This is a genomic window from Streptomyces sp. NPDC058525 (assembly GCF_042719495.1).
Taxonomy (GTDB): domain Bacteria; phylum Actinomycetota; class Actinomycetes; order Streptomycetales; family Streptomycetaceae; genus Streptomyces.
In genome coordinates this window covers 1-43,636 of the sequence record NZ_JBHXNP010000081.1, presented here as the reverse complement: position 1 = coordinate 43,636, position 43,636 = coordinate 1, and the positions used below count along the sequence as shown (strand labels likewise).

The window sequence follows — 43,636 nt, the reverse complement described above, 5'->3', positions numbered from 1 at the left end:
TTTCGTTCTGTTCTTGCGTTTCCGACTCTATCAGACTCTTTCGGGCCCGACTTCCTCGGTGCTTTCCAGGTCCTGCGCTTTCGCGCTTTCCCTTTTCAGCGATTCCGACCCTAGCAGCGTTTTCCCGTCTCTCTGACCACTCGCCGTTTTGCCATAAGGGCATGCGGGAAGTAATCGAGTTCAAGATCGACGCTGGAAGTGGAGGAGTCCCGTCCATCCAACGTTCGCGAGAAGTTCACACGAAGCGCCGTGGCGGGAGTCACGACAGTACAGGCCCTGTGGTGCCCAAGCAAATCGATTCAGGCGTATGGTCTAGTCCACCGGTCTAGTCCACTAGTCTCCGTGCCGAAGGGCCAGTCCGGACAGGACCAACATCGGGCGAACCCGAACATCTCGTGACTTATCCTTCTGAAGAGTACGCCGTTCGCGACAGGTAGTGACGGCGACACTGAGAAGCTCCACCCCTGGGAGGCCCCCATGACCAGCGTGACGTCCCCACTTGCCGGGCGCGCCATCGGACTCGCGGCAGTGCCCGATCCGGTGTTCTCCGGCGCCATGGTGGGACCGGGCACCGCTATTGATCCCGTGCGCGAGCCCTCGGAGGCGGTGTCCCCCGTAGATGGTGTGGTCGTCTCCCTGCACCCGCACGCGTACGTCGTAGTCGACGGCGAAGGCCACGGTGTGCTCACGCACCTGGGGATCGACACCGTTCAGCTCAACGGCGAGGGCTTCGAGCTCCTCGTCAACAAGGGCGACACCGTGAGCCGCGGCCAGGCCGTCATCCGCTGGAACCCGAAGGCCGTCGAGGAAGCCGGCAAGTCGCCGGTCTGCCCCATCGTGGCACTGGAGGCGTCCGCGGAGTCCCTCTCCGATGTCGTCGAGTCCGGGGACGTGAAGGCCGAAGAGGTCCTCTTCAGCTGGAAGTGACCTTGTCCGCCTTCACAGGCGAGTCGGACATCCACCGCGGCGGCAGGGCCCGCCGCTCAATCGGAGACGGGTGAAATGGAGACAACGCTGCGAGGCGTCGGCGTGAGCCACGGTGTGGCGATCGGCGAGGTCCGGCACATGGGTACGGCGGTCCTCGAGCCGCCGGCCAAGCAGATCACCGCGGCTGAGGCGGAGCGCGAACAGGGGCGCGCCCGCAAGGCCGTGGAAGCCGTGTCGGCCGACCTGATCGCGCGCGGCCAGCTGGCCGGTGGCGAGGCTCAGCACGTGCTCGAGGCCCAGGCGATGATCGCCACGGACCCCGAGCTGATGGCGGACGTCGACCGGCGGATCGCCGTCGGCAGCACCGCCGAGCGCGGTATCTACGACGCGTTCGCCGCCTACCGCGACCTGCTCGCGGGGGCCGGCGAGTACATGGCCGGCCGGGTGGCCGACCTGGACGACGTGCGCAACCGCATCGTGGCGCGCCTGCTCGGCGTGCCGATGCCGGGTGTGCCCGACAGTGACGAGCCGTACGTGCTGATCGCTCGGGACCTCGCTCCCGCCGACACCGCTCTCCTCGACCCGGCGCTCGTCCTCGGCTTCGTCACCGAGGAAGGCGGCCCGACCAGCCACAGCGCGATCCTCGCGCGGGCCCTGGGCGTACCGGCGATCGTGGCGCTGCCCGGCGCCGGTGAGATCGCCGAGGGCACGGTCATCGCCGTCGACGGCAGCACCGGCGACCTGTTCGTCGAGCCGAGCGACGAGAAGCGGGCCGAGCTGGAGGCCGCGGCCGCCGAGCGGAAGGCGGCGCTGGCCGCTTCCTCCGGTCCGGGTGCGACCTCCGACGGTCACAAGGTGCCGCTGCTGGCGAACGTCGGCGGGCCGGCGGACGTGCCGGCTGCCGTCGAGGCCGGGGCCGAGGGTGTGGGCCTGTTCCGCACCGAGTTCCTGTTCCTGGACGACAGCAAGCGGGCTCCGTCCGAGGAGAAGCAGATCGAGTCGTACCGCAAGGTGCTCGAGGCCTTCCCCGAGGGTCGTGTCGTCGTGCGCGTGCTCGACGCCGGCGCCGACAAGCCGCTGGACTTCCTGACCCCGGCCGACGAGCCGAACCCGGCCCTGGGTGTCCGCGGTCTGCGTTCGCTGCTGGACCACCCGGACGTACTGCGCACGCAGCTGACCGCGCTGGCCAAGGCCGCCGAGGGGCTGCCGGTCTACCTCGAGGTCATGGCCCCGATGGTGGCCGACCGCACCGACGCCAAGGCGTTCGCGGACGCCTGCCGCGAGGCGGGTCTCCAGGCGAAGTTCGGCGCGATGGTGGAGATCCCGTCCGCCGCGCTGCGGGCCCGCTCGATCCTCCAGGAGGTCGAGTTCCTGTCGCTGGGTACCAATGACCTGGCGCAGTACGCCTTCGCCGCCGACCGCCAGGTCGGTGCGGTGTCGCGGCTCCAGGACCCGTGGCAGCCGGCTCTGCTCGACCTGATCGCCATGTCGGCGGAGGCCGCGAAGGCCGAGGGCAAGAGCTGTGGCGTCTGTGGCGAGGCCGCCTCCGACCCGCTGCTCGCCTGTGTGCTCACGGGTCTGGGCGTCACCTCGCTGTCGATGGGTGCCGCGTCCATTCCCTACGTGCGGGCGACGCTCGCCAAGTACACCCTCGCCCAGTGCGAGCGGGCCGCTGCCGCGGCGCGCGCGTGCGACAGCGCCGAGGAGGCCCGGGTGGCCGCCCAGGCGGTGCTGTCCGGCGAGTAGCCGGTGTATGCGATCGGGAGATCGCGGGATCGAGGGGCCTTCGCCGGTGGCGAGGGCCCCTCGGCCGTTGGTCCGGTCCTCGTCCTCCCCTCTTGCGCGGCTTCGGTTCTCAGCGGTGCGGGCCCGGGCCGTCCACCTCGTAGCCGGGGCAGTACTCGACGCCCGGTTCGGGGGCTACGGGTTCTCCGGTGTCGGCGTCCGTGCAGTACGCGTTGAACACGGCCGCGGCCGAGAGCACGGTGAGGCGGCCGCGGTCGAGCCGCCAGCCGTGGACCCGGTCCCGGTGGTCCTCGGTGGTGGTCCGCAGGACCAGCCCGCCGGATCCGCCGAGGGCGAGTCCGGCGGCGAGGACGGTGACGAAGTCGAGGCCGTCGCGGCCCTCGATCCGGGGCGGCGCCTCGGGGTCGGTGCCGGTCTCGGCGTGGAGGACGGCGACGAGTTGTTCCGCCTCGGTCGGGACGCTGCACACGAGGTGGTGCCGGCCGGGGCCGGCTCCCGCCATCAGCCGTCGGAGCGCGGCGGCGGCGCGCTCGAAGGAGGCGTGGCCGATGTCCTCGCCGCAGTCGGCGCAGGTGCCGGCTTCGGCGAGGACGACGGTGGCGTACTCCCAGGTGGCCTGGCGGACGGCCTCGTCCACGAGCAGGGGGACGAGTTCCTCGATGGGCTGGCCCGCATAGGGCAGGCCGGCGCCGTTGCCCGCGAGGTCCGCGGTGAAGCGGGTGCGGGTCTCGGCGGTGTCGGGGTCGAGGCCGTTCTCCGCGCAGAACTCGGCGTACGCCTCGGGGTCGAAGAGGGCGACCGTGGTGTGGATGCCCTGGGCCGCGAGGGAGCGGAGCAGGGCGTCCACGTGGTGGAGGTAGTCGGGGTATTCGTCGTGGTGGTCGAAGACGAAGCTGCGGTAGTCGCGCATGGCCGCGAAGTCCCCGGCGTCGGTCAGGAGCCCGACGGTGCTGGGGACCTCGCGGCGCAGCCTGCGGCGCCGATCGGTGCCGGCGGTCCGCGTGGTCGCGGCGGCGTTCGGTCCGGCCTTCGTCCTGCCGGTACCGGTGGTGTTCCCGGTGGTGTTGGTGCTGTTCCTGGTGCTGTTCCTCGGTGGCATGGCTCCCCCTGCGTGGCGCGATCACTTGCTCACTCAGAGTAATCACGGCCACTGACAGCGGGCTCAGCCGCGGGTGCGGGCCAGCTCCTCGTAGAAGTGGAGGAGGTCGAGGTTGTCGACGGAGCCCGGGTTCACGGCCTTGGCCAGGGGCGCGCCCTGGAGGAGCCGCTTGACCGGGACCTCGATGCGCTTGCCGGTGAGGGTGTGCGGGATGCCCGGGACCTCGATGACCTCGTCGGGGACGTGGCGCGGGGAGAGTTCCTCGCGGATCGTCGCCTTGATGCGGGCGCGGAGGTCGTCGTCGAGGACGGCGCCGGGGACGAGGTGGACGAAGAGCGGCATCCAGTAGCCGCCGTTCGGCTCCTCCAGGCCGATGACCAGGGATTCCTTGATCTCGGGGAGGCGCTCGACGGCCTCGTAGATGTCCGCGGAGCCCATGCGGACGCCCTGGCGGTTGAGGGTGGAGTCGGAGCGGCCGTGGATGACCACCGAGCCGTGGTCGGTGATCGTGATCCAGTCCCCGTGGCGCCAGACGCCCGGGAACATCTCGAAGTAGCTCTCGCGGTAGCGGCTGCCGTCCGGGTCGTTCCAGAAGCGGACCGGCATGGACGGCATGGGGTTGGTGACGACGAGCTCGCCGACCTCGCCGATGACGGCCTTGCCGGACGGGTCCCATGCCTGGAGGTCCGTGCCGAGGCAGGCGGCCTGGAGCTCGCCGATGTGGACGGGGAGGGTGGGGACGGCGCCGGCGAAGCAGCTGCACACATCGGTGCCGCCGCTGACGGAGGCGATCCAGAGGTCCTCGGCCACCTCGTCGTGCAGCCAGCGGAAGCCGTCGGGCGGGAGCGGGGAGCCGGTGGTCGCCACGCACTTCACGGAGGACAGGTCGAAGTCGCGCGAGGGGTGGACCTCGGCCTTGCCGCAGGCCATCACGTACGCGGCGGACGTGCCGTACAGGGTGGCCTTCGTCCGCTCGGCGATCCGCCACTGGGCGCCCGTGTCGGGGTAGCCGGGGCTGCCGTCGTAGAGGACGACGGTGGTGCCGGTGAGCAGGCCGGAGACGAGGAAGTTCCACATCATCCAGCCGGTGGAGGTGTACCAGAAGAACCGGTCCTCGGGGCCGAGGTCGCAGTGCAGGCCGAGCTGCTTCAGGTGCTCGAGGAGGATGCCGCCCTGGGACTGGACGATGGCCTTGGGCAGGCCGGTCGTACCGGAGGAGTACAGGACCCACAGGGGGTGGTCGAAGGAGACGGCCTCGAAGACCGGCTCGGTGTCGGCGGAGGTCAGGTCCGACCAGGTGAGGGTGCCCTCGGGGGCCGGGGTGCCGAGGAGCGGGATGTGGACGACGGCGCGCAGGCAGGGCAGCTCGGCGCGGAGCTCGGCGACGGTGTCGCGGCGGTCGTGCTCCTTGCCGCCGTAGCGGTAGCCGTCGACGGTGAACAGGACGACCGGTTCGACCTGCTGGAAGCGGTCGAGGACGCTGCGGGCGCCGAAGTCGGGGGCGCAGGAGGTCCAGACGCCGCCGACGGCGGCGGTGGCGAGGAGGGCGGTGACGGCCTCGGGGATGTTGGGGAGGTAGCCGCTGACCCGGTCGCCGGGCCGTACGCCGAGGGCGCGCAGCTCTGCGGCGAGGGAGCCGACCTGGCGGCGGAGGGCCGCCCAGGTGACGGGGGTGGGCTCATGGGTCTCGTCGACGTACAGCAGGGCGGGGTCGTCGGCGCGGGCCGGGTCCTCCGCGGCGCGCAGGGCGTGCTCGGCGTAGTTGAGGGTGGCTCCGGCGAACCAGCTGGCGCCGGGCATGGAGCGGTCGGCGAGCACGGACGTGTAAGGGGTGGTGAAGCGGACGTCGAACCATTCGGCGACGGCCTGCCAGAAGGTGTCGAGCTCGTCGACGGACCAGCTGTGCAGGGCGGGGTAGCCGCCGTCGGCCGGGGCGCCGAAGCGCTCGGCCGCCCAGGCCTGGAAGGCGGTGATCCGGGCCGCGGCGATCCGGTCGGGGCCGGGGGCCCAGAGGGGTTCCGGCTGCGTGGCTGAGGTCATGGGTCGGCTCCCGGTCAAGTCTGCGGCTCGCGCTTCGTGTGCGTACGGTGCCATCGCGCGGGGGGTGGGTGCGCGGCGGCTCACAGGGACGATGCCATGTGATCGACATCCGCACCAGAGTCGTCATCACCGCTCACGGGGGCGGCGGCATGTGGGCGGCCGCCAGTCGGCCGCGGTCGCACGGGGCGGGGACCGGGGTGGGGCGTGGGCGGGGCCGGGGCGGGGCGGGGGCCGGGCGCTGGTGGTCACCCATGGGTGAACGGCAGTTGAACGCAACACCTTCGCTCGGGGGCCGGTGGCAAGGTGATCTCCATGAACGGTCGTGATCTGGTGCGTGCGGTCAAGGACATCGGTACGGAGCGCGGACGGCGGGCCTGGCTCTCGGCGTGGCGCCACCGGCGGGCGGACGCGGTGGGGCTGCCGCGGCGGGGCACGGAGCGGGCCCGGGTGCCGGGGCTGCTGACGGGTACGGAGCCGCGGCCGGGCGGTGGCGTGCTGCGGTTCGCCCGCTCGGAGCTGCTGGTGCGGGTCACCGTGGGCGGGGCGGTGTTCTGGGGATGGGACGGGGCCGGGCCCGGGCCCTCGTACGCGGTGGTGGGTACGGGGCCGGAGCCGGATCCGCGGGCCGTGCTGGAGCCGGACACCGGGGGCGGCTGGCGGGTGGTGTCGGAGCGGGTGACGGTGGCGGTGTCCCGGCACGGGGCGGTGGAGGTGCGCACGCCGGGCGGGACGGTGCTGCGGCGGGAGCTGCCGCCGCGCTGGTGGGAGCCGGTGTCCGCCGAAGAGCCGGACGGGGTCGGGGACGGGGACAGGGACGGGGCCGCGGGCGGGGATGTGCCGGGGGGCGGGGCCCGGTGGTTCCTGCGGAGCGAAGTGGCTGCGGACGCACGGTTCTTCGGGCTGGGCGGGCGGGCGGCGGGGCCGCGGCTGCGGGACGGGGTGTACCGGCTGTGGAACACCGATCCGAAGGGCGGGTTCGGGTCGGGTGACGATCCGCTGTACCTGACCATGCCGGTGCAGCTGGTGGTGGCGGACGCCGGGACGCACCTGGTGTTCCACGACAACTCGTGGGACGGCCGGGTGGTGTTGCGGGAGGGCGAGGAGGGCGCCGGATCGGGGGTGGACCGGCCGGGGGTCAGCGAACTGCGCATGGAGGGCGGGCCGCTGAGGTGCTGGGTGCTGGTGGGGACGCCGGCGCGGGTGCTCCAGGGCTGGTCGGGGCTGACGGGCGCGGCGGCGGTGCCGCCGGAGTGGGCGCTGGGGTACCAGCACGCGCGGTGGGGGTTCGGGAGCGCGGAGGAGGTGCGCCGGGTGGTCGGGGGCTATGCGGAGCGCGGGTTCGCGCTGTCGGCCGTGCACCTGGACATCGACCACTACGACGGGCACCGGGTGTTCACCGTGAACCGGGAGCGGTTCCCGGATCTGCCGGGGATGGCGCGGGAGTTGGGCGAGCAGGGGGTGCGGCTGGTCTCGATCGTCGATCCGGCGGTGAAGGCGGGCGACCCCGTGCACACGGCCGGGCTCGCGGTGGGGGCGCGGGGTGCGTTCGTACGGGACGCGGAGGGTGCGGAGGTGCGGGGCGAGGTGTGGCCGGGTGAGTGCGCGTACCCGGACTTCACGGATCCGGCGGTGCGGGAGTGGTGGGGCGGGCTGTACGAGGAGCGGCTCGCGCAGGGCTTCGCCGGTTTCTGGCACGACATGAACGAGCCGGTGGCCTTCGTCCCGTTCGGCGACATGACGCTGCCGCGCTCGGCACGGCACTGCATGGACGGCGCGGGCGGGGACCACCGGGCCGGGCACAACGTGTACGCGCTGGGGATGGCGCGGGCCGGCTGGGAGGGGCTGGTCCGGCTGCGGCCCGAGGAGCGGCCGTTCCTGTTCTCCCGGTCGGGGTGGGCGGGGATGCAGAGGTACGGGGGCACGTGGTCGGGGGACGTGGAGACCAGCTGGGAGGGGCTGCGGGCCTCGCTGGCGCTGGTGCTGGGGCTGGGGCTGTGCGGGGTGCCGTACTCGGGGCCGGACGTCGGGGGCTTCGGCGGGTCCCCGTCACCGGAGCTGTACCTGCGGTGGCTGCAACTGGGGGCCTATCTGCCGCTGTTCCGGACGCACTCGGCGATCTGGGCGGGGCGGCGGGAGCCGTGGGAGTTCGGGGCCGAGGTGGAGGCGCACGCGCGGGAGGTGATGGCGGAGCGGGAGCGGCTGCGGCCGTACTTCGTGACGCTGGCGCACCTGGCGCGGCGGACCGGGGCGCCGTACGTACGGCCGGTGTGGTGGGGGACGCCGGAGGAGCGGCGGCTGCGGGACTGCGAGGACGCGTTCCTGCTGGGCGACGCGCTGCTGGTCGCGCCGGTGCTGGAGTGCGGGGCGGACCGGCGGGCGGTGCGGCTGCCGCGGGGGCGGTGGTACGACACCGCCACGGGCGAGGCGTACGAGGGGCCGGGGCAGATCCTGCTGGACGCTCCGGCGGGGCGGATCCCGGTGCTGGCGCGGGCGGGGGCGGTGATTCCGGTGCGGGACGCCGGCTTCGCCTCCGGCTCGGGCTCTGGATTCGGCTCGGGCTCGGGCTCGGGCTCGGGCTCTGGCTCGGGCTCGGGCTCGGGCTCTGGCTCCGGTGGGGGTGTGCGGTTGGAGGTCTGGGCGCCGGCGCGGGGGCGTACGGGCGGCGGGGTGGTGATCCGGGACCCGGGGGCGGGGTTCGAGGCGGGGACGGTCGAGCGGTACACCTCGCGGTGGGCCGGGGATGAGGTTGTGGTGGCGGATGAGGCGGGGGATGTGGTGGGGGGTGTGGTGGTTCGGGGGGTTTAGGCGGGTGGGTGGGCGCGGCTACAAGATCGGGGCTCCGCCCCGGGCCCCGCGCCTCAAACGCCGGCGGGGCTGGAATGCCGGTCGGCGGCTGCAGAGGTGGCCCGGCTGAGTGGGCCCGTGCGGCTTCAGGAACGGGGCTCCGCCCCCGGCCCCGCGCCTCAAACTCCCCCAGCTACCGCTGGGAGGGGCCCCCAGGCGAGGCTGGAATGCCGGTCGGCGGCTGCGAGGGTGGCCCGGCCGGGTGGGCCCGTGCGGCTACAAGAACGGGGCTCCGCCCCGGGCCCCGCGCCTCAAACGCCGGCGGGGCTGGATTTGCCAGTCGGCGGCTGCGAGGGTGGCCCGGCCGGGTGAGCCCGTGCGGCTTCAAGAACGGGGCTCCGCGCCTCGAGCGCCGGCGGGGCTGGAAATTGCCGGTGCTGGAGTTCTGTGACTGAGGGCAGTGATTCTGGATCAGGTGTAGCGGCCCGTGAACCAGGTGTTGGCTGCCTGGGTGTGGAGGGGGAAGGCCAGGTCCGTGGGGGTGTGGAGGATGTGCCAGCCCGTGGTTTCGTTCGTCGGGGCCGAGGCGGGGAGGGTGGCGGCCTGGCGGGTGGGGAGGAGGCCGAAGAGGAGGAGGTGGCCGCCCGGGGAGCTCAGGGCGTCGGCCAGGGTGACCTCCGATGCGGGGGCGGTGATGCCGGTCTCCTCGCGGAGTTCGCGGACGACCGCCTCGCGCCAGTCCTCGCCGAAGTCGATGAAGCCGCCGGGCAGGGCGGTGCCGCCGAGCGCCGGTTCGATGGTGCGGGTGATGACCACGAGGCCGGTGCCGTCCACGTCCTCGACCGGGAGGAGGGCGACGGCCACCGGGAGCGGGTTGCGGTAGGCGATCGCCCCGCAGGCGGCGCAGGTGCGGGGCCAGGTGCGGGCGGAGTAGGGGGCTCCGCAGGTGGAGCAGTGCGAGTCCCTCAGCTGTGCCGACATGCCGCGATGGTATGGCAAGGAGTGGGCAAAGGCAGCTTGGGTAGGGGGTGTTGGGCGGTGGGGTGGGTGTCGGCTCCGGTTGGGCGTGGGTACCGTGCCGGCATGACTTTCCGTTCGTACGAGGAGTTCTGGCCGTACTACGTCGCCATGCACTCCCGCGCCGCCACCCGCTGGGTCCATCTCGCCGGGACGCTCACCGGTCTGGCCGTCACCGCCTACGGGGTGGCGCGCGGCCGGAAGCGGTACCTCGCCGCGCTGCCGCTGATCGGGTACGGGACCGCGTGGCCGGCGCACTTCCTCATCGAGGGGAACAACCCGGCCACCTTCGGCCATCCCGCCTGGTCCCTGCGCGGGGACGCGCAGATGATCCGGATGATGCTGGCCGGGCGGGACGCCGAGCTGGCCGAGATCGCCGGGAAGTGGCTCGCCGAGAACCGGTGACCCGGCCGCCCACCCGTGACACACTCCTGACGATGCGTCAGGTTTCTGCATGGGAGGGGTCTTGGCACTCACACGTACACCCGTCGTGAGCGGGTGGTTCACCGAATCCGCCGCGGACGGCGGCTTCCGGCTGCTCGGCACCCGGTGCTCGGCGTGCACCGCGGTGTTCTTCCCGCGCGAGGACGCGTACTGCCGCAATCCGCGGTGCCCGGGCGGCGGGGAGCTCGCCGAGGCGCCGCTGTCCCCGCGCGGGCGGGTCTGGTCCTACACCGACGGGCGCTACCGCCCGCCCGCGCCGTACGTGTCCGACCCGGCCGAGCCCTGGGAGCCGTACACCCTGGTCGCGGTGGAGCTGGAGGCCGAGGGGATGGTGGTGCTCGGGCAGGCGGTGCCGGGCGTGGGGGTGGGCGACCTCGCGGTCGGGATGGAGGTCGAGGTGGTGGGCGGCGTGCTGAACGAGGACGCGGACACCGAAACCGCCTGGACCACCTGGCAGTTCAAGCCGGTGGGAGGGAACGCGTGAGTGCCGACATCGCCGTCCTCGGGGCCGGGATGCACCCGTGGGGCAAGTGGGGCCGCAGCTTCGTCGAGTACGGGCGGGCCGCCGCCCGGGCCGCGCTGGCGGACGCCGGGCTGGACTGGACGGACGTGGGGTCGATCGTCGGCGCCGACACCGTGCGCTCCGGATACCCCGGCTACGTGGCCGGTGCCACCTTCGCCCGGGCCCTCGGCTGGCAGGGAGCGCGGGTGACCAGCGTGTACGCGGCCTGCGCGTCCGGCGCTCAGGCGATCGGCACGGCCCGGGCGCAGATCCTGGCCGGGCTGGCCGACGTGGTGCTCGTGGTGGGCGCGGACGCCGCGCCCAAGGGGTTCTTCGCCCCGGCGGGAGGGGACCGGCCCGACGATCCGGACTGGCTGCGCTTCCGCGTGCTGGGCGCCACGAACCCGGCGTACTTCGCCCTGTACGCGCGCCGCCGGATGGCCGTGTACGGGGACACCCCGGAGGACTTCGCCCAGGTCAAGGTGAAGAACGCGGCGGCCGGGACGCTCAACCCGAACGCCCGCTACCGCAAGGCCGTCTCCGCCGAGGAGGTGGCCGCCTCGGCGGTCGTCGCCGATCCGCTCCGGCTGCTCGACATCTGCGCCACCTCCGACGGGGGCGCGGCCCTGGTGCTCACCAGCATGGACTTCGCGCGCTCGCGCGGGATCACCGACCCGGTGCGGATCCGGGCGGTCTCGACGGTGACCCCCACCTATCCGCGGACGGTGCTGGACCTGCCGGACATCGCCACCGATTCGGCGGTGGCCGTGCGGCCCGCGGCCGGCTCCTTCCGCGCTTCGATCGCGCGGGCCGCGTACGAGGAGGCGGGGCTCGGTCCGGACGACCTCTCGCTCGCCGAGGTGTACGACCTGTCCACCGCCCTGGAGCTGGAGTGGTACGAGGACATCGGGCTCTGCGCGGAGGGCGAGGGCGCGAAGCTCGTGCGGGAGGGGGCGACGGCGCTCGGCGGGCGGATCCCCGTCAACGCGAGCGGCGGGCTGGCCTCGTTCGGGGAGGCGGTGCCGGCGCAGGCCATCGCCCAGGTGTGCGAGCTGACCTGGCAGCTGCGCGGTACGGCCGGGGAGCGGCAGGTGCCGGGGGCACGGGCCGGGATCACCGCGAACCAGGGGCTGTTCGGCCACGGATCGGCCGTGGCCGCGGTGCGCTGATCGGCCCGCGGAAGGCGGGTGTTGCCGGAACGCTTGACGGCCCCCGGTGGCGGGTTCACACTCGCTCCACAGTCCCGTGCGGCGCCCGGGTCTCCGGATCCCCCCATGAGAGCTGCGGCCCGTACCCCAGTCGGCGGGGGTACGGGCCGCCTCGCTGTCAGGACCCCGCTGTCAGGCTCCGGCGCCGTGCCCGGGCCAGGGACATCGCGTGCTCGACGACACCGACGAGTACGTCCTTCACGGACTCCCGGTCCCGCGCGTCGCACAGCAGCACCGGCACCCCGGGATCGAGGTCGAGTGCCTCCCGTACGGTCACCACGGGGTGCCGGTCCGCGCCGTCGAAGCAGTTGACCGCGACGACGAACGGGATCTCGCGGCGTTCGAAGTAGTCGACGGCCGCGAAGCAGTCGGCGAGGCGGCGGGTGTCCGCGAGGACCACCGCGCCGAGCGAGCCCTGGGCCAGCTCGTCCCACAGGAACCAGAACCGGTCCTGGCCGGGGGTGCCAAACAGGTACAGGACCAGGTCCTCGCGCAGCGTGATGCGCCCGAAGTCCATGGCCACGGTCGTGGTGCTCTTCCCCTCCACTCCCCCGGTGTCGTCGATGCCGACGCCGGGCTCCGAGAGCAGTTCCTCGGTCCGCAGGGGTTTGATCTCGCTTACCGCACTGACGAGGGTGGTCTTGCCCACCCCGAAGCCGCCCGCGACCAGGATCTTCAGGGTCAGCGGCTCGACCGGTGACACGGCATGCATGGCACCGGTGCGGCTAGAGCGCCCGAAGGCCATCGATCACCTCACGCAGAATGGATTCGTCGGGCAGTTCGGCCGGTGGTACCGGCCGGGTCACGTGGACCAGTTGGTCGTCGGCCAGGTCCCCGATCAGGACGCGCACGACGCCGACGGCGAGGTCCAGGTCCGCCGCGAGTTCGGCGACCGACTGCGGCCGGTCGCGGCACATGCCCAGGATGTGGGCGTGCTCGGGCGACAGGGTCATGTCCCAGACCGGGTCGTCGGCGGCCGGTTCGGCGACCACGAGCGCGATCAGGTCCAGCCGGTGCTGACCCGCGTGGCTGGTCCGGCCGCGGGTCATCGCGTACGGGCGCACGACCGGACCCGCGTCGTCGTCGAACCAGTGCGCGTGGTCGGTGGTCGGGTCGGGCTCCCCGGCCGGGTTGCGGGCGGGATGGTCCTGGCCTGGATCGCTCATGCCGTACGTCTCACCCTCCGGCTGGCAGCCCGGTGCGCGGGGCGGTGGCCAGGTGGTCGCCCACCCGCTTGACCATCAGGGTCATCTCGTACGCGACCTGGCCGACGTCGGATTCGGCGTCGGCGAGCACGGCCAGGCAGCTGCCGTCGCCGGCGGCCATCACGAACAGGAAGGCCTCGTCGAGCTCGACGACGGTCTGGCGGACCCGGCCGGAATCGAAGTGCCGGCCGACTCCCTTGGCGAGGCTGTGGAAGCCGGAGGCGACCGCCGCCAGGTGCTCGCTGTCCTCGCGGGTCAGGTCCTTGGAGCTGCCGGTGGGCAGGCCGTCGCCCGAGAGGACCACGGCCTTGCGGATGGAGCCGACCTTGTCGACGAGCTCGTCGAGGAGCCAGTTGAGCGGGCCGGAGCCGCGGCCCCTGGTGTCGTTGCCGGTCTGCGGTGCGGTCATCGACCGTCCCCTTCGTTCTCGTTCGCGGGACCGGTGGCGGCGGGGGTGCCTGCCCCGGTCTCGGACTGCTGCTGGGCGTGCTGGTTGCGGCCCGCCGTCCAGCCGCGCTGGAGTGCGGACATGCGCGCGCGGACGTCCTCCGCGTCGCGGTCCCGAAGGGGGGCGGTGGCGGCGTTGTCGGGGGCGGCGGCCGCGTTGTTCTTGAGCTGCGGTGCGAGGCTGGCCTGGCGGACCCGGCGGGGCAGCGCGGACCCGGCCGGCGCCTCTCCCGAGGCGGGCGCGGGCGCGGCGGCGGGCGAGGGTGCGCGGGCGGGGCCGGGCTGCGGCACGACGGACACCGGGCGGGGCTCGACGCGGCGGCCGTGCTCGGCGACCAGGGTCGGAGCGGGGCGGCGGCGCGGCAGCGGTACGGCTCCCGGCGAGCGGGGGCCGTCGGAACGGGGGGCCTCCACCCGCTGGGTGTCGAGCCGGACCGGGCCGGTGGGCCGGTCCCTGTCGCGGTGGCGCTCGGTGTGCGGCTTGTCCGCCGGGCGCAGGCCCAGCAGGGCGCTGCGCGGGGTGCCGTTGGGCGGGGTCTCGTCGTCGAGCGTGGCCATGACGGGCCGGGCGCCGACGCCGTCCAGGACGGCCGGGTCCTCGTCGAGGCCGTCCACCGCGTCCAGGCCGAGGACGTCGATCGGGGGCTCCAGCTCGACGGGGCCGCGCAGTTCGGCGACGGGCAGCGAGCGGCCGGAGCCGGCGGGGGCCGCCCGCTCGACGGCGGTCGCGGACCGGGCGGAGGGGATCGAGGCGGTCCGCCCGCCGGCCCTGGACGCCGGGCCGTCGTCCAGCCGGATGCCGGTGCCGCTGGTCTCGGGGGCCTCGGTCAGCAGGGCCACCGGGATGAAGACGACCGCGGTGGTGCCTCCGTACGGGCTGGGCTGGAGGACGACCTTGACGCTGTGGCGCTGCGCGAGGCGGCTGACGACGAACAGGCCGAGGCGGTCGGTGTCGGAGAGTTCGAACTCGGGGGTCTCGGCGAGGCGGAGGTTCGCGTCGAGGAGCGCCTCGGGGTTCATGCCGAGGCCGCGGTCGTGGATCTCCAGGGTGAAGCCGTTGGCGACGCGTTCGCCGTGCACCTGGACCGCGGTGTGCGGCGGCGAGAACACGGTGGCGTTCTCGAGGAGTTCGGCGACGAGGTGGGTGATGTCGGCGACGGCGGGGCCGGCGATGCCCAGGCGCGGCAGCCGGCGCACCTCGATGCGCTCGTAGTCCTCGACCTCGGCGACGGCGGCCCGTACGACGTCCATCAGCTGGACGGGCTTGCGCCACTGGCGGGAGGGGGCGGCGCCGGAGAGGATCACCAGGCCTTCGGCGTGGCGGCGCATGCGGGTGGTCATGTGGTCGAGGCGGAAGAGGTCGGCGAGCTCCTCGGTGTCCTCGGTGCGGCGCTCCATGGTGTCGAGGAGGGTCAACTGGCGGTGCAGGAGCACCTGGTTGCGGCGGGCCAGGTTGACGAAGACCTCGGAGACGCCGCGGCGGAGTTCGGCCTGCTTCACGGCGGCTTCGACGGCGGCGCGCTGGAGGGTGTTGAGGGCCAGGCCGACCTGGCCGACCTCGTCCTTCTCGTACTCCAGGCGGGGCGCCTCGGTCTCCACGTCCACGTGCTCGCCCGCGGCGAGGCGGCGCATCACGCTCGGGAGGCGGACGCCGGAGACCTCGTGGGCCTCCTTGCGGAGCCGGGAGAGGTCGCGGATCAGGTCGCGGCCGATGCGCACGGAGAGGATCAGGGAGACGACGAGGGCGATGAAGCCGAGGACGCCGGCGACGGCGGCCTGGACCAGCACCTCCATGGCGACGGGCTCGACGCGCTTCTGGTAGCGGTCGCCGGCGTCGGTGCCCATGACGGCGAGCTCGTCGAGGACCTTGCCCGCGGCCTCGTCCCACTGGGCGGCGGTGACGCGGGGGTTCTTGCCCGGGCCGCCTCCGAGGAACCGTTCCTCCGCGTCGCGCAGCACCTTGCTGTCGGGGCCGCCCCAGTACTGCTCGAAGCGCTGGCGGTCGGCGTCCGGGAGGATCGCCAGGTTGAACTCGTACAGCAGTCCGCGGTTGGCCACGAAGTCGGAGACGTGCCGGATGTCGGCGGCGCTGACGTTGCGGGCGGCGAGGGCGGAGGCGACGACGGCGTCCTCGCGGGAGAGGGTCTCCCGGGCGCGGGTGATGCCGACGAGGGCGCGGCCCTGCTTGTCCATCTCGACGTTCTCCAGCGCGTGGAGGTTCATGAGGAACTCGTAGCAGGGGTCGATCAGCCGGCTGTACAGGTCCAGTGCCTGGCTGGGGTCGAGGGTGTTCTGGTCGACCGAGCGGCGCAGGGCGCTGATGCCGTGGAACGCGCCGAGGATGGAGCGCAGGCGCTGGGCGTTCTCGGGGCTCAGCTGCTCGACGACCTCGGGGTCGCGGGCGTTCGCGCTGATCTGCTCGACGGCTTCGTCGGTGGCGGCGCGGCGCTTGGCGAGTTCGGCGGTGGCCGCGGAGGCGCGGGGGTCGCCGACGACGACGAGGGTCTGGCGGCGTTCCTTCTGGATGACGCGGACGACGTCCTCGATCGGGTAGCCGACCTTGTCGATGACGTAGGCGACGTCGAGGAGTTGGACCGCCTCCCGCCCCGTGATGACCGTCGCGAAGGACCACAGCGCGGTCAGGGATACGAGCGGCACAAGGAGCAACGCGACGATCTTCCGGCGGATGGACTTTCCGCGAAAGCGCATGGCCTCCCCAGCCTCCCCCAGCTCATCCCCGATGTCGGGGGGTCGGTGTTCCGTCGGTCTTCCGTCGTTTAAACCGGCGTGAGCCTACTACTGCCGCGCAGCGGGTTCGAAGGCGTGTCCGGACGTTTTCGGCCGGGCCTCTGGACGAAGATCACGAGTTGTCCGATAATTCCGGTCAGGAGCAGCCCGATATGTGGCACATGACACTTGGTGGGGCGTCAGTTCCCGTACTGGGATGGATGGCTGGAAGTATTCGTTCCGCGATCACGGGGGCGGGTGGACCGTTCCGCGATGCGGGAATCTCCGGACGGCGCCGTACGTCTTCTCTTCAGGGGGACGCGTCGGGGTAGACGTGTGGAGTAGGCGTTGCGGACCGCGCGGTGGGGAGTGAGCGGACCATGAGCAGGTACGAGGACGGCGGGGACGGCGCGGGCGGGCGCGGCGCGTCCGGGAGCCGGCGCGGGCTGTGGGTGGAGGAGCCGGCCCGGCGGCGCCGGATGCCCGATCCGGTGCGGGCGTCCGCGGTGCGGGCGGTGCTGATCGTGTCCGTGACCCTCATACAGGCGACCATCGGCTTCTTCCTCACGATCACCGGGTCCTGGCTGGCCTTCCCGATGGCGCTGGGCGCGATCGCGGCGACGGTCGTGGCCACGTGGGGCGTGCTGGACGTGTGGATCACCCGGCAGATGTGGAACCAGCGGTACGGGGTGGTGTCGGAGCCGAGCAGCACGGCGCGCGACCGCCGCCGCGAGGAGCGCCAGGCCGCCAAGGCCGCCCGTGCGGAGCGGAAGGCGGCCCCGGCCCGAATATCCCGCGAGGACGGCCCCCTCGCGGCCTTCGGCCGCCGCTGAGGGGCTTACCGCGCCGGGGCGGGAGCCGCCGGCTCCCGCCGGGGTACGGGCCGCCGGCTCAGCTGCGGCGGAACATCCGGGTCGCCGTGATCTCGCCGTGGATGGTCTCCTGCTCCGGGGACTGCTGCGGCAGGCCCGGGCGCAGGTGCTCCTCGACGCTGATGTACTTCAGGCCCGCGCGCAGGTCCGCGTCGTTGCGCAGCCGGATGACCAGCGGGAACTCGGCGAGGGCCGTGGTGTCGAACAGGCCCGTCGTGTAGAGCAGCTGGACGCCGAGCGCGTCGGACACGGCCCGCTGGAGCTCCAGCAGGTACGTGGCGTTCGCGCGGCCGATCGGGTTGTCGAGGAACAGCGTGCCCGCGTGGCGGTGCTTGTCGCGGCCGCGGTCGTTGCTGCGCAGCGCCGCCATCGTGCAGTACAGGGCGATCGCGGCGGTCAGCAGCTGCCCGCCGGAGAACACGTCGCCCATCTGCCCGACCGGCACCCGCTCGGCGCGCAGCACCGCGTCCGGCTTCAGGATCTCCACGGAGATGCCCTTGGGTTCCAGCGCCGCCTGGACGCCCCGCAGCAGCAGGGACATGCCGTCGCGGCGTCCCTCGCCGAAGGAGGCGGTGCTGTTCTTCTTCACCGCCGCCCGCGTGGCCTCGTCGATGACCTCGCCGAGCCGCTCGGTCAGCGTGGCCTGGTCCGGCTCCTCGAAGCGGATCCGCAGGAACTCCTGGCCCGACCACTCCCCCAGGCCCTCCGGCAGCTGGGAGAGGCGCTGGGCCGAGCGGAGCGTGGCCAGCGCCGACTCCACGAGGCCGCGCAGCCGGTCGACGATGCTGTCGCGGTTGCGCTCCAGCTGCGCCAGCTCGTCGGTCAGGACCCGCAGGCGCGGCGCGAAGGCAGCGGCCCAGGCCGCCGCGTGCTCGGGCAGGGCGGAGGCGGGCAGTTCCCGGATCTGCTGGCGCGCGGGGGTGCGTACCTGCTCGTAGCGGGTGGCGTTGGCGTGCCGCACCAGGACGTCGCTCGCCTCGCGCACCGCGGCCTCGGCGGCCGACAGGTCGGCCGCGCAGCCGCGCAGCGCGCGACGGGCCTCGGTGGCCGACTGGCGGGCCTCCTCCAGGGTGCCGGCGTGGGGCGCGGGCTCCTGCTCGTCCTCGGCGTGGGTGTGGTCGCGCAGGAGGTCGCGCAGCAGGGCGGCGGTCTCGTCGAAGCCGCCGGCGCCGTCCTCGGCGGTCCGGTGGGCGCGCAGCAGGTCCGCGTGGGCGGCGCGGGCGCTCTCGACCGCGGCGCTGTGGGCGGCGAGCTGGGCGGTGGCCGTGCGCAGCAGGGCCTGTGCGTGCTCCACGTCCCCGGGGACCAGTTCCTCGGGGAGTTCGGTGTGCGCGCCGCCCTCGGCGGGGGCGTGCCGTTCGGCCTCGCCGCGCAGCCGGCCGAGCTGCTCGCTGGCGGTCGAGGCGCGCGTCTCCAGCATCTGGACGAGGGACTCGGCGCGGGCCGCGGCCGCCTGCCGCGAGGGGCCGTCGGCGCCGTCGGGGCTCTCCAGGAGCTGGGCGGCGCGGGTGCGGACTTTGTTGGTGAGCCGGTCCAGCTCGGCGAGGGCGGCGCTCTCGTCGCTCTCGGCGCGGGCCTGTTCGGCGCGCAGGTCGGCGCCGACGCCGACCTTCTCGTACAGCTGGGAGGCGGCGCGGTAGGCCTCGCGCAGGTCCGGAAGCGGGGCCTTGGAGGCGCCGTCGTCCTCGGGGAGCGGCTCGGGGGCACCCGCGATGTCGGCGCGCTCGGCGCGCAGGGCGCGGGCGGTGCGGCGGGCGTCGTCGGCGGCGCGCTGGGCGGCGCGCCGGTCCTCGTCGGCCGCGCGGGCCCGGTCCAGGCAGGCCTCGGCGCGGGCCTCGGACTCGGCGGCGTCGTCGGCGAGTTCGCGGAGCCTGGCCTGCCAGCCGGCGCGTTCGCGCAGCCGGAAGGCGAGGCCGGCCAGGGCGTCCGCGACGCGGCGGGCCCGCTGGGCGGTGTCCTGGCGCTCGTCGCGCACCCGGGCCGCGTCGGCGGCGGCCTCGTCGGCCTCGGCGCGTACGGTACGGGCCTCCGCGAGCTCGGCGTCGGCCTCCTCGGCGAAGGTACGGGCGGCTTCGGCCTGCTGCGCGAGCTCGGCGAGCCGGCCGGGCGGGCAGCCGGTGCGCCAGGAGGCGAGGCGGGCGGCGAGTTCGCGGTCCCCGGCGAGGCGGGCGGCCAGGTCGCGGATCTCGGTGTCGCGGGCGGTGGTGCGGGTGCGCAGCGCCTGGCGCTCCTCGTCGGCGGCGAGCTCGTCGTGCATGGCCGGGTTCGGCGAGACGATGAAGATGCCGGCCGCCGCCGAGCCGGCGTCCACGGGGGCCACCGGGGCCAGCAGGGCGGCGGCGGTACCGACGGCGACGGTGGAGCGGGGCAGCAGGGCCGCGCCGGAGAGGACCTCGCGGGCCCGGCTGTGGGTGTCGGGGTCGGTGATGACGACGCCGTCGACGAGTTCGGGGCGGGCCGCGAGGACGGCGGCGTGGTCGGCGGGATCCACGGACTGGGCGAGGTAGCGCCAGCCGGGGAGGGCCGGGATGCCGTGTTCGCCGAGGTACTCGACGGTGGCGAGGACGTCGGGGCCGGGCGGCAGCAGTCCGCCGTCGCCGAGGGCGCCGAGGATGCGGGCGTCGTCGGCGGCGGCGGTGCGCAGCTCGAACAACTGCCGTTCGGCTGCGGCGACTCCGTCGGTGAGCAGCTGGTGGAGGTCCTCCGCGTTCCGGTCGAGGTCCTCGGCGGTGAGCCGTCCGGCGGTGCCGGTGTCGCCCTGGGCCGCCGCGGCGGAGCCGGGCCCCCGGTCGTCCGTACCGCCCCTGGGGTGCGGAAGGGTGACGGAGCCGGTCCCGGGGAGGCCCAGGAGGGCGGCCAGGCGCGGGGATCCGGCGAGGGAGCCGGCGGCGCGGTGTTCGGCCTCGTAGGCGGCCTCGGCGCCGTCGGCGGCGTCCGCGGCGCGGGCGGCGGTGAGTTCGGCGCGGGATTCCGCGGCGGCGCCCTCGCGGGCGGCTCCGGCGGCGGTGCGCGCGGCCTCGCGGGACTCGTCCCAGGCGGCGACAGCGGTCTTCTCCGCGTCGGTGGCGGCCAGGGCGGCCCGGGCCGGGTCGGCGTCGGGCGCGGAGTCGTCGAGCCAGCCGGCGCGGACGGCCTCCGCGGTCTCCTGCTGGACCTCGCCGAGGCGCGAGCGGAGGTGTTCGGCCTCGCTGCGGGCCCGCTGGGCGGCCGTCGCGGCGGCGGTGGCGTCGCGGTGCGCGGATTCGCCGGTGTCCTGGAGGACCGCGGAGCGCTCCTCCTCCTCGTTGGCGACCCGTTCGCCGTGCTCGGCGGCGGTGTGCAGGGCCCGTACGAGATCGGCGGCGGCGGTGGCGCGGGCGGCGAGCGCCGGGGCGGCGTCGCGCTCGGCCTCCAGGATCGCGGCGGCGACCCGGGCGGAGCGGTCGGCGGCGGCGCGGTGGCGCAGGACGGTCTCGGCGGCCTGCCACGCGGAGTGCAGGGTGCGCGCTTCGAGGAGTTCGCGGCGCTGGGCGGTGGCGGCCTTGTCGGCGACGGTCAGGGCCAGCGAGGCGTGCCGGTAGGCGAGTTCGGCGGAGACGGCCGCGCTGCGGGAGCGGGCGGATTCGGAGGCGGTGACCTCGTGGGCGGCGCCGGTAACGCGCTGGGCGAGGTCGGCGGCGCGGCCGCGTTCCTCGGTGGCGCGGGCGGACAGCCGGCGGGCGAGGGTGCGGGTGCGGCGTTCGGCGCCCGCGTGGACGTCGCGCAGCCGGGAGCGGGTCCCGGCGGCCTCGACGATGCGTCCCAGGAGGTCCACCGAGCCCGCGGTGAAGTCCCGTTCGGCCATCAGCTCGCCGCGGCGGCCGAGCTTGTTGCCGAAGCCGTGGACAAGGTCGGCGAGGCCGTCCGTGTCGCGGGTGTCGGTGACGGCGCGCAGCAGCAGGTCGGTGAAGTCGGAGTCCTTCTTCACCGCGAAGAGGCCGGCGGCCTCGCCCTCGTCGGCGTTCATCTCGCGCTGGTAGCGGAAGAGTTCGGGGTCGAGGCCGAGGTCGGTGAGGTGCTCGTTCCACCGGTCGTGGATCTCCTCGAAGGAGACCTCGAGGTGCGGGTAGGCCTTGCCGGCCTCGGTGAGGGCGTCGCGGAAGCCCTTCATCGTGCGGCGGCGGCCCTGGGCTCCGGAGGCGCCTTCGACGGGCGGGCGTACGTCGGTGGCCTCGGCGACGGGCAGGCTGTCGAGGCTCAGGCCGGGGCCGGGGCGGAAGGAGTACCAGGCCTCGGCGAACTTGCGGGGGTCGTTGGACACCTGGCGGCCGCGCCATTCGCTGACCTTGCCGACGACCACGCACTCGCCGGTCTGGGTGTGCTGCCACTCCAGGGCGACGTGGCCGCAGTCGTCGGCGAGCAGGAACTTGCGCAGCACGCCGGAGCTGGCGCCGCCGAGGGTGTTGCGGTGGCCGGGGAGCATCACCGAGAAGATCAGCTTGAGGAGGACGGACTTGCCTCCGCCGTTCTCCAGGAAGAGCACGCCCGCGGGCGCCGGGCGGCGCGGCGGGCCGGTGGGCTCGTCCTCGAAGAACTCCGCCTGGGCGGGCGCCGGGTGGGGCACCGGCTCGCCGACTCCGCGCAGGTCGAGCACGGTGTCGGCGTAGCGCGCACCGGCGGGCCCGATGGAGTAGAGGCGGATCCGGGACAGCTCGTACATGGCGGCGGACTCTCGTTGTTTCTCGGTGTACTCGGTGCGTTCTCGGTACGTAGGGCGGGTGGCTCAGGCGTGGAACGGCAGGCCGGCGTCGGCCGCGAGCTCCAGGTCGTCGCCCTCGGGCGGAGGCAGCAGGGTGGCGGAGCCGTCGCTGACGGGGACCACGCCCAGGTCCAGGAGTTCGGCCATGGCCGCGCTGCCCGCCATGTCGCGGACCTGGAGCTGGTAGCGGGGGGTGGTGCGGTACGTGCCTCCGGCGTCGTCCCCGGTGCGCTGGAGGAAGCCGGACTCGGTGAGGAACGCGGCGGCCTTGCCGACGATGCCGGTGGTGGAGCCGGCGAGGCGGCGGGCGTCCTTGGTGGCGCCGGTCGCGCTGCGGCGGGAGTAGACGCGCCAGGCGGCCTCCAGCCCGGGCGCGTCGGAGGCGGGGTCGGTGTTCTCGCCGAGCTCCTCGGCGCGCTCTTCGAGCCGGCGGCAGGCCTGGCGGACGAACGCCTCGACGCCGTTGACGGTGACCCGGCCGATGTAGCCGTCGTCGGCGAGGTCCTCGGGGCGGGGGAAGGCGAGGGCCGCGACGGCGAGGTGGGCGAGGCCGTGCAGGAAGCGGTCGGCGGAGTCGGCGGCGGTGCGGCGGGCGTAGTCGCCCATGCGGACGGCGAAGACGGAGTCCTCGCCGGCGGCCACGGCCATGCCGGCGCGCGGGGACACCTCGAGGACGACGAGGCCGAGGCCGGTGGCGACGGCGTCGGCGAGACGGCCGAAGGCCGGGTCCTCGCGGTAGCGGCGCAGCAGTTCGGCGTACTCGGCGTCACGGGCGGGGAGCAGCTTGGGCTGCAGTCCGAACGCGACGAGCCGGGCCGCGTCGGCGGCGTCGGCGGGGGTCACCGCCGGGTTCGCGGCGGCGACGGGGGTGGCGGGAGCCGCGGGCTCGCTCCACGCGGGGTGCTCGGCGTGGTGGTCGCTCACGGGGTCGTCTCCTGGGCAGTGCGGGGCGTATGGGGAATGCGGTTCGGCTGCGCGGGCATGCGGGGCGCGGAGTGCGGAGTCGCGCCACGGGAACCCCGGCTCCGCCGGGCACCGGGCTCCGCCCGGACCCGCGCCTCAAACGCCGGCGGGGCTGGATGTGGCGCCGGCGGGGACGGATGCGCGAGGCCGGTCATGGCGAGGGCCGTCATGACGCCTCCGCGCGGTCGGCGGCCATGCCCGCCGCGTCGAGCAGCGCGGTGCCGACGATGAGGTCGGCTCCGCCGAACTCGGGGTCCTCGAGCTGGGTGCCGTCGTCCACGGCGAAGAGCAGCCGCTCCTCGCCTTGGCGGTAGGCCGTGCCGACGGCCGGGCTCGCCGCGTGCACGGCCAGCAGGGCGACCAGGTACGGCAGGGCGGGGTCGGTGCGGCGGGCCTCGGCCAGCAGGCCCGACAGCCGGCGCGGGGCGTCGTGCGGCAGGTCCAGGAGGACCATCGCCGCGGCGAGCTGCTCCTCGCTGAAGCGGCTGTCGTCCGGGGTCGCGATGAGGTCCGGTTCGGGCATCTCCGCGCCGAGGTGCTCCCGCTCCACGGGCGGGGTGAGCAGTATCTCGACGAGGTCCCCGACCCGTACCGAGACCGGGGTGCGCAGGCCCGCGCCGGAGGCGAAGAACGCGTCCGTGACCCGGCGGGCCCCTTCCAGCGGGAGCGGCAGCAGCGGGGCCACCAGCTGCCCGTACAGGTCGATGCCGGAGCGCGGCGCGGGCGCGGCGAAGGCCTGGCGGTCCTGTTCGGCGCGGAAGAGCGGGCCGGCGTCCAGCAGCCGGGACTGGAGCTGGGTGTGGCGGCGGATGCAGTCCTTGACGATGTCGACGAGCTCGGCGGCCCGCCGCTTGCTCTCGGGCTCCTCGGCCTCGTCGCGCGCCCTGCGGATGTTGGTCAGGATCGCGTTCTCGTGGCGGTAGCGGTCGGCGACGTGGTCGAGGGCCTCCTCGATCATGTCGGGGACGGACTGGAGCCAGTCCACCGCGCGCACGTTGCGCCGCGTCGCGTCCAGCGTGCGCCGCAGGGTCTCCGCATACTGCACGGTCCGGTACCGGGCCTGCTCGGCGGCGAGCTGGGCGTCCGCCAGCCGGCCGCGGCTGATCAGCACCTCCAGCTTGACCTCGGCCGCGATCTGCGCGCTGGTCACGTCCGTGTCGAGGGCGCCGACCAGTACGTTGACGGCCTCGTCGGTCGTGCGGAGGTAGACCGCGCCGCCGTACCCGGGTACCTCTTCGATCAGCTTGAAGTCGTAGTCGCGCCGGACGTAGACGCCGTCCGGCCCGAAGGTGCCGTAGATCGCGCGGAAGCCGCGGTCGACGCTGCCGACGTTGACCAGGTTCTCCAGCACCCAGCGGGCGACCCGCTCGTGCTCGGCGGCCGGCCGGGCCGGGGCCTGGGCGGCGACGCGCGGGAGCAGTCTGGCCACTATCTGCTCGTGGTCGGCGCCCGTGTCGAAGTCCATGTTCAGCGTGACCAGGTCGATCGCGGCCAGCGCGACCTCCGCCATCGCGTAGATCCCGTACTCGCCCGCGAGATTGGCCTTGCGTACGTCGAGGTCGTGCAGCGGGGCGGTGCAGGCGAGCGCGCGCAGCCGCCGGGCCAGGCCCTCGTCGGCGGCCGGGCCCGGCGCCGGGGACGGAAGGGTCTTCGCCGGGGCGGGGAGAGTCACGGACAAAGACTAGGCGCTGACCCTGACAACATCCCAAACGGCATGGTTCGGCCGGATCGTCCGCGGATCGCCCCACCACGCTCCGCGGTTCGCCCCACCACGCTCCGCGGTTCGCCCGCCGGCGGTCCCCGGTTCGCCCATCGGCCGTCCGCGGTTCGTCCGCCGCCTGGCGGGATCGCGGTGGCCGGGCTGTTCTACGCTCACCGCATGGCTTCCATGATCACACCCTCCGAGGCGGCGATCGACCTCAACGCCGACCTCGGCGAGGGCTTCGGGCGCTGGACGCTCACGGACGACGAGGCCCTGCTCTCCGTCGTCACGAGCGCCAACGTCGCCTGCGGCTTCCACGCCGGGGACCCGTCCATCATGCGCCGGGTCTGCGAGCTGGCGGCCGAGCGGGGCGTACGGATCGGCGCGCAGGTCTCCTACCGCGATCTGGCGGGCTTCGGCCGCCGCGCCATGGACGTGCCGGCCGGCGAGCTGGCGGACGAAGTGGCCTACCAGATCGGGGCGCTGGAGGTGTTCGCACGGGCCGCCGGCTCCCGGGTGTCGTACGTGAAACCGCACGGCGCGCTGTACAACCGCACCGTGCACGACGCCGACCAGGCCGCCGCCGTGGTCGCGGGGGTCCTGACGGCCGGGGGCGCCCTGCCCGTGCTCGGCCTCCCGGGCTCCCTGCTGCTCGACGCGGCCGCGGCGGCCGGGCTGGCCGCCGTACCGGAGGCGTTCGCCGACCGCGCCTACACGCCCGCCGGGACGCTGGTGCCGCGCACCGAACCGGGCGCGGTGGTGCACGACCCGGACGCCGTCGTGGCGCGGGCCGTGCGGATGGCGTCCGAGGGGACGGTCACGGCGGCCGACGGCTCCCCGGTCGCGGTCGCCGCCCGTTCCCTGTGCCTGCACGGGGACACCCCGGGGGCGGCGGACCTCGCGCGCCGGGTCCGCGCGGCCCTGGGCGCGGCCGGGGTCCGGATCGGGGCCTTCGCATGAGGACCCTGGTGGTCGGCGCCGAGGCACTGCTGATCGAGGCGGGCTCGGCCGCCGAGGTGGCCGCGCTCCACGCCGAACTGCTGCGCCGCCGGGACGCGGGCGAGCTGGGCCCCGTACGGGACCTCGTGCCGGCCGCGCGGACCGTGCTGCTGGACGGGGTGCGGGACCCGGCCGGGCTCGGCGCCCGGATCGCCCGCTGGCAGGTCCCGCCGCTCACGCGGTCGCAGGGGCCCCTGGTCACCGTCCCGGTGCGGTACGACGGGCCGGACCTGGCCGAGGTCGCCGGCGTGTGGGGGGTGGCCCCCCAGGAGGTTGCGGGCATCGTCGGCGCGACCGAGTTCCGGGTGGCCTTCTGCGGGTTCGCGCCCGGCTTCGGCTACCTGACCGGGCTCCCCGACCGCTTCCACCTGCCCCGGCGGGCCACGCCCCGCAGCTCCGTCCCGGCCGGCTCGCTGGCCCTGGCCGGTGAGTACGCGGGGGTGTACCCGCGCTCCTCCCCCGGCGGCTGGCAGCTGGTCGGATCCACGGACGTGACGCTCTGGGACCCCGAACGGGAGCCGGCCGCGCTGTTCGCGCCCGGGGTGCGGGTCCGGTTCACGGAGGCGGGCCGATGACCGGGCTGCTGGTGGTGCGGCCGGGAGCGCTGACCACCGTCCAGGACCGGGGCCGCCCGGGCCACGCGCACCTGGGGGTCCCGCACTCGGGGGCGCTGGACACGGCGGCGTACGCACTGGCCAACCGGCTGCTCGGCAACGCCCCGGGCGCGGCAGCGCTGGAGACGACCCTCGACGGGGTCGGGCTCCGGGCCCTGGCCCCGGTCACCGTGGCGGTCACGGGCGCGCCCTGCCCGGTACGGGTCGACGGCCGCCCGGTGGCCTGGGGAGCCGCGGTCAGGCTGCCGGCCGGCGCGGAGCTGGACGTGGGCCGGGCCGAGTCGGGCCTGCGCGGCTATGTCGCGGTGCGGGGCGGCCTGGACGTGCCGCCGGTGCTGGGCAGCCGCTCGACGGACCTGCTGTCGGGGCTGGGGCCGCCCGTCCTGTCGGCCGGGACCCTGCTGCCGGTGGGCCCGCCGGGACCGGCTCCGGCCCCGGCGGCGGACACCTGCCCGCTGCCCGGGCCGCCTTCGGAACTGCTGCTCCCGCTCCGGCCGGGGCCCCGGGCCGACTGGTTCACTCCGGCATCGCTCGCCGGGCTGTGGCGCTCGGTGTTCCGGGTGTCGGCGGTGTCCAACCGGATCGGGCTGCGCACGGAGTCGGGGATTCCGCTGGTCCGGGCCCGGGAGGGCGAGCTGCCGAGCGAGGGCATGGTCCTGGGCGCGGTGCAGGTCCCGCCGGACGGCCTGCCGGTGGTGTTCCTGGCCGACCACCCGGTGACGGGCGGCTATCCGGTGGTGGGCGTGGTCCCGCGGGGGCCGGCCCTGGACGCGGCGGCGCAGGCCCGGCCGGGTGTCGCGGTGCGGTTCGTGGCGGCCCGGTGAAACGTTTGACGGGGCTGCGGCCAAGTACGGGGTGAGGGGGCCGACCGGGTCCCCTGCTCAGGGGAGGAAACCGGGTGCTCAGCCCACGACACGAGACCGGGCCACCGGATCTCACCACGCCCGAGGGGTTCGGGGCGTTCTACGAGGAACACATCGACGCCGTACTGGGCTTCGTCACCCGCCGGGTCGCCGACCCGCACCTGGCGGCCGACCTGACGGCGGACATCTTCCTCGCCGCGATGGGATCCGCCTCCGGCTATCGGCCCAACAGGGCAGCGCCGATCGCCTGGCTGTTCGGGATGGCCCGCAACATCCTGTCGGGCCACGCCCGCGGACTGGCCCGCGAGAGCGGCGCGCTGGCCCGGCTCAGCGGCCGGCGGCTGCTCGACGACGAGGACGTGGCGGCGCTGGAGGAGCGGATCGACGCCCAGCGCGCCTTCCGCGAGCCGGCCGGGCGGCACGCCGCCCTGTCCGAGCCGCTGCGCGCCGCCCTCGACCTGGTCGTGCTCGACCAGCTCACCCCGGCCGAGGCCGCCCAGGCCCTCGGCGTCACCCAGGCGACGGTCCGCGTACGCCTGCACCGGGCCCGCCGCGCCCTGCGCGCCCCGGGTGCCGTGACCGGAGCCCAGTTGGAGGCAGCCCGATGAGCACCCGACCCAGCGGCTTCGAGGAGCGGCTGAAGGCCGCGCTCCTGGCCCGCCTCCCGGAGGCCGCGCCCGCGGCGACCGCCCGGCCCTTCGCCCGCCGGTACGGCATCCCCCTCTCGGTGGGCGTCGCCACGGCCGCCGTGCTCGCCGTCGTGACCCTGCCCGGCAGCTCCCGCGACGGTTCGCTGCCCGCCGGTCGTCCCACCGGCTCACCGGGTCCTTCGGCACCCGGCCCCCTCGAGATCAAGAAGGATCCGGACGGGTCGATCCGGTTCGACCTGCCGACGCACGAGCAGATCCCGGCCCTGGTCGACCGGCTGAAGGGCCTCGGGGTCCAGGTCGTCCTGGTCCCGAAGCGGCCGCGGTCCCAGTGCTCCGAGCCGGGCGGCGGGTACCGCGGTCCGCAGGCCGATCCCGAGGCCGAGATCATGCCGGGCGGTGACGGCCCCGCCTTCAAGGTCAACGCGAAGACGGTGCCGCCGGGCTACACGCTCACCTTCGACTGGAAGGGCTACCACCCGCCGGGCGAGCGGGGGATCAGCTTCGGGGTGATCGAGACCTCCAAGGTCCCGTCCTGCTCGATCGACTACTCCGAGGGGCTGGAGGAGCTGCTGAAGGGGAAGCCGGGACCGCCGGACCCCACCCCGCCCACCGGCCCCCCGCCGACTCCGCGGACGCCGTAGCCCTCACGGCTCCGCGGCGCCGCCCCCGGCACGCGTTCGGCCCGGCCCCTCTGTCAGGGGCCGGGCCGAACGCGTGCGGGTGCGGGGGCCGGCGGGGCTACACGGCCGATTCCGGGGCGATGCGGCTGCGGACGGCGGACTGCACGTCCTCCTCCTCGGCCGGGTCCGCGGCCAGCCGCCGCAGGCGGGGCGCGACGCGGGCGTCGGCGGTCTCGGCGTGCCGGGCCGCCACCTCGCGGGTGGTCTCCTCGCAGTCCCACAGGCATTCGACGGCGAAGCCGGCCGCGAAGGAGGGGTCGGTGCTGGCCAGGGCCCGGGCGGCCCGGCCGCGCAGGTGGGACGAGGCCGTCTCGCGGTAGATGTGCCGCAGTACGGGGGCCGCGCAGCCGATCGCGAGGCGGCCGGCGCCGTCCACCAGGGCGTACAGCGCCCGGGTGTCGGGGCCCGCGCCGCGGACGGTGGAGCGCAGGGCTCCGAGGACCAGGCCGGCGTCCTCGGCTCCGCCCCGGGCGGCCAGGACGGCCCCGGCCGCCGCGCCGAGGGCGTCGGGCCGGTGGATCCAGCGGCGGGCCCGGTCCACGGCGCCGGGGCCGCACATGCGCTCGTACGCGGCCACGGCGGGCTCGTCGGCGGCGGCTTCGATCAGGTCCAGCACGGCCGGGTTCTCCGGTTCGGCGAGGACCAGGTGGTGCAGGGCGGTGGCGCGGGCCGCCTCGCCCGAGGCGCCGGCCGCCGCGGCGAGGATGGCGGGCCGGTCCTCGGGCTGGGCCACGGCCGCGAGGCAGCGTGCGGCGGGCACGTGCAGCGGGGTGCCGCGGCGCAAGCCGTCGGCGGCCCAGTCGAAGACGGCCTGCACTCCCCAGCCGGGCCGGGGGCCGCTGGGGGTGAGCTGGCGCTGCCAGCGGTCGAAGGAGCCCTGGCGGCGGGCGGCGCTCAGGCGCTCCCCGTACCGGGGTGACTCCTCCCACAGGCACCAGGGCCTGGGCTCGTACGCGTCGCGGATGGCGGCGGCCAGCCGCGCCTCGCCCTCCGCCGTGGCGGGGAAGCGGGCGATGACCGGCCCGGCCAGGGACCGCAGCCCCTCGTCGTCGTCGCGCAGGGCGAGCTCGTCGAGGGCCCAGGCCCAGTTCGCCCCGGAGGCGGCGTAGCGGCGCAGCAGCATGAGCGCGTCGTCGCGGCCGTACGAGGCGAGGTGGCCCAGGACGGACAGGGCGAGGCCCGTCCGCTCGTCGGCTTCGTCGAGGAGGTCCTCGGCGCCGAAGAGATGGGCCTCGATCGCGCCGAGGGGGCCGTCGAGATCGAGGTACAGCCGGGCGTAGTACAGGGAGCGGTTCTCGACCTGCCAGTCCTGGCGCGGGTCGCGGACCACACACTGGTCGAGGGCCTCCAGGGCCTCCGCCCTGGGCGCCGCGAGGGCGTGCAGCGTGCCGTCGCCACGGCCCCGCTGGAGCAGCCCGAGCAGCGTGCCGCTCGGCGCTATGACTGGTTCGAACATGGGAATGGCCTCAAATCAAGCTGGGGACGCAACCGGGAATCGGGATTCACAGGGCCGCGTAACAGCATGTGAGGACGTTCGCCGTCAGGTTCCGCTCGATGTAGACCATTGCCTTCTCACTCTCGTCGGTGCTTCGCGGCCAGGGCGGCCGGTGCGGCAGGCGCCGGGTGTGGACACCCGTCGTGTCCAGCCCGCTCCTGCCCGTCCGTCATGTTCGCGAATCGAATCCGACGCCATGATGACCCAGCCGGTTTGTGCGCCGCGACCACATTTACGGCCGCCGTGACCAACCTGTGAGGTCGGACACCGCCCCGGCGCGGCCCGCGCCGGGCAAAAAAGCGGACTAGTTGGCTCCGAAGAGTTCCAGCAGGTCGGCCTTGGCGAACATGCGCGCCGTGTCCACGGCGGAGGGGGTTCCGGCGGCCGGATCGGCCCCTCCGGCGAGCAGGGCCCGGATGACGGCCTCCTCGCCCTTGAAGACGGCTCCGGCGAGCGGCGTCTGGCCGCGGTCGTTGGCACGGTCGGCCTCGGCGCCGCGGGCCAGCAGGGCCGTGACGGTGTCCGCGTGGCCGTGGTAGGCGGCCAGCATGACGAGGGTGTCGCCGCGGTCGTTGGTGAGGGTCGCCGGGACCCCGGCGTCGAGGTACGCGGCGAGCGTCGCGGTCTCGCCCTGGCGGGCAAGGTCGAAGATCTTGGTGGCCAGTTCGATGACGTCCTCGTCGGGGACGTCCTGGGAACCGGAGCCGCCGTCGGTGTGCTCGCTCATCGTTCGTACCGCCTTTCACTCGCTGCTGGCATGGTCCGCCCCGGTGGGCGGCCCCCGGGCCGGGCGGGCGGGGGGTGCACGGAACTGCGTCCGTACGGGTGAATCGTCAGGGTAGCGCCCGGACCTGCGCACGCAGGGGCACGGCCGAGGCAATGATCACCCTTGCCCCCCTTCGCACCGGACGCGCCAGTCGGAGTGACCCGATCCAGTGAAAAACGCCTGGATTCACCCGTATGCACCTTTTGTCGCATTGATACTTGCTGTGAGCCTGGAAGAACTGATGGTGACTGTCCCCACCCACCAGGAGAACCTCTCATGGTCCTGTCCATCTCAGGCGTCGTCCTGCTCGGCATCATCTGCTTCCTCTTCTTCAAGAAGGACGGGATGAAGCTGACCCACGCGTTCGTCTGCTCGCTGTTCGGCTTCTTCCTCGCCGGCTCCGCCATCGCTCCGAGCATCACCGCGAGCACGGCGAGCCTCGCGAGCCTGCTCGGCGGGATCAAGCTCTAGCCCGCCCCAGGCACGGCCACACCCAGCCGCACCCGAAGCACCCGAACACCCACAACTCCAGGAGACGCCCGTGGCCCGGCGCCCACTTCCCCGCATCCTCACCAGCGGCACCGCGTCGCTGACCCGGGGCCGCGACCTCGCTCGCACGGCCGCCGACAGCGCCACGGACGTCCTCCATCCGCTCCTCACCATCGGACGCGGCCTGCGCATCCTGGCCTCGGCCGGGCGGCGCAAATGGTCCGAAACCCCCAAGGACAAGCGTGGTCCCGCGCTGTTCCTGGGAGCCGCCTGCGTCCTGGTGGTCGCACTCGTCCCCTACGGCCCGCTCCTCGCCCTGATCACCCTCATGGCGGCGGCGGCCTGGCAGGGACGCGACCGCACCCCGGTGAAGACCGGGCCCAGCGATGCCGAGACCGAACGCCTCGGCTCCCTCTACGAAGCGCTCGTGCCGTATTTCTCCACCCCGGAGGACCCGAGTCCGCTCTTCGCCCACGGCGGGGAGTGGGACAAGGCCTTCAGCGGCTACGAGTTCGACGAGGCGGGCCGCGTCATCCGGCTCCACATCCGCTACCCGGCCTACTTCACCGATGGCGAGGCCGCCTCGCGGGCCCGGATCGAGGCACTGCTGCACGCCAAGTCCGGGCGCGGACGGGAGTATCTCTTCGAATGGGACGAGGAGGGCAACCAGCTCGACCTGAGCGTGCTGGCGGCGCTGCCGACGGGCATCGCCGCCCAGCCGTTCGTGACCTCCCCGGGCGAGACCGTCCTCGGTTTCACCGACGCCGGCAGCATCCAGCGCACCCTGCCCGTCCTGGAGGGCGACGAGCCCCGGGACGTGCCCCCGGTCATCTGGCGCACCGGCCCCCGCGCCACCGAGCCGCACCTGCTGGCCGTCGGCCAGCCCGGCAGCGGCACCTCCTCCCTGCTGCGCTCCATCGCCCTGCAGGCCCTGCGGCACGGCGGCGACGTACTGATCGTCGAGGGCGGCGGCAGCGGCGAGTACTCCTGCCTGACCGGCCGCAGCGGCGTCATCGCCGTGGAATGCGGGCCGGTCGGGGCGCTGGCCACCCTGGAGTGGGCCGCGAAGGAGACCGAGCGGCGCCTCATCGCCGCCCACCGGGCCCGCGAGGCGGGCCGGCCCGCGCCCGAGGACACCCGCCGGCCCCTGTGGATCCTGCTGGACCGGCCCAGCGTGCTGGCGCACCTCGCGGCCGCCGAGGGCGGGCCCGATCCGCTCGCGCAGCTCCAGGTGCCGCTGCGGCACGGGCGGGCCGCGCACGTCACCGTGGCGGTGACCGAGCAGTTCGACCAGCTGGAGCTGCTGCACGACGCCGTCTGGCAGCACACCCGCGCCCGGGTCGTCCTCGGGCCCGCCGCGATCCAGCAGGTCGCGGACGTGCTGGGGCTGCCGCCGCACACCACTCCGCCGGGGCTGGTCCCGCCCGGCCGGGGATACGCCCGGCTCGGTTCGGGTCCCGTGCACCGGCTCCAGGTGCCGGCCACGCCGGATCCGTACGACGACGGGGGGCATCCGGGGCAGCGGCAGGCGGTGCTGGCGCTGCTGCCGGATCGGCTCGCGCCTGGCGGGAGCGGGGGCGGGGGGCGGGGGGCGGGGCCTGTTGCGCCGGCCAAGCCGACGCAGCCGCCTGCGCAGTCGGCCGGGCAGCCGGCCGGGCAGCCGCCTGCGCAGGGGGCGGCGGTCGATTCGGCGGAGGTTGGGGCCGAGACGCCCTAGGGCGGGCCGGTACGGGGCGGGGCCGGGGGCGGGCGGGGGTGCCGTCCGGGACTGCATGATTTATGGCGCCCTGACGGGGCTTCGTGCCGGGATCCTGAGAGGGCGCCAACAAATCACGTTTTACGTCCCGGACGGCACCCCCGCCCGCCCCCGGCCCCTGGGGTGACCTCGAATGGGTGGGGCGGGGGTGGGTGGGTGGGTGGGGGCGCGTGGGTGGGGGTGGGTGGGGGCTTCGCTGCTGGGTTACGCCACGAAGGTGCGCGGGGGGTCTGCGGCGCTGCCTGCTGCGCCTGTGTCCACCAGGGTGGCGGCTGCGGCCAGGCGGGCGGCGGCTTCTTCGGCTACCGGGCCGCCCACCGTGAACGGCAGACGGACATAGCCTTCGAAGGCTCCGTCCACGCCGAAGCGGGGGCCCGAGGGGACGCGTACGCCGACCCGTTCGCCGACCTCCGCGAGGCGGGAGCCGGAGAGTCCGCCCGCGCGGGCCCACAGGGTGAGCCCGCCCTGCGGGACCTGGAAATCCCAGTCCGGCAGCTGCCGCCGTACGGCCGCGACCAGCGCGTCCCGGTTCTCCCGGGCCTGCTCCCGGCGGATTCCGACGGCCTCCTGCCAGCCTCCCGTCCGCATGAGCCAGTTCACCGCGAGCTGCTCCAGGACCGGCGTGCCCAGGTCGGCGTAGGCGCGGGCGGCGACCAGGCTGCGGATCACGTCGGGGGCCGCGCGGACCCAGCCGATCCGCATGCCCGCCCAGAAGGCCTTGCTGGCGGATCCCACGGTGATCACGGTGCTGCCGGCCGGGTCGAAGGAGCAGACCGGGCGGGGCATCTCCAGCTCCGGGTCGAGCCGGAGTTCCAGCATGGTCTCGTCGACGACAAGGACGGTGCCCGCGGAGCGGGCGGCCTCGACCATGGCCCGGCGCTGCTCCTCGGAAGCCAGGGCTCCGGTCGGATTGTGGAAGTCGGCGACGACGTAGGCGAGGCGGGGGGCGGAATCGCGCAGCACCTGCCGCCAGACGTCCATGTCCCAGCCGGACAGGCCGTCGGCCATCGCGACGGGGACCAGGCGGACGCCTGCGGCGCGCATCAGCTGGAGGATGTTGGCGTAGGAGGGGGACTCGACGGCGATCCGCTCGCCGCGGCCCGCGAACAGGCTGCAGATGGCGTCGATCGCGCCCATCGCGCCGGTGGTGACCATGATCTGCTCGGGCATGGTGGGGATGCCCGCCTCGGTGTAGCGGTCGGCGAGCATCCGGCGCAGGGCGGGCAGGCCCGCCGGGTAGTCGCCGTGGGTGTGGGCGTACGGGGGCAGCTCCTCCAGAGCGCCCTGGACGGCCTTGGTGAGCCAGGGCTCGGGGGCCGGCAGGGCGGCGCAGCCGAGGTCGATCATGGAGCCGAGGGACTCCGGCGGCAGCGGTTCCAGGCCGCGGGCGGGCAGCGGGTTCCCGGCCGGTACGGAGGTCCAGCTGCCGGCGCCGCGGCGGGACTCGAGGAACCCCTCGCCGCGCAGGGCCTCGTAGGCGGCGGCGACGGTGGTGCGGCTGAGGGAGAGGGCGGCGGCCAGCTCGCGCTCGGCGGGGAGCCGGGCGGCCACCGGGACCCGTCCTTCGAGGACGAGCAGGCGGATCCCGTCGGCGAGGGTGCGGTAGGCGGGTAGCTTGCGGGCTCCCGGCACGGCGGGGCGCTCCTGCTGGGAGCCGATCAGACGGGCGAGCTGCGCGGCACCGACCGCCGAGGTCCATTCGGCCATTGCGTCCGGTCCACCTTCGTCGAATTGGCCTCGACGGGGCGCGCCGGAGGCCTGGATTGGATTGCAGTCTGCGGGAACAGACTGTCACGACCCGGTCCACCTGCACCAGGGGGCCAGCTCCGCCCGGTCGTTCTCGTCCCCCGTTCACCTCGCTGACCACCAGCACCCCTCGGCTCGGGGGATACTGCGGCCGTGACGCACGTACGCCTTCGCCATCCGTATCTGGACCACCCGGCTCCGATCCCCTTCGCGCACCGGGGAGGGGCCGCGGACGGGCTGGAGAACACCGCCGCCGCCTTCCGCCGGGCCGCCGACGCGGGCTACCGGTACTTCGAGACCGATGTGCACGCCACGCTCGACGGCAAGCTCGTCGCCTTCCACGACTCCACCCTGGACCGGGTCACCGACGGCCGGGGCCGGATCTCCGAGCTGCCGTGGAAGCGGATTCGCGAGGCGCGGGTGGGCGGCACCGAGCCGCTGGCGCTCTTCGAAGACCTGCTCGAGGAGTTCCCGGACGCCCGCTGGAACATCGACATCAAGGCCGAGTCCGCGCTGCACCCGCTGGTGAACCTGATCGCCCGGGCGGGCATCTGGGACCGGGTCTGCGTGGGCTCCTTCTCCGAGAACCGGGTGGCGCGGGCGCAGAAGATCGCCGGCCCGCGGCTGGCGACCTCGTACGGCGTGCGCGGGGTGGTCGGCCTGCGGCTGCGCTCGTACGCGATCCCCGCGGCGCTGCGCGTGGGGGCGGTGGCGGCCCAGGTTCCGGAGACCCAGGCGGGCATCCGCGTGGTCGACCGGCGCTTCGTGCGGACCGCGCACGAGCGGGGGCTTCAGGTCCACGTGTGGACCGTGAACGAACCGGAACGAATGGAGACTCTCCTCGACCTGGGAGTCGATGGCATCATGACCGACCGGATCGACATCTTGCGCGCGGTGCTGGACCGGCGCGGGGCCTGGGCCTGACAAGGCCGCAGCTGCCCGCGCGCAGTCCGGGGGGCCGTGCGGTACGGGGACCAGCGAGGGGGCACCGATGAGTGCGCAGACTTCGGACGAAGCGGAACCGGGGGCCAAGGACGGCAGACCGGACGCCGTGGCGGCGGCCGCGCGCAAGCGCGAGCAGCGGGGCTGGTACTTCTACGACTTCGCGGTCTCGGTGTACTCGGCGAGCGTGCTCACGGTGTTCCTCGGGCCGTACCTGACCTCGGTGGCCAAGGCCGCCGCGGACGCCGAGGGCTTCGTGCACCCGCTGGGCATCCCGGTGCGGGCCGGGTCCTTCTTCGCCTACTCGGTCTCGGCCTCGGTGATCCTGGCCGTGCTGCTGATGCCCCTGGCGGGTGCCGTCGCGGACCGGTCCGGCCGGAAGAAGCCGCTGCTGGCGGTGGCCGCGTACACGGGCGCGGCGGCCACGGCGGGCATGTACTTCCTGGGCGGCGAGCGCTACTTGCTGGGCGGGCTGCTGCTGGTCGTGGCGAACGCCTCGCTGTCGGTGTCGATGGTGCTCTACAACGCCTACCTGCCGCAGATCTCCACCCCGGACGAGCGGGACACGGTGTCCTCGCGGGGCTGGGCCTTCGGCTACACGGCGGGCTCGCTGATGCTCGTGGTGAATCTGGTCCTCTACATGGGCCACGACACCTTCGGCCTGTCCGAGAGCGAGGCGGTACGGATCTGCCTGGCATCGGCGGGCCTGTGGTGGGGGGCCTTCGCGCTGATCCCGCTGCGCAGGCTGCGGGACCGGGCCGTGGTGCGCGAGGCGGGTGCGGGCCCGGCCCTCAGTGGCTGGAAGCAGCTGGTGGCCACGTTGAAGGACATGCGGCGCTATCCGCTGACCCTGTCGTTCCTGCTGGCGTACCTGATCTACAACGACGGCGTACAGACCGTGATCTCCCAGGCCTCGATCTACGGTTCGGAGGAGCTGGAGCTGGAGCAGTCCACGCTGATCGGGGCGGTGCTGCTGGTGCAGGTCCTGGCGGTGGCGGGCGCGCTCGGCATGGGCCGGCTGGCCCGGATCTACGGCGCGAAGCGGACGATCCTCGGCTCACTTGCCGCGTGGGCGGTGACGCTGGCGGCCGGATACTTCCTGCCGGCCCGGACCCCGGTGTGGTTCTTCGCGCTCGCCGCGATGATCGGGCTGGTGCTGGGCGGCAGCCAGGCGCTGTCGCGCTCGCTGTTCTCGCACCTGGTGCCCGCGGGCAAGGAGGCCGAGTACTTCTCGGCGTACGAGATGAGCGACCGGGGCCTGAGCTGGGTGGGGCCCCTTGTGTTCGGCCTCACATACCAGGTCACGGGCAGCTACCGGGACGCGATCATCTCGCTGGTGGTCTTCTTCGCACTGGGATTCGTGCTGCTGGCCAGAGTGCCGGTGCGGCGCGCGGTGGAGGCGGCAGGCAATCCTGTACCGGAGCGGCTCTGAGAGCGGAGCCGCGGGTGCGCACGGTCCGGATTCACGAACGAATTCCGAACGGATTTAGACGTTGAAGCCAAGGGCCGGTAGTGTACGCCTTTGGCCTGCCAGGCGGACCGTTACTGCGCGCTTAAGAAGTGTAGACGTTGGGTGACATCTGCTGCCAGATGTGACAAAACGGGCATTGGTGGGTACAACAAGGGGCGGCACGACGGGCGACGCATGACCCGGAGCGGGAATCTATACCGCCGACCGGACGTTGACCGGATGACGACGACAGCGACACCTGTCCTGTGGGCGACAAGCCCGGGAGGCACGATTCATGAGTGAGCGAGCTCTCCGCGGTACGCGCCTCGTGGTTACCAGCTACGAGACGGACCGCGGCATCGATCTGGCCCCGCGCCAGGCGGTGGAGTACGCATGCCAGAACGGACATCGATTTGAGATGCCGTTCTCGGTTGAGGCAGAAATTCCGCCGGAGTGGGAGTGCAAGGCGTGCGGCGCCATGGCACTCCTGGTGGACGGGGACGGGCCCGAAGAGAAGAAGGGCAAGCCTGCGCGAACGCACTGGGACATGCTCATGGAGCGGCGCACCCGCGAGGAGCTGGAGGAAGTGCTGGCCGAACGGCTGGCGGTCCTCCGTTCCGGCGCCATGAACATTGCCGTGCATCCGCGGGACAGCCGCAAGTCCGCCTGACAGCCGGACGAAAGCAAGAGCCGAGGGGCCCCGCCACACAGTGTGTGGCGGGGCCCCTCGGCTCTTGTGCGTCGCGGCTCTTGCGCGTCTGGGCTCTTGCGCGTCTGGGCTCGTGCGCTGCTCGGCCGTCGCCGTCGCCCGGCGGGCGGGCGGCTCCCCGGCCTACGGGGCGAGCGGCGGGCGGTAGCCCGTGTCCGGCCCCGGGTGCTGCTCGGGCCGGTCCTCGCGGATGACCTCGCCCTGGACGACCTTGCCGTCCGGGTAGTGGATGCGGGCCTGCTGGAAGGCGTCGCCGAAGGTGCCGGCGGGCGCCGAGGCCATCTTCCGCTCCAGCGAACGGGCCGCCCGGCGGCCGATCAGCGCGCGGACGGGAGGCAGCAGGAGGAACAGGCCCGCCACGTCGGACAGCAGGCCCGGCATGATCAGGAGCAGGCCCGCCAGCATGGTCAGGCCGTTGCCTTGGCCCGGCTGCTGCGGAGTGGGAGCCACGCCCTGCTGCGCCTGCTGGAAGGTGTCGGTCAGGTTCTTGAAGGCACGGCGCCCCGCGCGCTTGATGACCACCACACCCAGGACCATCCCGCCCGCGAGCAGCGCGGCCACGGTCAGCCCGCCGGCCGCGCCCGCGACCAGGCCGAGCAGCCAGATCTCCAGGATCAGCCAGGCGGCGAACGCCAGGGGAAGGAACGTACGGGCAGGTGAGCGCCGCGGCCGGGGGGCCGTAGAAGTGGGAACGCCGGTCGTCATACCAACCAGTGTGCCTGGGCCCGCGTAAAAGCAGCCTCAGCCGCAGGTACCGGACGTCCCTTAGGGGGCGAGGTCCGCCCGGCCGCTCAGGCCTTGCCCGTGTCCCCGGCCGGGCCGCTGCCGGTGTCCTTGGGCTTGGCCGGCGTGGATCTCCCGGGCAGCAGCTTGGCCGCCTGGGTCTTCAGTCCCCACTGGGTGACCCGCCACAGGGCCTCCACCACGATGTCCTTGCTCATCTTGCTGTCGCCGAACTCGCGCTCGACGAAGGTGATGGGCACCTCCACGACGCGGAAACCCTTCTGCACGGCCCGGCGGGCCAGGTCGACCTGGAAGCAGTAGCCCGCCGAGGCCACCTCGTCCAGCCCCAGGCCCTCCAGGGTCTCGCGGCGGAAGGCGCGGTAGCCGCCGGTCACATCGCGGATCGGGACGTCCAGCATCAGCCGGGAGTACGTCGAACCGCCGCGCGAGAGGATCTCGCGGCTCTTGGGCCAGTTGACGACGCGGCCGCCGGGCACCCAGCGCGATCCCAGCACCAGGTCCGCACCGGCCAGCGCGGTGAGCAGGCGCGGCAGCTCCTCCGGCTGGTGGGAGCCGTCGGCGTCCATCTCGACGATCACCCCGTAGCCCGCGTCCAGACCCCAGACGAAGCCCGCCAGGTAGGCGGCGCCGAGGCCCTCCTTGCCCTTGCGGTGCAGGACGTGCACGTGGTCGTCGCCGGCCGCCAGCTCGTCGGCGAGCTTGCCGGTGCCGTCCGGGCTGTTGTCGTCGGCGACCAGGATGTGGGCCTCGGGCACCGCCGCGCGGACGCGGCCGACGATCAGCCCGATGTTCTCCGCCTCGTTGTAGGTCGGAATGATCACCAAGGCCGTACCGAGCGGTCCGTAGGTCCGCTGTCCGCCGTCGCTCACTGAGTCCCCTTTTGTGCTCGTGCACGTCCTGTAGGTCTGGTCGCAGTCAATGACTTTAGAACAGTGATCGGGGCCCGCGGTCCTTCGGGCCGGTCGGACTCCCGCTGGCTGCGGGCCGCCGTGACCGTTGTCTACTGGACCGCCGGGCCCCGAACTGGGGCCACCCTCCCCCAACTCCCGCTGGGGGTGCCCCCACCGGCGAAACCTTCCCTCGCCCCCGAGGCGCGGGCGCGCTGAGCAGACGGATCCGTCCGGCACGGACGTCCTGTGGTGGACCCGGCCGAACCTATCCGGGTCCGGGCGCCCGCACCGAACCGAGGCCCGCCGGATCACCCCTGTGGGCGTACGAATACCTCCCGCCCGCCGACCACCGTCGCCAGGCACACCGGCAGCTCGGCGCCGGGGGTCAGATCGGGCAGTCCGGGGGTGCCGGAACGGGGGTCCGTGGACCAGCGGGCGACCCGGTCGTCGGGGGCCTGGACGACCAGTTCCTCGGTCTGCCAGACGGCATAGTCGGCCGGGGCGCCGGGGACCAGGACCCCCGCGTCGTCGCGGCCCAGCGCCCGCCAGCCGCCCCGGGTGTGGGCGGTGAACGCGGCCCGTACGGAGATGCGGTGCTCGGGCGTCCGGTGGAAGGCGGCCGCCCGGACCGTGCCCCACGGGTCGAGCGGGGTGACCGGCGCGTCCGAGCCGAAGGCCAGCGGAACACCGGCCTTGAGCAGGGCCGCGTACGGATTCAGAGTGCGGGCGCGCTCGGCCCCCAGCCGGTCCGCGTACATGCCGTCCTCGCCGCCCCAGGCCGCGTCGAAGGCGGGCTGCACGGACGCGGTCAGGCCCAGCTCCGCGAAGGCCGCGATCGTCTCGGGGGTCATCATCTCGGCGTGCTCGACGCGGTGCCGGGCGGCGCGGACCCGGGCCAGGCCGACCTTCCCCGCGGCCGCGCGGACCCCCTCCACCACGGCGCCGACCGCCGCGTCGCCGATCGCGTGGAACCCGGCCTGGAGGCCCGCCTCGGTACACGCGGCGACGTGCTCCGCGACCGCGCGCGCGTCCAGGTACCCGGTGCCCGTGTGCGGTGCGTCGGCGTACGGGGCGTGCAGGCAGGCGGTGTGCGAGCCGAGGGCGCCGTCGACGAACAGGTCCCCGGCGGCGCCCACCGCACCGAGCGCGCGGGCCTGGTCGAGGTCCGTGTCGGCCCAGTACCCGAAGACGCGCGGCCCGGGCCGCTCCGCCGCCAGCGCCAGCAAGGCCGTGAAGTCCTCGGCGGAGGAGATGCCCGGCCCGCCGCACTCGTGCACCGAGCCGATGCCGAGCGAGGCCGCCCGGTCCAGGGCCACCCGCTGCGCCTCGGCGCGCTGGGCGGGGGTGACGGCCGCCAGCGCGGCGGCGCGCACGGCGTGGTGGGCGTCGCGGGTCAGCGGCTCGTCGCCGTCGGCGGTCACGCCGGGGACGAGGTCCAGCAGGGCGGTGGTGACCACCGCCGAGTGCACGTCGATGCGGCTGAGGTAGAGCGGGCGGCCCGCGGCGGCCTCGTCGAGCTCGGCACGGCGCGGCGCGCGCCGCTCGGGCCAGCGCGCGGCGTCCCAGCCGTGCCCGAGCAGCACCCGGTCGGCGGGACGGCTCGCGGCGTACGCGCGTACGAGGTCCAGCGCGGCGGAGAGGGAGGGCGCGGCCGAGAGGTCCAGCCCGGTGAGCGCGAGGCCGGCGGAGGTGGTGTGCACGTGGGCGTCGGTGAAGGCGGGCGTCACGAGCGCCCCGCCGAGGTCGACGACCTCGTCGACGCCCTGTGCGAAGGCGTCGGCCGCGCCCTCGGAGCCGACCCAGGCGATGTGACCGCGCTCGACCACCATCGCCGTGGCGAAGGGGTCCGCGGGGCTGTGTACCTCGCCGCCGCGGAGGAGGACGGTCCTGGTCGGTGCTCCGGCGGCGTCGGCGGAGTGGGCGGTGCGGTCAGTCATGCCGACCAGTCTCGCGCGTCACCCGGCCCCGACCGACCGCCGGGTCCCCCTACACCCGGGGCGGGCGTGCCTCGTACGGGGTGGAGAGGACCACCGTCGTGCGTGTCGAGACGTGCGCGAGGGCGCGCAGGCGGCCCAGGAGGTCTTCCAGCTCCAGGGGGGTCGCGACGCGGACCTTGAGGATGTAGTTCTCGTCCCCCGCGACGCTGTGGCAGGCCTCGATCTCGGGAACCCCGGCCAGCCGGTCGGCGATGTCGTCCGGGGCGCTCGGGTCGAACGGCTTGACCGAGATGAAGGCCGTCAGCGGCAGCCCGACGGCCTCGGGGTCCACCACGGCCGCGTAGCCGCGGATCACACCGCGCTGTTCCAGCCGGCGTACTCGCTGATGGACCGCCGACGTGGACAGTCCGGTGGCCTTCCCCAGATCCGTGTAGCTCATCCGCCCGTCCCGCACGAGCAGATCCACGATCTGGCGGTCCAGCTCCTCCATTGCGCTCATAGCCGCTCAACCTAAGGCCCAACGCCTCCCCAGGCACAGTGCTGTCCGCCCACTGGAGGCATCTGCGCCGGGCATGTGACCAAGGCCACAAGAGTATGCGGGCGTACGGCGGGCTGTTGTGGTTACTCGTGCCGCGCGACGGGAAGTGCTTGCTGTGGCCGAGGCCGAAGAACCAGCCCGCCCGGCCCACCCAAGGGGGAGTACATCCATGCTGAACACCAAGCGCGCCGGTCGCACCGAACCGGAGCCCCTGGCACCTCTCGACCCGGGAGAGGAATCCGCGTACACCGACGACGGCGAATACCTCGACGACTACGAGGCCTTCGACATCCACCACGCGGTGTGCCCCGACTGCGGCCAGTCGATCGCCCTCGTCGCCGACGAGGAGCACCTGCCGCAGCACGCCCTCTGCCTGACCCCGTGGAACCCCTTCGGGCTCACGGTGTGCGCGGGCACCGGGCGGCCCGTGAGCGACGCCCTGCCCACCGTCGGCATGATCCAGCCGGCGGCGCCGCAGGAGCTGGAGCCCGTGGTCATGCTGAGCCTGCCGCAGGGGCTCGACTGGCGGACGCAGCCCTTCTCGCACGTCGGCGGTCCGGGCTCGCGTCCGGTGCGCATGCTGAGCCCGCTGCTCCCGCAGACGCGCGGTCAGCACGCGCAGGCTGCCTGACCCGGCCGGACGGCCTGACCCGGCGTTCCGCCGGGTCGCCCGCCGGGTCTGCCGGCGGGGCCTGCCCGCCGGCCTCTACCAATACGTCCCCTGCACCATGGCGGCCAGACTGGCGTGGTGCAGGATCAGGCTGTCCGGATCCGCGGGGATCTCGACCTCGCCGAAGTGCGCCTGCCGGTAGGCGATGCGCAGCATCACGATCCCGTGCCGCAGCGCCGCGTAGAGCGTGTGGAACTCCATGTCGCGCGGGGTGTGCCCGGTGAGTTCGGCGTAGCGGCGCTCCAGGTCGTCCCGGCGCAGGAAGTCCGGCAGGCCGGGCTGGCCGAAGCCGACGGTGAGGTCCTGGAAGAACCGGTGCAGGTAGACGGTCCAGCCGAGGTCCACCTCGCGCGGGGCGTACGCCGCCATCTCCCAGTCCAGGACGGCCACGGGCGCGAAGCCGTCGTAGATGACGTTGCCGATGCGGGCGTCGCCCCAGTTCAGGACCGCCGGGCCCTCGTCCCGCGGCCACAGCTCCTCCAGGCGGGCGAACGCCCGCTCGATGAGGGGGGACGGGGCGAGTCCGCCCACCACCCAGGAGTAGTAGGCGCGTTGGGCGTCCACGTGCCGGCGCAGCGGGCTGCCCGTGCCCGCGGGGAGCAGGAACTCGGCCTCCTTGCCGGGGAACTGGTCGTGCAGCCGGGCCAGCAGCGAGATGCTCGCCTCCTGGAGCTCCGCGCGCTCGGCGTCGGTGGCGGCGTGCAGCCAGTTGCCCTCGTAGGTATAGGGCATGACGTCGGGCGGGACCCGCCCTTCGGCTCGGGCCATCACGAAGAACGGCGCCCCGAGCGGCCCCGGGTCCGCCTCCAGCCACTGCACGCGCGGGACGGGCAGGTCCGTGTGCTCGGCGACCAGGCTCATCACGCGGTGCTGGCGCGGCATGTCGTAGGTGGGGAAGACGGTGTAGGCGGCGGGATCGGCGGCGAGTCTCAGCGCGCAGGAGCGCAGCGGGGTGTCGGGGTGGTCTATGTCGAAGAGCAGGGTCTCGCTGGACATGCCGTTGGACCCGGGAACGGAGACGTTGGTGACCTTCGCACCGGGGAGCCTGGTGTCCAGCCAGGCGGCGAGCCGCCGGCCGAGCTCCTCGGGTTCCCGGGTGGAGGTGCGCGGACGTGGTGCGGTGGCCATGGGTGAGCCCCTTTCCTGCGGGTCCGAGGGGATTGCTGGTCGGGACGGGATGGGTCGGGAGGGGAGGGGAGGGGAGGGGAGGGGAGGGGCGGGTGTGGGCGTGGAGGCGGGGCGCTGCGGGGGGCTGCGCGGCTGCGCGGCGGCCGGCCGGCCTCCCGGCCTGCCTGCCA

The 43,636-nt window shown here is 74.1% G+C and carries 36 protein-coding genes; 18 read left to right on the top strand and 18 right to left on the bottom strand.

The window, feature by feature from the left end; translation table 11 throughout:
• Window positions 1–477: 477 nt before the first annotated feature.
• The gene (locus ACFWP3_RS30395) at window positions 478–927 is read left to right on the top strand and encodes a PTS glucose transporter subunit IIA (protein ID WP_362310161.1); all 450 of its coding nucleotides are present in this window, start codon (window positions 478–480) and stop codon (window positions 925–927) included.
• Between the two features lie 75 nt (window positions 928–1,002).
• A complete protein-coding gene (gene ptsP, locus ACFWP3_RS30390) occupies window positions 1,003–2,673 on the top strand; it encodes a phosphoenolpyruvate--protein phosphotransferase (protein ID WP_384227348.1) in 1,671 nt (556 codons plus the stop codon).
• A 109-nt stretch (window positions 2,674–2,782) separates the two neighbouring features.
• Here the strand turns inward: ptsP and ACFWP3_RS30385 are convergent, their stop codons facing one another.
• On the bottom strand, window positions 2,783–3,772 hold the full coding sequence (locus tag ACFWP3_RS30385; protein WP_384227346.1) for a hypothetical protein: 990 nt from the start codon (window positions 3,770–3,772) through the stop codon (window positions 2,783–2,785).
• A 63-nt stretch (window positions 3,773–3,835) separates the two neighbouring features.
• Window positions 3,836–5,812 (bottom strand): acetoacetate--CoA ligase, encoded by a 1,977-nt coding sequence (locus tag ACFWP3_RS30380; protein WP_384227343.1) that lies wholly within the window; start codon window positions 5,810–5,812, stop codon window positions 3,836–3,838.
• Window positions 5,813–6,124: 312 nt separating this feature from the next.
• Here ACFWP3_RS30380 and ACFWP3_RS30375 point away from each other — a divergent pair, with 312 nt between their 5' ends.
• Complete coding sequence (locus tag ACFWP3_RS30375; RefSeq protein ID WP_384227341.1) at window positions 6,125–8,617, top strand: glycoside hydrolase family 31 protein; 2,493 nt, start codon at window positions 6,125–6,127, stop codon at window positions 8,615–8,617.
• Between the two features lie 450 nt (window positions 8,618–9,067).
• Here ACFWP3_RS30375 and ACFWP3_RS30370 read toward each other — a convergent pair whose 3' ends face one another.
• Window positions 9,068–9,577, bottom strand: a complete 510-nt coding sequence (locus ACFWP3_RS30370; protein ID WP_384227339.1) for an NUDIX domain-containing protein — start codon at window positions 9,575–9,577, stop codon at window positions 9,068–9,070.
• Between the two features lie 102 nt (window positions 9,578–9,679).
• On the opposite strand from ACFWP3_RS30370, the gene ACFWP3_RS30365 reads away from it, so the two are divergent.
• The 3 genes from ACFWP3_RS30365 to ACFWP3_RS30355 all read left to right on the top strand — a co-directional run bounded on the left by ACFWP3_RS30365 (window position 9,680) and on the right by ACFWP3_RS30355 (window position 11,728).
• Window positions 9,680–10,018 carry an Mpo1-like protein gene (locus ACFWP3_RS30365; RefSeq protein ID WP_384227337.1) on the top strand — a complete coding sequence of 113 codons (339 nt, stop codon included), beginning with the start codon at window positions 9,680–9,682 and terminating at the stop codon, window positions 10,016–10,018.
• A gap of 61 nt (window positions 10,019–10,079) precedes the next feature.
• A complete protein-coding gene (locus ACFWP3_RS30360; RefSeq protein ID WP_384227335.1) occupies window positions 10,080–10,541 on the top strand; it encodes a Zn-ribbon domain-containing OB-fold protein in 462 nt (153 codons plus the stop codon).
• A complete protein-coding gene (locus ACFWP3_RS30355) occupies window positions 10,538–11,728 on the top strand; it encodes a lipid-transfer protein (RefSeq protein ID WP_384227333.1) in 1,191 nt (396 codons plus the stop codon). The genes ACFWP3_RS30360 and ACFWP3_RS30355 overlap by 4 nt, the downstream gene beginning before the upstream one ends.
• 157 nt (window positions 11,729–11,885) lie before the next feature.
• Here the strand turns inward: ACFWP3_RS30355 and ACFWP3_RS30350 are convergent, their stop codons facing one another.
• The 4 genes from ACFWP3_RS30350 to ACFWP3_RS30335 are packed head-to-tail and all read right to left on the bottom strand — an operon-like array spanning window position 11,886 to window position 16,128.
• Window positions 11,886–12,512 carry an ATP/GTP-binding protein gene (locus ACFWP3_RS30350; protein WP_384227331.1) on the bottom strand — a complete coding sequence of 209 codons (627 nt, stop codon included), beginning with the start codon at window positions 12,510–12,512 and terminating at the stop codon, window positions 11,886–11,888.
• Window positions 12,493–12,933, bottom strand: coding sequence for a DUF742 domain-containing protein (locus tag ACFWP3_RS30345; protein WP_384227330.1), 441 nt, complete (start codon window positions 12,931–12,933; stop codon window positions 12,493–12,495). The genes ACFWP3_RS30350 and ACFWP3_RS30345 overlap by 20 nt, the downstream gene beginning before the upstream one ends.
• Before the next feature lie 10 nt (window positions 12,934–12,943).
• The gene (locus ACFWP3_RS30340) at window positions 12,944–13,381 is read right to left on the bottom strand and encodes a roadblock/LC7 domain-containing protein (RefSeq protein WP_384227328.1); all 438 of its coding nucleotides are present in this window, start codon (window positions 13,379–13,381) and stop codon (window positions 12,944–12,946) included.
• Entirely contained in the window at window positions 13,378–16,128 is a 2,751-nt protein-coding gene (locus ACFWP3_RS30335; protein WP_384227327.1) for a nitrate- and nitrite sensing domain-containing protein, read from the bottom strand. The genes ACFWP3_RS30340 and ACFWP3_RS30335 overlap by 4 nt, the downstream gene beginning before the upstream one ends.
• 398 nt (window positions 16,129–16,526) lie before the next feature.
• On the opposite strand from ACFWP3_RS30335, the gene ACFWP3_RS30330 reads away from it, so the two are divergent.
• Entirely contained in the window at window positions 16,527–16,979 is a 453-nt protein-coding gene (locus ACFWP3_RS30330) for a hypothetical protein (protein ID WP_384227325.1), read from the top strand.
• 58 nt (window positions 16,980–17,037) lie between these two features.
• Here the strand turns inward: ACFWP3_RS30330 and ACFWP3_RS30325 are convergent, their stop codons facing one another.
• The 3 genes from ACFWP3_RS30325 to ACFWP3_RS30315 form a co-directional block, all read right to left on the bottom strand.
• The gene (locus ACFWP3_RS30325) at window positions 17,038–21,696 is read right to left on the bottom strand and encodes a hypothetical protein (protein WP_384227322.1); all 4,659 of its coding nucleotides are present in this window, start codon (window positions 21,694–21,696) and stop codon (window positions 17,038–17,040) included.
• Between the two features lie 63 nt (window positions 21,697–21,759).
• Window positions 21,760–22,659, bottom strand: a complete 900-nt coding sequence (locus ACFWP3_RS30320; RefSeq protein WP_384227320.1) for a hypothetical protein — start codon at window positions 22,657–22,659, stop codon at window positions 21,760–21,762.
• Between the two features lie 205 nt (window positions 22,660–22,864).
• Entirely contained in the window at window positions 22,865–24,370 is a 1,506-nt protein-coding gene (locus tag ACFWP3_RS30315; RefSeq protein WP_384227317.1) for a hypothetical protein, read from the bottom strand.
• A 216-nt stretch (window positions 24,371–24,586) separates the two neighbouring features.
• Here ACFWP3_RS30315 and ACFWP3_RS30310 point away from each other — a divergent pair, with 216 nt between their 5' ends.
• From ACFWP3_RS30310 to ACFWP3_RS30290, 5 genes are all read left to right on the top strand, one after another.
• The gene (locus tag ACFWP3_RS30310; protein WP_384227350.1) at window positions 24,587–25,360 is read left to right on the top strand and encodes a LamB/YcsF family protein; all 774 of its coding nucleotides are present in this window, start codon (window positions 24,587–24,589) and stop codon (window positions 25,358–25,360) included.
• Entirely contained in the window at window positions 25,357–25,974 is a 618-nt protein-coding gene (locus tag ACFWP3_RS30305) for an allophanate hydrolase subunit 1 (protein ID WP_384227316.1), read from the top strand. The genes ACFWP3_RS30310 and ACFWP3_RS30305 overlap by 4 nt, the downstream gene beginning before the upstream one ends.
• Window positions 25,971–26,837 (top strand): biotin-dependent carboxyltransferase family protein, encoded by an 867-nt coding sequence (locus tag ACFWP3_RS30300; protein WP_384227314.1) that lies wholly within the window; start codon window positions 25,971–25,973, stop codon window positions 26,835–26,837. The genes ACFWP3_RS30305 and ACFWP3_RS30300 overlap by 4 nt, the downstream gene beginning before the upstream one ends.
• A 74-nt stretch (window positions 26,838–26,911) precedes the next feature.
• Window positions 26,912–27,484 (top strand): RNA polymerase sigma factor, encoded by a 573-nt coding sequence (locus tag ACFWP3_RS30295; protein ID WP_384227312.1) that lies wholly within the window; start codon window positions 26,912–26,914, stop codon window positions 27,482–27,484.
• Window positions 27,481–28,167, top strand: a complete 687-nt coding sequence (locus tag ACFWP3_RS30290; RefSeq protein WP_384227310.1) for a hypothetical protein — start codon at window positions 27,481–27,483, stop codon at window positions 28,165–28,167. Before ACFWP3_RS30295 ends, ACFWP3_RS30290 begins: the two co-directional genes overlap by 4 nt.
• A gap of 97 nt (window positions 28,168–28,264) precedes the next feature.
• On the opposite strand, the gene ACFWP3_RS30285 is transcribed toward ACFWP3_RS30290, so the two are convergent.
• Together ACFWP3_RS30285 and ACFWP3_RS30280 are read right to left on the bottom strand one after the other, a co-directional pair.
• On the bottom strand, window positions 28,265–29,662 hold the full coding sequence (locus tag ACFWP3_RS30285) for a HEAT repeat domain-containing protein (RefSeq protein ID WP_384227308.1): 1,398 nt from the start codon (window positions 29,660–29,662) through the stop codon (window positions 28,265–28,267).
• Window positions 29,663–30,005: 343 nt separating this feature from the next.
• Window positions 30,006–30,428 carry an ankyrin repeat domain-containing protein gene (locus tag ACFWP3_RS30280; protein ID WP_384227305.1) on the bottom strand — a complete coding sequence of 141 codons (423 nt, stop codon included), beginning with the start codon at window positions 30,426–30,428 and terminating at the stop codon, window positions 30,006–30,008.
• 315 nt (window positions 30,429–30,743) lie between these two features.
• Between ACFWP3_RS30280 and ACFWP3_RS30275 the strand changes: the two genes are divergently transcribed.
• Both ACFWP3_RS30275 and ACFWP3_RS30270 read left to right on the top strand, forming a co-directional pair.
• Window positions 30,744–30,938 carry a hypothetical protein gene (locus ACFWP3_RS30275; RefSeq protein ID WP_030031218.1) on the top strand — a complete coding sequence of 65 codons (195 nt, stop codon included), beginning with the start codon at window positions 30,744–30,746 and terminating at the stop codon, window positions 30,936–30,938.
• A gap of 70 nt (window positions 30,939–31,008) precedes the next feature.
• Entirely contained in the window at window positions 31,009–32,673 is a 1,665-nt protein-coding gene (locus ACFWP3_RS30270; protein WP_384227302.1) for a hypothetical protein, read from the top strand.
• 243 nt (window positions 32,674–32,916) lie between these two features.
• Here the strand turns inward: ACFWP3_RS30270 and ACFWP3_RS30265 are convergent, their stop codons facing one another.
• The gene (locus ACFWP3_RS30265) at window positions 32,917–34,419 is read right to left on the bottom strand and encodes a PLP-dependent aminotransferase family protein (RefSeq protein WP_384227299.1); all 1,503 of its coding nucleotides are present in this window, start codon (window positions 34,417–34,419) and stop codon (window positions 32,917–32,919) included.
• A 192-nt stretch (window positions 34,420–34,611) separates the two neighbouring features.
• Between ACFWP3_RS30265 and ACFWP3_RS30260 the strand changes: the two genes are divergently transcribed.
• From ACFWP3_RS30260 to ACFWP3_RS30250, 3 genes are all read left to right on the top strand, one after another.
• The gene (locus tag ACFWP3_RS30260; protein ID WP_384227296.1) at window positions 34,612–35,382 is read left to right on the top strand and encodes a glycerophosphodiester phosphodiesterase; all 771 of its coding nucleotides are present in this window, start codon (window positions 34,612–34,614) and stop codon (window positions 35,380–35,382) included.
• A 67-nt stretch (window positions 35,383–35,449) separates the two neighbouring features.
• Window positions 35,450–36,832, top strand: coding sequence for an MFS transporter (locus ACFWP3_RS30255; RefSeq protein WP_384227293.1), 1,383 nt, complete (start codon window positions 35,450–35,452; stop codon window positions 36,830–36,832).
• 313 nt (window positions 36,833–37,145) lie between these two features.
• Entirely contained in the window at window positions 37,146–37,520 is a 375-nt protein-coding gene (locus ACFWP3_RS30250; RefSeq protein WP_007262928.1) for an RNA polymerase-binding protein RbpA, read from the top strand.
• 162 nt (window positions 37,521–37,682) lie between these two features.
• On the opposite strand, the gene fxsA is transcribed toward ACFWP3_RS30250, so the two are convergent.
• From fxsA to ACFWP3_RS30230, 4 genes are all read right to left on the bottom strand, one after another.
• On the bottom strand, window positions 37,683–38,264 hold the full coding sequence (fxsA, locus tag ACFWP3_RS30245; RefSeq protein WP_384227291.1) for an FxsA family membrane protein: 582 nt from the start codon (window positions 38,262–38,264) through the stop codon (window positions 37,683–37,685).
• A gap of 86 nt (window positions 38,265–38,350) precedes the next feature.
• Window positions 38,351–39,172 (bottom strand): polyprenol monophosphomannose synthase, encoded by an 822-nt coding sequence (locus ACFWP3_RS30240; RefSeq protein WP_384227289.1) that lies wholly within the window; start codon window positions 39,170–39,172, stop codon window positions 38,351–38,353.
• A gap of 329 nt (window positions 39,173–39,501) precedes the next feature.
• A complete protein-coding gene (locus ACFWP3_RS30235) occupies window positions 39,502–41,130 on the bottom strand; it encodes an amidohydrolase (protein ID WP_384227287.1) in 1,629 nt (542 codons plus the stop codon).
• A 49-nt stretch (window positions 41,131–41,179) separates the two neighbouring features.
• Window positions 41,180–41,620 carry an Lrp/AsnC family transcriptional regulator gene (locus tag ACFWP3_RS30230; RefSeq protein ID WP_030011705.1) on the bottom strand — a complete coding sequence of 147 codons (441 nt, stop codon included), beginning with the start codon at window positions 41,618–41,620 and terminating at the stop codon, window positions 41,180–41,182.
• Between the two features lie 217 nt (window positions 41,621–41,837).
• Here ACFWP3_RS30230 and ACFWP3_RS30225 point away from each other — a divergent pair, with 217 nt between their 5' ends.
• Window positions 41,838–42,299, top strand: a complete 462-nt coding sequence (locus ACFWP3_RS30225) for a hypothetical protein (protein ID WP_384227285.1) — start codon at window positions 41,838–41,840, stop codon at window positions 42,297–42,299.
• Window positions 42,300–42,374: 75 nt separating this feature from the next.
• On the opposite strand, the gene ACFWP3_RS30220 is transcribed toward ACFWP3_RS30225, so the two are convergent.
• Complete coding sequence (locus tag ACFWP3_RS30220) at window positions 42,375–43,466, bottom strand: phosphotransferase family protein (RefSeq protein WP_384227284.1); 1,092 nt, start codon at window positions 43,464–43,466, stop codon at window positions 42,375–42,377.
• Between the last annotated feature and the right edge of the window lie 170 nt (window positions 43,467–43,636).

Bases quoted from the DNA above. Each gene is read 5' to 3' on its own strand.
- ACFWP3_RS30395 (WP_362310161.1), top strand. From the start codon at position 478: ATGACCAGCGTGACGTCCCCACTTGCCGGGCGCGCCATCGGACTCGCG.
- ptsP (WP_384227348.1), top strand. From the start codon at position 1,003: ATGGAGACAACGCTGCGAGGCGTCGGCGTGAGCCACGGTGTGGCGATC.
- ACFWP3_RS30385 (WP_384227346.1), bottom strand. From the start codon at position 3,772: ATGCCACCGAGGAACAGCACCAGGAACAGCACCAACACCACCGGGAAC.
- ACFWP3_RS30380 (WP_384227343.1), bottom strand. From the start codon at position 5,812: ATGACCTCAGCCACGCAGCCGGAACCCCTCTGGGCCCCCGGCCCCGAC.
- ACFWP3_RS30375 (WP_384227341.1), top strand. From the start codon at position 6,125: ATGAACGGTCGTGATCTGGTGCGTGCGGTCAAGGACATCGGTACGGAG.
- ACFWP3_RS30370 (WP_384227339.1), bottom strand. From the start codon at position 9,577: ATGTCGGCACAGCTGAGGGACTCGCACTGCTCCACCTGCGGAGCCCCC.
- ACFWP3_RS30365 (WP_384227337.1), top strand. From the start codon at position 9,680: ATGACTTTCCGTTCGTACGAGGAGTTCTGGCCGTACTACGTCGCCATG.
- ACFWP3_RS30350 (WP_384227331.1), bottom strand. From the start codon at position 12,512: ATGGCCTTCGGGCGCTCTAGCCGCACCGGTGCCATGCATGCCGTGTCA.
- ACFWP3_RS30345 (WP_384227330.1), bottom strand. From the start codon at position 12,933: ATGAGCGATCCAGGCCAGGACCATCCCGCCCGCAACCCGGCCGGGGAG.
- ACFWP3_RS30340 (WP_384227328.1), bottom strand. From the start codon at position 13,381: ATGACCGCACCGCAGACCGGCAACGACACCAGGGGCCGCGGCTCCGGC.
- ACFWP3_RS30335 (WP_384227327.1), bottom strand. From the start codon at position 16,128: ATGCGCTTTCGCGGAAAGTCCATCCGCCGGAAGATCGTCGCGTTGCTC.
- ACFWP3_RS30330 (WP_384227325.1), top strand. From the start codon at position 16,527: ATGAGCAGGTACGAGGACGGCGGGGACGGCGCGGGCGGGCGCGGCGCG.
- ACFWP3_RS30325 (WP_384227322.1), bottom strand. From the start codon at position 21,696: ATGTACGAGCTGTCCCGGATCCGCCTCTACTCCATCGGGCCCGCCGGT.
- ACFWP3_RS30310 (WP_384227350.1), top strand. From the start codon at position 24,587: ATGATCACACCCTCCGAGGCGGCGATCGACCTCAACGCCGACCTCGGC.
- ACFWP3_RS30305 (WP_384227316.1), top strand. From the start codon at position 25,357: ATGAGGACCCTGGTGGTCGGCGCCGAGGCACTGCTGATCGAGGCGGGC.
- ACFWP3_RS30300 (WP_384227314.1), top strand. From the start codon at position 25,971: ATGACCGGGCTGCTGGTGGTGCGGCCGGGAGCGCTGACCACCGTCCAG.
- ACFWP3_RS30290 (WP_384227310.1), top strand. From the start codon at position 27,481: ATGAGCACCCGACCCAGCGGCTTCGAGGAGCGGCTGAAGGCCGCGCTC.
- ACFWP3_RS30285 (WP_384227308.1), bottom strand. From the start codon at position 29,662: ATGTTCGAACCAGTCATAGCGCCGAGCGGCACGCTGCTCGGGCTGCTC.
- ACFWP3_RS30280 (WP_384227305.1), bottom strand. From the start codon at position 30,428: ATGAGCGAGCACACCGACGGCGGCTCCGGTTCCCAGGACGTCCCCGAC.
- ACFWP3_RS30275 (WP_030031218.1), top strand. From the start codon at position 30,744: ATGGTCCTGTCCATCTCAGGCGTCGTCCTGCTCGGCATCATCTGCTTC.
- ACFWP3_RS30265 (WP_384227299.1), bottom strand. From the start codon at position 34,419: ATGGCCGAATGGACCTCGGCGGTCGGTGCCGCGCAGCTCGCCCGTCTG.
- ACFWP3_RS30255 (WP_384227293.1), top strand. From the start codon at position 35,450: ATGAGTGCGCAGACTTCGGACGAAGCGGAACCGGGGGCCAAGGACGGC.
- ACFWP3_RS30250 (WP_007262928.1), top strand. From the start codon at position 37,146: ATGAGTGAGCGAGCTCTCCGCGGTACGCGCCTCGTGGTTACCAGCTAC.
- fxsA (WP_384227291.1), bottom strand. From the start codon at position 38,264: ATGACGACCGGCGTTCCCACTTCTACGGCCCCCCGGCCGCGGCGCTCA.
- ACFWP3_RS30235 (WP_384227287.1), bottom strand. From the start codon at position 41,130: ATGACTGACCGCACCGCCCACTCCGCCGACGCCGCCGGAGCACCGACC.
- ACFWP3_RS30230 (WP_030011705.1), bottom strand. From the start codon at position 41,620: ATGGAGGAGCTGGACCGCCAGATCGTGGATCTGCTCGTGCGGGACGGG.
- ACFWP3_RS30225 (WP_384227285.1), top strand. From the start codon at position 41,838: ATGCTGAACACCAAGCGCGCCGGTCGCACCGAACCGGAGCCCCTGGCA.
- ACFWP3_RS30220 (WP_384227284.1), bottom strand. From the start codon at position 43,466: ATGGCCACCGCACCACGTCCGCGCACCTCCACCCGGGAACCCGAGGAG.